At 56.0% G+C, this 43,749-nt stretch carries 41 protein-coding genes; 22 read left to right on the top strand and 19 right to left on the bottom strand.

Annotated elements, in window-relative coordinates; all coding sequences use genetic code 11:
• Positions 1-96: 96 nt before the first annotated feature.
• Positions 97-981 (bottom strand): nucleoside-specific channel-forming protein Tsx, encoded by an 885-nt coding sequence (locus L6R44_RS23155; RefSeq protein ID WP_032642482.1) that lies wholly within the window; start codon positions 979-981, stop codon positions 97-99.
• Between the two features lie 270 nt (positions 982-1,251).
• A complete protein-coding gene (locus tag L6R44_RS23150; protein ID WP_237425538.1) occupies positions 1,252-1,791 on the bottom strand; it encodes a DUF3251 domain-containing protein in 540 nt (179 codons plus the stop codon).
• 152 nt (positions 1,792-1,943) lie between these two features.
• Here L6R44_RS23150 and nrdR point away from each other — a divergent pair, with 152 nt between their 5' ends.
• The 5 genes from nrdR to thiL all read left to right on the top strand — a co-directional run bounded on the left by nrdR (position 1,944) and on the right by thiL (position 5,549).
• Complete coding sequence (gene nrdR / locus L6R44_RS23145) at positions 1,944-2,393, top strand: transcriptional regulator NrdR (protein WP_008503337.1); 450 nt, start codon at positions 1,944-1,946, stop codon at positions 2,391-2,393.
• Between the two features lie 4 nt (positions 2,394-2,397).
• Positions 2,398-3,501, top strand: coding sequence for a bifunctional diaminohydroxyphosphoribosylaminopyrimidine deaminase/5-amino-6-(5-phosphoribosylamino)uracil reductase RibD (gene ribD / locus L6R44_RS23140; protein WP_237425537.1), 1,104 nt, complete (start codon positions 2,398-2,400; stop codon positions 3,499-3,501).
• Positions 3,502-3,588: 87 nt separating this feature from the next.
• Positions 3,589-4,059 (top strand): 6,7-dimethyl-8-ribityllumazine synthase, encoded by a 471-nt coding sequence (gene ribH, locus L6R44_RS23135; protein WP_006176874.1) that lies wholly within the window; start codon positions 3,589-3,591, stop codon positions 4,057-4,059.
• Positions 4,060-4,080: 21 nt separating this feature from the next.
• Positions 4,081-4,500, top strand: coding sequence for a transcription antitermination factor NusB (nusB, locus tag L6R44_RS23130; protein WP_006809908.1), 420 nt, complete (start codon positions 4,081-4,083; stop codon positions 4,498-4,500).
• Between the two features lie 77 nt (positions 4,501-4,577).
• The gene (gene thiL, locus L6R44_RS23125) at positions 4,578-5,549 is read left to right on the top strand and encodes a thiamine-phosphate kinase (protein WP_237425536.1); all 972 of its coding nucleotides are present in this window, start codon (positions 4,578-4,580) and stop codon (positions 5,547-5,549) included.
• 62 nt (positions 5,550-5,611) lie between these two features.
• Here thiL and L6R44_RS23120 read toward each other — a convergent pair whose 3' ends face one another.
• From L6R44_RS23120 to xseB, 4 genes are all read right to left on the bottom strand, one after another.
• A complete protein-coding gene (locus L6R44_RS23120; RefSeq protein ID WP_237425535.1) occupies positions 5,612-6,586 on the bottom strand; it encodes an aldo/keto reductase in 975 nt (324 codons plus the stop codon).
• A gap of 64 nt (positions 6,587-6,650) precedes the next feature.
• Complete coding sequence (dxs, locus tag L6R44_RS23115; RefSeq protein ID WP_237425534.1) at positions 6,651-8,513, bottom strand: 1-deoxy-D-xylulose-5-phosphate synthase; 1,863 nt, start codon at positions 8,511-8,513, stop codon at positions 6,651-6,653.
• 24 nt (positions 8,514-8,537) lie between these two features.
• A complete protein-coding gene (gene ispA, locus L6R44_RS23110; RefSeq protein ID WP_032638467.1) occupies positions 8,538-9,437 on the bottom strand; it encodes a (2E,6E)-farnesyl diphosphate synthase in 900 nt (299 codons plus the stop codon).
• Positions 9,438-9,680 (bottom strand): exodeoxyribonuclease VII small subunit, encoded by a 243-nt coding sequence (gene xseB, locus L6R44_RS23105; protein WP_008503331.1) that lies wholly within the window; start codon positions 9,678-9,680, stop codon positions 9,438-9,440. It lies immediately after the preceding gene.
• Positions 9,681-9,871: 191 nt separating this feature from the next.
• Between xseB and thiI the strand changes: the two genes are divergently transcribed.
• Entirely contained in the window at positions 9,872-11,320 is a 1,449-nt protein-coding gene (gene thiI / locus L6R44_RS23100) for a tRNA uracil 4-sulfurtransferase ThiI (RefSeq protein WP_237425533.1), read from the top strand.
• Positions 11,321-11,387: 67 nt separating this feature from the next.
• Here the strand turns inward: thiI and yajL are convergent, their stop codons facing one another.
• Together yajL and panE are read right to left on the bottom strand one after the other, a co-directional pair.
• Positions 11,388-11,978, bottom strand: coding sequence for a protein deglycase YajL (yajL, locus tag L6R44_RS23095; protein WP_237425532.1), 591 nt, complete (start codon positions 11,976-11,978; stop codon positions 11,388-11,390).
• Positions 11,941-12,852 (bottom strand): 2-dehydropantoate 2-reductase, encoded by a 912-nt coding sequence (gene panE / locus L6R44_RS23090; RefSeq protein ID WP_237425531.1) that lies wholly within the window; start codon positions 12,850-12,852, stop codon positions 11,941-11,943. The genes yajL and panE overlap by 38 nt, the downstream gene beginning before the upstream one ends.
• Positions 12,853-12,973: 121 nt before the next feature.
• On the opposite strand from panE, the gene L6R44_RS23085 reads away from it, so the two are divergent.
• Complete coding sequence (locus L6R44_RS23085) at positions 12,974-13,465, top strand: YajQ family cyclic di-GMP-binding protein (protein WP_033144770.1); 492 nt, start codon at positions 12,974-12,976, stop codon at positions 13,463-13,465.
• 31 nt (positions 13,466-13,496) lie between these two features.
• Here the strand turns inward: L6R44_RS23085 and L6R44_RS23080 are convergent, their stop codons facing one another.
• From L6R44_RS23080 to L6R44_RS23045, 8 genes are all read right to left on the bottom strand, one after another.
• Positions 13,497-14,858: an MFS transporter gene (locus L6R44_RS23080; protein ID WP_237425530.1), complete on the bottom strand. Its 1,362-nt coding sequence runs from the start codon at positions 14,856-14,858 to the stop codon at positions 13,497-13,499.
• A gap of 149 nt (positions 14,859-15,007) precedes the next feature.
• Entirely contained in the window at positions 15,008-15,895 is an 888-nt protein-coding gene (gene cyoE / locus L6R44_RS23075) for a heme o synthase (RefSeq protein ID WP_013095848.1), read from the bottom strand.
• 11 nt (positions 15,896-15,906) lie between these two features.
• Positions 15,907-16,233, bottom strand: coding sequence for a cytochrome o ubiquinol oxidase subunit IV (locus L6R44_RS23070; protein ID WP_006176899.1), 327 nt, complete (start codon positions 16,231-16,233; stop codon positions 15,907-15,909).
• Positions 16,233-16,847 (bottom strand): cytochrome o ubiquinol oxidase subunit III, encoded by a 615-nt coding sequence (locus tag L6R44_RS23065; protein ID WP_014168863.1) that lies wholly within the window; start codon positions 16,845-16,847, stop codon positions 16,233-16,235. The genes L6R44_RS23070 and L6R44_RS23065 overlap by 1 nt, the downstream gene beginning before the upstream one ends.
• Positions 16,837-18,828, bottom strand: a complete 1,992-nt coding sequence (gene cyoB / locus L6R44_RS23060) for a cytochrome o ubiquinol oxidase subunit I (RefSeq protein WP_014168864.1) — start codon at positions 18,826-18,828, stop codon at positions 16,837-16,839. Before cyoB ends, L6R44_RS23065 begins: the two co-directional genes overlap by 11 nt.
• Before the next feature lie 16 nt (positions 18,829-18,844).
• Positions 18,845-19,792: a cytochrome o ubiquinol oxidase subunit II gene (cyoA, locus tag L6R44_RS23055; protein ID WP_014882770.1), complete on the bottom strand. Its 948-nt coding sequence runs from the start codon at positions 19,790-19,792 to the stop codon at positions 18,845-18,847.
• Between the two features lie 477 nt (positions 19,793-20,269).
• Positions 20,270-21,745 (bottom strand): muropeptide MFS transporter AmpG, encoded by a 1,476-nt coding sequence (gene ampG, locus L6R44_RS23050; protein WP_237425529.1) that lies wholly within the window; start codon positions 21,743-21,745, stop codon positions 20,270-20,272.
• A gap of 45 nt (positions 21,746-21,790) precedes the next feature.
• On the bottom strand, positions 21,791-22,369 hold the full coding sequence (locus L6R44_RS23045) for a lipoprotein (RefSeq protein ID WP_028017643.1): 579 nt from the start codon (positions 22,367-22,369) through the stop codon (positions 21,791-21,793).
• 305 nt (positions 22,370-22,674) lie between these two features.
• Between L6R44_RS23045 and bolA the strand changes: the two genes are divergently transcribed.
• The 9 genes from bolA to L6R44_RS23000 all read left to right on the top strand — a co-directional run bounded on the left by bolA (position 22,675) and on the right by L6R44_RS23000 (position 33,037).
• Positions 22,675-22,992: a transcriptional regulator BolA gene (gene bolA / locus L6R44_RS23040; RefSeq protein WP_013095855.1), complete on the top strand. Its 318-nt coding sequence runs from the start codon at positions 22,675-22,677 to the stop codon at positions 22,990-22,992.
• A 330-nt stretch (positions 22,993-23,322) separates the two neighbouring features.
• Positions 23,323-24,621 (top strand): trigger factor, encoded by a 1,299-nt coding sequence (gene tig / locus L6R44_RS23035; protein WP_014882773.1) that lies wholly within the window; start codon positions 23,323-23,325, stop codon positions 24,619-24,621.
• Between the two features lie 260 nt (positions 24,622-24,881).
• Entirely contained in the window at positions 24,882-25,505 is a 624-nt protein-coding gene (gene clpP, locus L6R44_RS23030) for an ATP-dependent Clp endopeptidase proteolytic subunit ClpP (protein ID WP_008503317.1), read from the top strand.
• Between the two features lie 126 nt (positions 25,506-25,631).
• Complete coding sequence (clpX, locus tag L6R44_RS23025) at positions 25,632-26,906, top strand: ATP-dependent protease ATP-binding subunit ClpX (RefSeq protein WP_045909778.1); 1,275 nt, start codon at positions 25,632-25,634, stop codon at positions 26,904-26,906.
• Positions 26,907-27,088: 182 nt separating this feature from the next.
• Positions 27,089-29,443: an endopeptidase La gene (lon, locus tag L6R44_RS23020; protein ID WP_023334706.1), complete on the top strand. Its 2,355-nt coding sequence runs from the start codon at positions 27,089-27,091 to the stop codon at positions 29,441-29,443.
• 210 nt (positions 29,444-29,653) lie between these two features.
• A complete protein-coding gene (gene hupB, locus L6R44_RS23015; protein WP_002444653.1) occupies positions 29,654-29,926 on the top strand; it encodes a nucleoid-associated protein HU-beta in 273 nt (90 codons plus the stop codon).
• 212 nt (positions 29,927-30,138) lie between these two features.
• On the top strand, positions 30,139-32,010 hold the full coding sequence (gene ppiD / locus L6R44_RS23010; protein ID WP_237425528.1) for a peptidylprolyl isomerase: 1,872 nt from the start codon (positions 30,139-30,141) through the stop codon (positions 32,008-32,010).
• A gap of 148 nt (positions 32,011-32,158) precedes the next feature.
• Positions 32,159-32,539 (top strand): helix-hairpin-helix domain-containing protein, encoded by a 381-nt coding sequence (locus L6R44_RS23005; protein WP_032638486.1) that lies wholly within the window; start codon positions 32,159-32,161, stop codon positions 32,537-32,539.
• Between the two features lie 99 nt (positions 32,540-32,638).
• On the top strand, positions 32,639-33,037 hold the full coding sequence (locus L6R44_RS23000; RefSeq protein WP_023310574.1) for a YbgC/FadM family acyl-CoA thioesterase: 399 nt from the start codon (positions 32,639-32,641) through the stop codon (positions 33,035-33,037).
• A gap of 60 nt (positions 33,038-33,097) precedes the next feature.
• On the opposite strand, the gene queC is transcribed toward L6R44_RS23000, so the two are convergent.
• The gene (queC, locus tag L6R44_RS22995; RefSeq protein WP_032646166.1) at positions 33,098-33,793 is read right to left on the bottom strand and encodes a 7-cyano-7-deazaguanine synthase QueC; all 696 of its coding nucleotides are present in this window, start codon (positions 33,791-33,793) and stop codon (positions 33,098-33,100) included.
• A 66-nt stretch (positions 33,794-33,859) separates the two neighbouring features.
• Complete coding sequence (locus L6R44_RS22990) at positions 33,860-35,560, bottom strand: SgrR family transcriptional regulator (protein ID WP_237425527.1); 1,701 nt, start codon at positions 35,558-35,560, stop codon at positions 33,860-33,862.
• Between the two features lie 101 nt (positions 35,561-35,661).
• Between L6R44_RS22990 and cof the strand changes: the two genes are divergently transcribed.
• Complete coding sequence (gene cof / locus L6R44_RS22985) at positions 35,662-36,480, top strand: HMP-PP phosphatase (RefSeq protein ID WP_237425526.1); 819 nt, start codon at positions 35,662-35,664, stop codon at positions 36,478-36,480.
• A 41-nt stretch (positions 36,481-36,521) separates the two neighbouring features.
• Here the strand turns inward: cof and L6R44_RS22980 are convergent, their stop codons facing one another.
• Positions 36,522-37,568, bottom strand: coding sequence for a PLP-dependent cysteine synthase family protein (locus L6R44_RS22980; protein WP_237425525.1), 1,047 nt, complete (start codon positions 37,566-37,568; stop codon positions 36,522-36,524).
• A 115-nt stretch (positions 37,569-37,683) separates the two neighbouring features.
• Between L6R44_RS22980 and L6R44_RS22975 the strand changes: the two genes are divergently transcribed.
• The 5 genes from L6R44_RS22975 (at position 37,684) to amtB (ending at position 43,603) form a co-directional block, all read left to right on the top strand.
• Positions 37,684-38,142 carry an Lrp/AsnC family transcriptional regulator gene (locus L6R44_RS22975; protein ID WP_008503307.1) on the top strand — a complete coding sequence of 153 codons (459 nt, stop codon included), beginning with the start codon at positions 37,684-37,686 and terminating at the stop codon, positions 38,140-38,142.
• Positions 38,143-38,172: 30 nt separating this feature from the next.
• Positions 38,173-39,945: a SmdA family multidrug ABC transporter permease/ATP-binding protein gene (locus tag L6R44_RS22970; protein ID WP_237425524.1), complete on the top strand. Its 1,773-nt coding sequence runs from the start codon at positions 38,173-38,175 to the stop codon at positions 39,943-39,945.
• Positions 39,938-41,719 carry a SmdB family multidrug efflux ABC transporter permease/ATP-binding protein gene (locus L6R44_RS22965; RefSeq protein ID WP_237425523.1) on the top strand — a complete coding sequence of 594 codons (1,782 nt, stop codon included), beginning with the start codon at positions 39,938-39,940 and terminating at the stop codon, positions 41,717-41,719. Before L6R44_RS22970 ends, L6R44_RS22965 begins: the two co-directional genes overlap by 8 nt.
• Positions 41,720-41,939: 220 nt before the next feature.
• Positions 41,940-42,278 carry a P-II family nitrogen regulator gene (gene glnK, locus L6R44_RS22960; protein ID WP_008503304.1) on the top strand — a complete coding sequence of 113 codons (339 nt, stop codon included), beginning with the start codon at positions 41,940-41,942 and terminating at the stop codon, positions 42,276-42,278.
• 35 nt (positions 42,279-42,313) lie between these two features.
• Positions 42,314-43,603, top strand: coding sequence for an ammonium transporter AmtB (amtB, locus tag L6R44_RS22955; protein WP_237425522.1), 1,290 nt, complete (start codon positions 42,314-42,316; stop codon positions 43,601-43,603).
• Positions 43,604-43,749 lie beyond the last annotated feature (146 nt).

The raw sequence follows: 43,749 nt of genomic DNA, 5'->3' as shown, positions 1-43,749 counted from the left end.
TCAGGTCAAACTCAGTGACAGTTTACCCGTCTGTTGACGGGTAACTGAAGTGACTTTAAACATACAAGGGCATCAGCCCGCACAATCCCGCACTGATTAGAAGTTGTAACCCACAACCAGGTAACCACCCCAGCCGGTAGAACGAACGCTGAAATCGCCGTTGCCGAAGTTCAGGCTCGCGTCGTCGTTCCACTGGCCACCGTTGTGCCAGTAACGCGCAACCACGGAGTAGTGCCAGTGATCGTAGTTCAGCGCCAGGATGTGGCTGGACGCGATGGAATCGTTGGTACGCGCTTTTCTGCCGTTCAGGTCACGGAAGTCGTTATCGCCCAGGTCTGAGCCCCAGTCAAAGTTGGTGAAACCGATATAGCTCAGGTTACCGCCCCACAGCTGGGTAATTGGCACGAAGTATTTCACTTTGAAACGGTAGCCGTCCCACTCGTTTTCGTTCGCGGCACCGTAGTTCTGCCACTGATATTTCGCGTAGACGTTCATAGACAGGCTCATTGGCAGGCCAGTGTCGATGTCCGTACCCAGACCCATGTACCAGGTGCTCTGGCGACCGGACTTGTTGCGGCCCATGTCGTAGATGTAGTTGTTCGCGAAGTACCACTCTTTGAACGGACCAAACGCCAGGCTAGTGCCGGTCAGCTTATCGATGGAGAAACGCGGTTCGATTTCCATAAACAGCGGAGAACCGTGGTTCCAGATACCTTTCGCATCGGTGTTACCGCCGAAGAAGACCGGCGCATCCATATAGCCATAGAAATCAAACCAGTCTTTCTTGGCGAACGCTTCGTACTCCAGGTAGGTATCGTTGCGGATCTGTGGTCCGAAACGGGTGTGGTAGCTGCCGACCACGTTAACGCTCTGGTGCCACCAGTCGGAGAGGTATTGTGGTTTGTCGTTTTCCGCTGCGTTAACAGTGAAAGAGGAAGACAGTGCCAGCACGGCGCCAGCTGCGAGTAATGTTTTTTTCATAATCATGCCACTGATTGAAATTCCCTTCCGGGAGTGAAAAATGCGCGAATTGCGTTTCTAAATATTTCGTGTTTCTGCGGTGCCTATTATAGGAATCCCTGCTCACAAAAATATGTGTTGTTTCACATATCTCTCACACGCGTAATCGATTGCGTTCACGTTTGCGTACTTTAAACGGCCGGGATTGTAGCGGCAATCATTTATGTTGCCAATCCATACGAAATGTAAATGTTAGCGGAGTGACATTTCACTCCGCTCAGAAGGAAGGATTTACTGCGCGGCGGGTTGGATGTCGTGAATGCGGATAAAGCCTAACTGTTCCGGCGTAAGGCCGCTTAACTGCAGCGGAATATCCACATCACTCGGCGCTAAAACGCTGGCCGGGGCGGTGAAGAGCTGGTTCTTCACGTTCACTTCCTGGTAATTCTCCGTGGTGCCCTGGATCTGGCCCCATTCGACGGTGCCGCTGAAGGCCGGGAGCGGATCGTTGGATTCTCCCTGGATGCGTAATGTTGCGCGCGTACCATCTGCATTCGCCGCCACATTCACCAGCGACATTTTCAGCGTGCCAACCTGGCTGTTGAGGCGCGCAGGCGTATTCGCACCCGGTAACAGGTAAACCCCGCTGCTGGATTTGGCGTTCAGCGCGTTTTGCTGGGTAATCTTCACCGTTTCTTTGTTCAGTTTGTCCATTGCCGTATTGAGCGTATTCACGCTCTGTTTCATCTGACGGACTTCGGTTTGCTGTGCACAGGCGCTAAGGGTGAACAGGCTCCCCACCAGCAATATTTTCAGGTAACGTCTTGTCATTGCGTTTAATTCCTTGAAATAACGGATCGCACTTATGGTAGCCAGCATGATCGTTTAAGACATAGATCCTTTGTCTCAAAAAGCTCTTCCTTTGTTGTCAGGCCAGATCAGGGTAAAATGAAAATCAGTTAACCAGATAACAGGGATACCGTATGCATTGCCCATTCTGCTCCGCTGTGGATACCAAAGTCATCGACTCTCGTCTCGTGGGCGAAGGGTCATCCGTGCGCCGTCGTCGGCAGTGTCTGGTGTGTAACGAGCGTTTTACGACCTTTGAGGTGGCAGAGCTGGTCATGCCGCGCGTGGTAAAAAGTAACGATGTGCGCGAGCCGTTTAACGAAGAGAAGCTGCGCAGCGGGATGCTCAAGGCCCTCGAAAAACGTCCCGTTAGCGCGGATGACGTTGAGATGGCGTTAAACCACATAAAATCTTACCTTCGTGGCCTGGGCGAACGTGAAGTGCCAAGCAAAATGATCGGCAACCTGGTGATGGAACAGCTGAAAAAGCTCGATAAGGTCGCCTATATCCGCTTCGCCTCCGTCTACCGCAGCTTCGAAGACATCAAAGAGTTTGGCGAAGAGATCGCCCGCTTACAGGATTAAGCTCATGCAGGATGAGATTTACATGGCGCGAGCCATGAAGCTGGCGCAGCGCGGGCGTTTTACCACCCATCCCAACCCGAACGTGGGATGCGTTATCGTCAAAGATGGCGAAATCGTGGGGGAAGGTTTCCACTACCGTGCCGGCGAGCCGCATGCCGAGGTTCATGCCTTACGCATGGCCGGCGAGAAGGCGCGCGGCGCCACCGCCTACGTCACGCTGGAGCCCTGCAGCCACCACGGGCGTACGCCGCCGTGCTGTGAGGCGCTGATCGCGGCCGGGGTTTCACGCGTGGTGGCATCCATGCAGGATCCCAATCCGCAGGTGGCCGGACGCGGTCTGTACCGTCTGCAGCAGGAAGGCATCGACGTCAGCCACGGGCTGATGATGCAGGACGCGGAAGCGATCAACAAAGGCTTCCTGAAGCGCATGCGCACGGGATTTCCGTATATTCAGCTCAAGCTGGGCGCCTCGCTGGATGGCCGTACGGCGATGGCGAACGGCGAAAGCCAGTGGATTACGTCGCCGCAGGCAAGGCGCGATGTGCAACGTCTGCGCGCGCAAAGCCATGCTATCCTCACCAGCAGTGAAACCGTGCTGGCTGACGATCCGGCCATGACCGTGCGCTGGGACGAACTGAATGCCGAGACCCAGGCGCTTTACCCGCAGGAGAACCTGCGTCAGCCGCTGCGTATTGTCATTGATAGCCAGAACCGCGTGACCCCAGATCACCGGATCGTCCAGCAGCCGGGGGAAACCTGGATTGCCCGCACCCGAGAAGATACTCGCGAATGGCCGGAAGGCGTGCGCAGCATCATGGTGCCGGAGCATAACGGGCACCTGGATCTCGTGGTGCTGATGATGCTGCTCGGCAAGCAGCAGGTGAACAGTATCTGGGTGGAAGCGGGTCCAACGCTCGCCGGTGCGCTGTTGCAGGCCGGGCTGGTGGATGAGCTGCTGGTATACCTTGCGCCTAAACTGTTAGGCCACGACGCGCGCGGCCTGTTTGTGCTGCCCGGCCTTGAAAAACTGGCCGACGCACCGCAACTCGCATTCAGCGAGATTCGTCCGGTGGGTCCGGATGTCTGCCTCCACTTAACGACAGCGTAATTGCTCCCGAAATAGAGAAGCAGTACGCAAAGTATTATGATAAAATCCGCCCCCCTGCGGGGCCACATGAACCCGTAAAGGAAGAGTATGAACATTATTGAAGCTGCTGTAGCTACCCCGGACGCTCGCGTCGCCATCACCATTGCGCGTTTCAACAACTTCATCAACGACAGCCTGCTGGAAGGCGCGATTGACGCCCTGAAACGCATCGGCCAGGTTAAAGATGACAACATTACCGTTGTTTGGGTTCCAGGCGCTTACGAACTGCCACTGGCGGCGGGCGCGCTGGCGAAAACCGGTAAATACGACGCGGTGATTGCCCTGGGTACCGTTATTCGTGGCGGCACTGCGCACTTCGAATACGTTGCGGGCGGTGCAAGCAACGGTCTGGCACACGTTGCGCAGGATGCTGAAATTCCTGTCGCGTTCGGCGTGCTGACTACCGAAAGTATTGAACAAGCCATCGAACGTGCCGGCACCAAAGCCGGTAACAAAGGTGCAGAAGCTGCACTGACCGCGCTTGAAATGATCAATGTATTGAAAGCCATCAAGGCTTGATTTTTTTGTAAGGGGAATTCCGTGAAACCTGCTGCTCGTCGCCGCGCCCGTGAATGTGCCGTCCAGGCACTTTACTCCTGGCAGTTGTCCCAGAACGACATCGCTGATGTTGAATACCAGTTCCTGTCAGAACAGGACGTGAAAGACGTTGACGTTCTGTACTTCCGTGAACTGCTGTCGGGAGTGGCGACTAATAGCGCGTATCTCGATGGTCTGATGAAGCCATACCTGTCCCGTCTGCTCGAAGAGCTGGGCCAGGTAGAAAAAGCAGTGTTGCGTATCGCGCTGTTTGAGCTGTCTAAACGTGATGATGTGCCGTACAAAGTGGCCATCAACGAAGCGATCGAGCTGGCGAAAACCTTCGGCGCTGAAGACAGCCACAAGTTCGTAAACGGCGTTCTTGATAAAGCAGCACCTGCGATCCGTCCCCACAAAAAGTGATCCGCAAACCGGAGTCCTGCATTGCCTGACGGGCAGTGCGGCTCCGGTTTTTTCTTTTATTTGCTGAGGCATAACGTATGGCATGCGGCGAATTCTCCCTGATTGCCCGTTATTTCGACCGTGTCAGAACCTCTCGTCTTGATGTTGAAACCGGCATTGGCGATGACTGTGCACTTCTCAATATTCCCGAAAAACAGACGCTGGCAATCAGCACTGACACCTTAGTGTGCGGGCGTCATTTCTTACCGGATATCGATCCTGCCGATCTGGCGTACAAAGCTCTCGCGGTTAACGTCAGCGATCTGGCGGCGATGGGGGCCGATCCCGCCTGGCTGACGCTAGCCCTGACGCTGCCAGAGGTGGATGAAGCCTGGCTTGAAGCCTTTAGCGATGCGCTGTTCGAGCAGCTTAGGTACTACGATATGCAGCTGATTGGCGGTGATACCACGGCCGGGCCGCTGTCGATGACGCTGGCGATCCACGGCTACGTGCCGCTTGGCCGCGCGCTGAAGCGCTCGGGCGCAAAACCGGGTGACTGGATCTATGTGACCGGTACGCCGGGTGACAGCGCGGCAGGGCTGGCTATCCTTCAGCACCGTTTAGCGGTTGAAGACGCTGACGATGCGGCGTATCTGGTGAAACGCCATCTGCGCCCGACGCCGCGCATTCTGCACGGCCAGGCGCTGCGCGAGCGGGCAAGCTCGGCTATCGATCTGTCTGACGGGCTGATCTCGGATCTCGGGCATATCCTGAAGGCCAGCGGCGTAGGCGCGCGCGTTGACCTGGATCTGTTCCCGCTGTCAGAACAGCTGCTTCGCCATGTGGAACCTGACCAGGCGCTGCGCTGGGCGCTATCCGGCGGTGAAGACTACGAACTGTGCTTCACGGTGCCTGAACTTAACCGTGGCACGCTGGACGTGGCGTTAGCGCATCTTGGCGCGAAGTTCACCTGTATTGGTCAGATCATGCCGGAGAGCGAAGGGCTGAAGTTTGTGCAGGACGGTGCGCCGGTGACGCTCGACTGGAAAGGGTACGATCACTTCGGTTAAATTTGTGCGCTCTGTATTGCCGGGTGGCGGCTTAGCCTTACCCGGCCTACAAAAGAGGGTGCTTATTTAAACCCCACCACCGGATGCTGCTGATACGGCGTTTCGAGCTCGGCAACCTGCTCCGGCGTCAGCGTGATATCCACCGCATTCAGCAGCTCATCCAGCTGTTCTTCCCGAGACGTGCCGATAATCGGCGCCGCGACGCCGCGTTTACCCAGCAGCCACGCCAGCGCCACCTGCGCGCGGGTTGCGCCGGTATCGTCGGCGATTCCGGCCAGGCGTTCGGCAATCAGCGCATCGCTGGCTTCCGTACCGCCATAGAGATTTTTTCCCACTTCATCCGAGACCAGGCGAGCCGTGGTTTCTCCCCACGGACGGGTCAGGCGACCGCGCGCCAGCGGGCTCCACGGGATGACCGCGATGCCTTCCTGATGGCACAGGGGCAACATCTCGCGTTCTTCTTCACGATAGATCAGATTGTAGTGATCCTGCATGGTGACGAAGCGCGCCCAGCCGTGCTGCGCCTGGAGATCCAGCGCCTGCGCGAACTGCGACGCGTGCATAGATGACGCGCCGATGTAGCGCGCTTTCCCGGCTTTGACCACGTCGTTCAGCGCTTCGAGCGTTTCCTCTATTGGCGTGTTGTAATCCCAGCGATGGATTTGCAGCAGATCGACGTAATCCATGTTCAGGCGGCGGAGACTGTCATCAATGGAGCGCAGGATCTGCGCGCGGGAAAGGCCCTCAGACAGGTCACCTGACGGGTAGTACACTTTGGTGGCGACGACGATATCTTCCCGACGCGCAAAGTCACGGAGGGCGCGGCCAACAATCTCCTCGCTGCTGCCGTCGGAGTAGCTGTTGGCGGTGTCAAAGAAGTTAATGCCGCCCTCGATGGCGCGTTGGATGATCGGACGGCTGCTCTCTTCCGGCAGCGTCCAGGCGTGATTACCCCGATCGGGCTCGCCAAAGGTCATGCATCCCAGACAAAGTCGGGAAACCTTAAGGTCCGTTTTTCCTAATGTTGTATATTGCACGGTTCCGCTCCTGCTGTTTAAACACCAGGTTTAAGCATAGCAGGAGCGGAAAGGAGGGAAGGGGTCAGTCCAGCCAGGCGCGAATTTTGGCTTCGATCCCGGCGGCGTCCAGGCCAATCGCCGCGCGGGCTTCATCCTGGGTACCTTGCGGAATGAAATGGTCCGGCAGGCCGAGGTTTAGCACCGGCACGACTTTGCGGTTTGCCATCAGCACCTCGTTCACGCCGCTGCCCGCGCCGCCCATGATGACGTTTTCTTCCAGCGTGACCAGCACGTCATGCGTCTCGGCCATGCTCAGGATCAGCGCGTCGTCGAGCGGCTTCACGAAGCGCATATCCACCAGGGTGGCGTTCAGCGTTTCAGCGACCTTCACCGCCTCTGGCATCAATGTGCCGAAGTTCAGAATCGCCACTTTTTCACCGCGACGCTTCACCAGACCTTTACCGATCGCCAGCTTTTCCAGCGGCTTCAGCTCAACGCCAACCGCATTGCCGCGCGGGTAGCGAACCGCGCTTGGGCCGTCCTGATAGTGGTAGCCGGTAAACAGCATCTGACGACATTCGTTCTCGTCGCTTGGCGTCATGACAACCATATCCGGAATGCAGCGCAGGAACGACAGGTCAAATGCCCCCTGGTGCGTCTGGCCGTCGGCACCGACGATGCCCGCACGGTCGATAGCAAACAGCACCGGCAGCTTCTGGATCGCCACGTCGTGGATCACCTGATCGTAGGCGCGCTGCAGGAAGGTGGAATAGATTGCGACAACCGGCTTGTAGCCGCCAATGGCCAGGCCCGCTGCAAACGTTACCGCGTGCTGCTCGGCAATCGCCACGTCGAAATACTGGTCAGGATATTTTCTGGAGAACTCCACCATGCCGGAGCCTTCGCGCATGGCCGGGGTGATCGCCATCAGCTTGTTGTCTTTGGCGGCGGTTTCGCACAGCCAGTCGCCGAAGATTTTTGAATAGCTCGGCATGCCGCCGCTGCTTTTTGGCAGACAGCCGCTGGACGGGTCAAATTTCGGCACCGCGTGGAAGGTGATCGGATCTTTTTCCGCCGGTTCGTAGCCACGCCCTTTTTTGGTCATGATGTGCAGGAACTGCGGCCCCTTCAGGTCGCGCATGTTCTTGAGGGTGGTCACCAGACCCTGCACGTCATGGCCGTCAACCGGGCCAATATAGTTAAAGCCCAGCTCTTCAAACAGGGTGCCCGGCACGACCATGCCTTTGATGTGTTCTTCGGTACGCTTGAGCAGCTCTTTAATCGGCGGTACGCCGGAGAAGACTTTTTTGCCGCCTTCACGCAGCGAGGAGTAAAGCTTGCCGGAGAGCAACTGCGCCAGATGGTTGTTCAGCGCGCCCACGTTCTCGGAGATCGACATTTCGTTATCGTTAAGAATAACCAGCATGTCCGGCTTGATGTCGCCCGCATGGTTCATGGCCTCGAAGGCCATCCCGGCGGTAATGGCGCCGTCGCCAATCACGCAGACGGTGCGGCGCTGCTTGTTCTCTTTTTCGGCGGCAACGGCAATACCGATGCCCGCAGAAATGGAGGTAGAGGAGTGGCCGACGCTCAGCACGTCATACTCGCTCTCACCGCGCCACGGGAACGGGTGCAGGCCGCCTTTCTGACGAATGGTGCCAATTTTATCGCGACGTCCGGTCAGAATTTTGTGCGGATAGGCCTGGTGGCCCACGTCCCAGATGAGCCGATCGAACGGCGTGTTATAGACGTAGTGCAGCGCCACGGTCAGCTCTACCGTGCCAAGCCCGGAGGCGAAATGGCCGCTGGAGCGGCTTACGCTGTCGAGCAGGTAGCGACGCAGCTCGTCGCACAGCTTCGGCAGGCTCTCTTTCGGCAACAGACGTAACTCCTGGGTGGAGTCCACTAACGCCAGTGTCGGGTATTTGGCAATATCAAAACTCATCAAAGGCTCATCGAGATATATAGTTTATTTATTACGCTGGATGATATAGTCCGCTAGCGCTTCCAGTGCCGAGGTATCCAGCGATTGCGCGGCCAGCTGATTCAGCGACTGGCGGGCATCGTCAATCAGATCCCGGGCTTTACGCTGGGCTTGCTCGAGGCCCAGCAGGGCGGGGTAGGTACTTTTGCCAAGCTGCTGGTCCGCACCCTGACGTTTACCCAATGTTGCAGTATCGCCCACCACATCCAGAATGTCATCCTGAACCTGGAATGCCAGACCGATACTTTCTGCGTATCTGTCCAGAATCGGCAGGGCGTTGCGCCCTCGTTCACCCGCGCTCAGCGCGCCCAGGCGAACGGCGGAACGAATCAGTGCCCCTGTTTTATGGCGATGAATACGCTCCAGCTGTTCCAGATTAACCTGACGTCCTTCCGCTTCAAGATCCAGCGCTTGTCCGCCGCACATGCCCGCCACGCCGCTGGCCATGGCCAGCTCGGAGATCATTGCCAGCCGGTCGCGATCGACCACTTCCGCCATCGGCGCATCGCTCAGAATCGAGAAGGCCAGCGTTTGCAGGGCGTCACCCGCCAGAATGGCATTCGCTTCGCCAAACTTGATATGGCAGGTGGGCTGGCCCCGACGCAAATCGTCGTCGTCCATCGCCGGTAAATCATCATGAATCAGCGAATAGGCATGGATGCACTCAACGGCGGCGGCCGGGGCATCCAGCGTGTTATCGCTGATGCCAAACATATTGCCGGTCGCGTACACCAGGAACGGGCGCAGGCGCTTTCCACCCAAGAGTGCGCCATAGTGCATGGCCTCAACCAGTGGAGTGTTCTGAAAAGGCTGTGGGGCAATAAAACGGCGCAGGGCGTCGTTAGCGCGTACGACACGCGCCTCAAGCTCGTTGGCAAAATCCATTTACTCGGCGTCCGGTGTAAAAGGCGTGGTCTTCGCGTCTTCGCTGTCGGAAAGCAGGATCTGCACGCGCTGTTCGGCCTGCTGTAGCTTGACCTGCCCCTGGCGCGCCAGCTGCACGCCACGCTCGAATTCGTTGAGCGCCTCTTCCAGCGGGAGATCGCCGCTCTCAAGGCGGGTAACAATTTGCTCCAGTTCACTCAGCGCAGTTTCGAAACTGGCCGGTGCGTCGTTCTTCTTCGGCATAGTGAATTGACTCTTATATTCTCAGCCCCGACATGGTAACGGACTCAGGGCAATTATCAAATAACGCGCAATGTGCACAGGAGCGGCGCGATGGTGGTATACTTGCGCGCCTGGATGCAGCCACGGGTGTGGGCTGCTGTACTCTTTTCCATTACAAGCCTTAATACGCTTGCCTAAGAAACATTGCCGCCATGAAGTTTATCATTAAATTGTTCCCTGAAATCACCATCAAAAGCCAATCTGTGCGTTTGCGCTTTATTAAAATTCTCACCGGGAACATTCGTAACGTATTAAAGCACTACGACGAAACCCTCGCCGTGGTGCGCCACTGGGACCACGTTGAGGTCCGTGCAAAAGACGAAAACAAGCGTCAGGATATTCGCGATGCCCTGACCCGCATTCCGGGGATCCACCATATCCTGGAAGTGGAAGACGTTCCGTTCAGCGATATGCACGACATCTTCGAAAAAGCGCTGGTTCAGTACCGCGACCAGATCGAAGGCAAAACCTTCTGCGTGCGCGTGAAGCGTCGCGGCAAGCACGAGTTCAGCTCTATTGAAGTGGAACGTTACGTTGGCGGCGGTCTGAATCAGCACGTCGAGTCTGCGCGCGTGCGCCTGACGAACCCTGAAGTGACGGTTAACCTGGAGATCGAAAACGATCGCCTGCTGCTGGTGAAAGGGCGCTATGAAGGTATCGGCGGCTTCCCGATTGGCACCCAGGAAGACGTATTGTCCCTGATCTCAGGCGGCTTCGACTCCGGCGTCTCCAGCTATATGCTGATGCGTCGCGGCTGCCGCGTGCACTACTGCTTCTTCAATCTGGGCGGCGCGGCGCACGAAATCGGCGTTCGTCAGGTGGCGCATTACCTGTGGAACCGCTTCGGCAGCTCCCACCGCGTGCGTTTCGTGGCAATTAACTTCGAACCGGTGGTCGGCGAAATCCTTGAGAAAGTCGACGACGGCCAGATGGGCGTCATCCTGAAGCGCATGATGGTGCGCGCGGCGTCCAAAGTGGCTGAACGCTACGGCGTGCAGGCGCTGGTGACCGGCGAAGCGCTCGGTCAGGTTTCCAGCCAGACGCTGACCAACCTGCGTCTGATCGACAACGTGTCTGATACGCTGATCCTGCGTCCGCTCATCTCCCACGATAAAGAGCACATCATCGACCTGGCGCGTGAAATCGGCACCGAAGATTTTGCGCGCACCATGCCGGAATACTGCGGCGTGATCTCAAAAAGCCCGACCGTCAAAGCGGTGAAGGCGAAGATCGAAGCCGAAGAAGAGCACTTCGATTTCAGCATCCTGGAAAAAGTGGTGGCGGAAGCGTCCAACATTGATATCCGCGAAATTGCCCAGCAGACCGAGCAGGACGTGGTTGAGGTGGAAACCGTGAGCGGTTTCGGCCCTAACGATGCGATTCTGGATATCCGCTCGATTGACGAGCAGGACGACAAGCCGCTGCAGGTTGAAGGCGTCGAGGTGGTTTCTCTGCCGTTCTACAAGCTGAGCACGAAGTTTGGTGACCTCGACCAGAGCAAAACGTATCTGCTGTGGTGCGAGCGCGGGGTGATGAGCCGCCTGCAGGCGCTGTATCTGCGCGAGCAGGGCTTTGCGAACGTGAAGGTGTATCGTCCGTAGTTTCTCGCCGGGGAGTGCGGCCTGATGCCCTCACCCCGGCCCTCTCCCACAGGGAGAGGGAGAACACCTATTCGTAATAATTATAAATCCCCGCCGGCATCACCAATGACGATGCCACTTCGTAGGCCTTCTCGCGCCCGACCAGCAGGTCAATAATCTTCAATCCAAAATCAATCGCGGTGCCCGGGCCCTGGCTGGTCAGCAGGTTGACGCGCGGGTCCCAGACGACGCGTTTATCCACCCAGTGCTCGTCCGGGATCGTATCCTTAAGCCCCGGGAAGCCGGTCATATTGCCGAGGGGGAAGATATCGTGCGGAACCAGAACCGTGCCCGCGGCGGCGCAGATGGCTGCGACGATACGGCCAGATAGATGAAACTGACGCACGGTCTCGACCAGCAGCGGGCTGTCGCGAAAACACTCCGCGCCTTTTAAGCCGCCGGGCAGCACGATGATGTCGTAATCTCCGTCAGCCACCTGCACCAGCGGGGCATCCGCGAGGATTTTCACCCCGCGTGAACAGGTGATGGCCAGATTACCGTCGCTGGCGACGCTGGCGGTGGTGACCTTAATGCCGCCGCGCACCATTAAATCTATGGCGGTGACCGCTTCCATCTCTTCGCTACCAGGGGCGAGGCATACCAGTGCTGACGCGCTCATATTCATTTTCCTTACGTTTAACCCGATCGTACAGGCGGGCGTTTTCCGGCACCGCGATCCCGTGCGCACGGGCACGCTTTAGCAGATAGCCGGTAATGTAGTCGATTTCGGTGTGGCGTAACGCCCGCACGTCCTGCAGCATCGAGGAGATATTTTCTGCAGTGCTATCAATCACCTGCTCGACATAATAGCGTAAATCATCCGCCGAGGTGTGTAAGCCCTCACGCTCAACGACCGAAGCCACTTCTTCGCACAGCGCCGCGATTTCCTGCGGATGGTTTTTTAGCGCGCCGTTTGGACAGTCCCAGAGCGCCGTCAGCGGGTTAATCACGCAGTTTACCGCCAGCTTGCGCCACAGCTGAGGGCGAATGTTGTTGTGCCAGGCGACATCCGGCAATACGTTCTGCAGCACGTCGGCGAGATAGCTGTAGTCGCCATCCTGCGTTCTGGCGGGGCCAATATGCGTCACGCCGCTGGCAACGTGCACGATAATATTGCCGTCGCGACGTGCGGCGTGCGTCGTCGTCGCCATCAGCAGAGGCTGCGGGACGCTTTTCAGCTCATCAATGGTCCCCATGCCGTTATGCAGCAGCAGTATGGGCGAAGTGGGAGGGAGCTGCGCGGCCAGCGTCTTTACCGCGTCTGAGACCTGCCACGCCTTGAGCGTCACCAGCAGGAGGTCGCTTTTTGCCAGGAAATCGGGATCGTTCGCGGTGAGGGATTCGTTAAATATGCTTCCGTCTTCGCTAATCAGGTTTACACTGCAATAGGGCTGGGGCACGCGCAGCCAGCCCTGAACCTCATGTCCGTGCTTGCACAGCGCGGTCAGCCACAGCTGACCAAGCGCTCCGCATCCGAGCACCGTAATTTTCATTGTTCCTCCTCACCTGCAACTGCGCCAGGTGTTACAGCTTAATTATACAGCTAAGCTTCTGTTGAGTTATGCCTCGTAGCGGGTATTATGCAACGCAACAAAAGTGAAGGGAGAAGAAAAGATGCCATCTTTCGATATTGTTTCCGAAGTTGATATCCAGGAAGTTCGCAACGGCGTTGAGAACGCAACCCGCGAAGTTGAGTCACGTTTCGATTTTCGTGGCGTTGAGGCCTCGTTTGAGCTGAACGACGCAAATAAGACCATTAAGGTGCTGAGCGAGTCTGATTTCCAGGTGAATCAGCTGCTCGACATTCTGCGCGCTAAGCTGTTGAAGCGCGGCATCGAGGGGACGTCTCTGGACGTGCCGGAAGAGTTTGTGCACAGCGGTAAGAACTGGTTTGTCGAGGCCAGGCTGAAGCAGGGCATTGAGAGCGCGGTCCAGAAGAAGATCGTTAAGCTCATCAAAGACAGCAAGCTGAAGGTGCAGGCGCAGATCCAGGGCGAAGAGATTCGCGTGACCGGTAAGTCCCGCGATGACCTCCAGTCCGTCATGGCGCTGGTGCGCGGCGGCGATCTGGGACAGCCGTTCCAGTTTAAAAACTTCCGCGATTAATGCAAAAAAGCCCGGTTTCACCGGGCTTTTTTCACGCTTTTATCGCCTGCTCGACCTCGAAGCGGTTGGTCACCTTGCTGTCTATTTTGACGTAAGCGCTGCGCTCTTCCGGGACAATCAACACCTCGGTCACGCCCTCTTTGACTTCCAGACGCTGTTTCAGCGCGTCGCTGATTTCCACATCCTCCGGAATTTCTACCCGCAGGCTGCTCACGTAGCGCGGCTCTTTCATGGTGCTGGCAACCAGCAGCCAGACCGTTGCCAGCAGCGCACCGGCGAGAAACACGGTTTGAGAGTCAAACAGACCGTCGACCCAGCCGCCAAGCGAGCCGCCGATCGCCACGCCAAGGAACTGGCTGGTGGAGTAGATGCCCATCGCCGTGCCTTTGTACCCGGCGGGGGACTCTTTGCTGATCAGCGACGGAAGCAGGGCCTCCATCAGGTTAAAGGCCAGGAAGAACAGCTGCACGCCGGCAATCAGCTCCCAGAAGTGCGGGCCGGCACCCCAGAGCACAATTTCGGCAATCAGCAGGATCGCCACGCATCCCACGAAGACGCGCTTCATTTTGCGCTTCACTTCGGCGTAGATGATGAACGGCACGACGGAGACAAACGAAATCAGCATCGTGACCAGATAAATTTTCCAGTGCTCAGACGCCGGGAAGCCCGCAGCGGCAAGCTGGCCGGGCAGGGCGACAAAGGTCGACATCAGCAGGATGTGCAGACACATAATGCCAAAATTGAGCTTGAGCAGGCGCGGCTCGACAATCACTTTGCTGAAGCAGCCTTTTACCATCCCCGACTCACGGTTGAGGAAGTGGTTTTTGCTGTCCGGAACCACCCACAGGGTTAAGGCGATACCGATGGTCGCCAGCACGGCAATCATCCAGAACAGCGCGTGCAGGCCCAATGTGTGCGTAATAATGGGGCCAAGCACCATCGCAATCGCAAACGTCACGCCAAAGCTGACGCCGATAAACGCCATCGCTTTGGTGCGGTTTTGCTCACGGGTGAGATCTGACAGCAGCGCCATAACGGCGGCGGCAATCGCGCCGGAACCCTGCAGGGCGCGGCCGAGAATAATGCCCCAAATGGAGTGGGAGAGGGCGGCAATCACGCTTCCGAGCACAAAGACCAGCAGCCCGCCGACGATAAGCGGCTTGCGGCCCACCCGGTCAGAGAGCAGGCCAAACGGGATCTGGAACACCGCCTGCGCCAGACCGTAGATGCCGATCGCGAGTCCAATCAGCGCCTCGCTGGCCCCCTGCAGCGCCATACCGTACGTGGTCAGAACAGGCAGGACCATAAACATGCCAAGCATCCGTAGCGAGAAGACAGTCCCTAAGCCCCAGGTCGCGCGAAGCTCGCCTGGCGTCATTTTATAATCGTTCATTACCACCTCAGTTCAAAAGCAGGCCATAGTGTAGTGCGGGGAAGGGGCGGGGTAAATAAAGGGTTATTTAACAAATATTACATGCGTTATTAATAAATTCCGTGAATAAAAAAGGGTGCCGAAGCACCCCTTTATTCACCTGTTGTGGCTTACCAGACGTAAGTCAGCAGGTTATGTGAATCCGGCACCATGAAGTCTACGGACATCATCACGGACAGCGAGGTGATGGCAACAATCGAGAACACAAACAGCTTGCGTGCCCAGACTTTGTCATCTTCCACTTTGTAACCGCGCAGCGCCATACCGAGCCACCAGACGCTCACCGCGGCCGCTACCGCCAGATATTTATACCCGGCGTAACCACCCAGAGAGAGCATCAGCGTTGCCACGGCAAAGGCGATGATGTAGAGCGTAATGTGGTTCTTGGCAACGGAGATGCCCTTCACGACCGGCAGAACCGGGATGTTCGCTGCCTGATAATCCTTAAAGCGGAAAATCGCGATGGCATAGGAGTGCGGCATCTGCCACAGGCTAAAGATAGCCAGCAGGATCAGCGCACCGCTGTCGAACTCGTTCGTGACCGCGCAGTAGCCAATCACCGGCGGCGCAGCGCCGGAGAGAGAACCAATCAGCGTGCCGTAGACGGAGTGGCGTTTCATATACAGGCTGTAGACGCCCACATACACCACGAACCCCATCACCCCCAGCCAGCAGGCCAGCGGGTTAGCACCAAACCACAGCAGCATAAAGCCAGCAATACCCAGCAAGGTGGCGTACACCAGCGAGACGGAAGGGGCGATCAGGCCTTTCACCAGCACCCGATTTTTGGTCCTTTCCATCTTCTTGTCGATATCCATGTCGATGTAGTTGTTAAATACACAACCGGACGCAACAACCAGTGACACACCGACCAGCGTGTAAATAAAGAGGGTGTAATCGATGCTGCCTTTGGAGGCCAGCAGGAACCCTCCGATCACGGAGATCAGGTTGCCAAAGATGATGCCTGGTTTCGTTACTTGCAGGTATTGCTTAAACATACTCGCCGCTCTTAGTGAACCATCATGTTGTAGTTGAGGTTCCACATAATCCAGATGGAACCGACTACCAGGATAGCGATGATAATCACGGTAAAGATAAAGGCGGTCATATTCCAGCCTTCATCGGACTTGGTGTTCATGTGCAGGAAGCAAACCAGATGCACCAGAATCTGAATCACCGCGGTCACCAGGATTGCACCCAGGATAACCGGCTTAGACGCAGAACCGCTCATCACCATCCAGAACGGGATCACCGTCAGGATGATCGACAGGATGAAGCCTGTCATGTAGGTTTTTACGCTGCCGTGGGAAGCGCCATGATCGTTAGAATGACTCATTACATCGCCCCCATCAGATAGACAACAGAGAACACACAGATCCATACCACGTCCAGGAAGTGCCAGAACAGGCTCAGGCACAGGATACGGGTACGGTTAGTGCTGGTCAGGCCGCGACGGGAGATCTGGAACATCAGTACCGCCATCCAGATCAGACCCGAGGTCACGTGCAGACCGTGGGTACCGACCAGCGCGAAGAACGCGGACAGGAAGCCACTGCGATCAGGACCGAAACCTTCCATAATCAGGTGATGGAATTCATAGATTTCCATCCCGATAAATCCAGCACCAAACAGCCAGGTCAACGCCAGCCAGGAGACAACCTGGCTCTTGTTGTTTTTGTACATGGCGATAGCCGCCATGCCGTAGGTGATGGAGCTGAATAACAGCAGTGCGGTTTCAACCAGAACGAACGGCAGTTCAAAGATGTCCTTGCCGGCCGGGCCGCCCGCCGTGCCGTTCACCAGAACGGCATAGGTCGCGAACAGACAGCAGAACAGAATGCAGTCGCTCATCAGGTAGATCCAGAAACCGAAGACTTTGGTCGGTCCTGTATCGTGGTGCGCATGCTCATGCGCGTGGGCAGTTGAGTGCGCCAGAGTATCAGTTGCCATTTTTCAGCCCCGCTTTAGAAATCTCGTCGAAATGCTGATTTTCCAGCTTCTCAACTTCACGGACTGGTACGTAGTAGTCCACGTCCTCGTCAAAGCTCTTCACAATCCAGCTGATTACGATGCCGGCGAAGCCAACAATCGCCATCCACCAGATGTGCCAGATCATTGCGAAACCAAATACCGTTGCGAAGGCGGCAATGACGATGCCCGCACCGCTGTTTTTCGGCATGTGGATCTCTTCGTAATGAGCAGGTTGCTTGTACGCTTCACCTTTTTCTTTCATTTCCCAGAATGCGTCGCGTTCATGAACCTGCGGCACGATGGCAAAGTTATAGAAAGGCGGTGGAGAAGAGGTTGCCCACTCCAGCGTACGGCCACCCCATGGGTCACCGGTCAGGTCACGGTTCTGGTCGCGGTCGCGAATAGACACGTAGAACTGAATCAGCTGAGACGCGATACCGCAGGCAATCAGCACGGCGCCGCCCGCTGCAACCATCAGCATTGGGTGGAACTGCGGATCGATCTGCTGGCTCAGACGACGGGTCATACCCATGAAGCCCAGCACGTACAGCGGCATAAATGCCACGAAGAAGCCGATGATCCAGAACCAGAACGCGCGTTTACCCCATTTCTCGTTCAGCGTGAAGCCGAACGCTTTTGGCCACCAGTAGGTTACGCCAGCGAAGCAGCCGAAGACCACGCCACCGATGATAACGTTATGGAAGTGCGCAATCAGGAACAGACTGTTGTGCAGAACGAAGTCAGCGCCCGGTACCGCCAGCAGTACGCCGGTCATCCCACCTACGGAGAAGGTTACGATGAAGCCGATGGTCCACAGCATCGCTGAGTGGAACACGATACGGCCCTGGTACATGGTGAACAGCCAGTTGAAGATCTTCACCCCGGTCGGGATGGCGATAATCATGGTGGTGATACCGAAGAAGGCGTTTACGTTCGCGCCCGCACCCATGGTGAAGAAGTGGTGCAGCCAAACGATGAACGACAGAACGGTAATACACACGGTTGCCCACACCAGAGAGGTGTAACCAAACAGACGTTTACGCGAGAAGGTTGCCGCGATTTCGGAGAACACACCGAAGACAGGCAGAACCAGGATGTACACTTCCGGGTGACCCCAGGCCCAAATCAGGTTGATGTACATCATCATGTTGCCACCCATATCATTCGTGAAGAAATGGGTGCCCAGGTAGCGGTCCAGGGTCAGCAGCGCGATGGTGACGGTCAGAATTGGGAAAGAGGCAATAATCAGGATGTTGGCGCACAGAGATGCCCAGGTAAATACCGGCATCTTGAACATGGTCATGCCAGGGGCACGCATCTTGATAATGGTCACGAAGAAGTTGATACCGGTCAGGGTAGTACCGACACCGGAGAGCTGAAGCGCCCAAATCCAGTAGTCGACGCCAACGCCCGGACTGTACTCAATTCCTGACAGCGGCGGATAAGCCAGCCAGCCGGTCTGCGCGAATTCGCCCACGCCCAGTGACAGGTTAACCAGGATAACGCCGACAACCGTGAACCAGAAGCTCAGGTTGTTCAGGAACGGGAACGCCACGTCGCGCGCGCCAATTTGCAGCGGAACGACTACGTTCATCAGACCGATAACCAGCGGCATCGCCACGAAGAAGATCATGATAACGCCGTGGGCGGTAAAGATCTGATCGTAGTGGTGCGGCGGCAGGAAGCCGGCTTCACCCGCAGAAGCGAGTGCCTGCTGGCTACGCATCATGATCGCATCCGCAAAGCCACGAATTAACATGACGATACCGACGATGCAGTACATGATACCGAGTTTTTTGTGGTCAACCGAAGTCAGCCACTCGTTCCACAGGTAGCTCCACTTACCGAAGTAAGTGATCAGGGCCAGTAAGGCCGCGCCACCAATGATAATTGCAGCCACCGTAACCACGATAATCGGTTCATGGTAGGGCACTGCATCCAGTGTCAATTTTCCGAACATTTTCTTCCTCGGCCCCTTAGTGAGCGGTTTCCGCGTGGCTCATGTCCATGCCTTCCATACCTTCGTGCGCGCTGTGCTCGCCTTCAGGCTGGGTCATGTCCATGCTCTTGCCGTGATCCATAAATTTGCCAATAACGTCTTTGAACAAATCAGGTTTCACATTAGAGAAGTACTCCACCTTGTTGTATTCGCTAGGTGCAGCCACTTTTTCGAACGCCGCCATGTCAGACATGGTGTTTGGAGACTGCTTCGCTTTTTCAACCCACTGGTCGAAAGCGGCACGGTCTGGCGTTGCAATAGCTTTGAACTTCATACCTGAGAAGCCCGGGCCGCTATAGCTGGCGGAGATACCATCATAGGTGCCTGCTTCATTCGCGATCAGGTGCAGGTTGGTCTGCATACCGGCCATCGCGTAAATCTGGCTACCCAGACGTGGGATGAAGAAGGAGTTCATTACGGAGTTGGAGGTCACTTTGAACTGAACCGGAGTGTTCGCCGGGAAGGCGATTTCATTCACGGTAGCAATACCCTGCTCTGGATAGATGAAGAACCATTTCCAGTCCATGGAGACCACTTCAATGGTAATAGGTTTCTCATCGTGAACCAGCGGTTTGCTTGGCTCAAGTGCGTGAGTGGTTTTCCAGGTCAGCACGGCAAGGAACAGGATGATCAGGATAGGTACCGTCCAGACCACAGCTTCCACTTTATTGGAGTGTGACCAGTTAGGGCTATACTTCGCATCTTTATTGCTCGCACGATACTTCCAGGCGAAACCAACAGCCATCAAAATGGCAGGAATAACCACAATCAACATCAGGCCAAAAGCCGTCAGTATCAGTGAACGTTGTTCCAGTCCAATCTGTCCTTTGGGGTCTAGTAGTGCAGAATCGCAGCCACTGAGTAATACAGTGCCCGCGAATAATGACAACCATCCCAAACTTTTATTGTATTTCCCGAGTCTCATTTAACGACCTCAATTCCACGGAGTCTGGTGGCGTTTAAAGTGTGCGGGCATTTTACGGGAAGGTTACATTACTGTAAACATCATTAGGCCTGTGTCAGGAAGGTGTTACCGGGTTCTGCCGCACATGTCACAAGTGTTGCAAATTATGTCGGTTTTTATGACTGAAGCCGCATGGCGTGGGCTTTATAACGAAAGGACCCCTAAGCATACCCTAAAAGGGGCAATTGGTATAACCATTGTTAAAAATAAACAAAAAATTAACAATTAATTATCAATAAAAAGACATATAAAAAACGAAAAATCAAACTATCGGATGCTGAATCGTTTAATGAAAAATAGCGTTTTGGAACTGGAGCCAATAATTTCCAAATCCTATCCCGCACAAAACAACAAATATTTTTTTAGCGGTTGTTGGCTATTTCGCCGTTATAATTTCGGTTGGTGATTACAACGGGAAATAACCTTTCGCCTTTTTCTTCAGGTCATCTGCGTTTTACGCAACGCCATGAAATCGAGCAGTCCCCCGGTCAGGATCCCGGCAATAGCCAGCAGGGCGCCTGCATCCAGCAGCAGGGCTTCAAACGGGAGTGCCAGTGACGTGCTGGCGTTAATAATCAGCACCACAACCCAGAGTGTCAGCGCTACGCAGCCCGCCATTAACAGACGTAACGCAAAACGGTAGGCGCGATGATATTCGGTACGCGGCATAAAGTGTTCTGTCCGCTGGGTATATTCCAGCGTCCGGCGGCAGACCAGCAGCAATAAAATTCCCGGCACGGCAGCCACGACCGAGAAGAGGTAAAAGGTTGGCCAACCGTGGGCTTCCACGAACCAGCCGGCAATCGGGCCAACGTACACGCGGCCAACGGCGGAGAGCGCCGAGAGCAGCGCGAACTGGGTGGCGGAAAACGACTTGTTGCACAGGGTCATCAGCAGGGCGACAAACGCCGCAGTGCCCATGCCGCCGCAGAGGTTTTCGAAGAACACCGCCGCGGCCATGCTGACCGTATGTTTGTCGGTAATCGACAGCAGCCAGTAGCCAGCGTTAGAGGCACCCTGAAGGATGCCGAAAATCAGCAGCGCGCGAAACAGCGTCAGGCGCTGCATCAGCACCCCGCCATACAGTGCCCCAACGATGGTTGCAAACAGCCCCAGCGTTTTGTTCACCACGCCCACTTCTCCGGCGTCAAAGCCGACACCCCTGATCAGGAAGGTGGTAGTCAGGCTCATGGCAAAGGCATCGCCCAGCTTATAAAGGACAATGAGCAACAGGATAAGCCAGGCGTTGTTGCGGCCAAAGAAGTCGCGCAGCGGTTCGGCAACGGCCTGCTCCAGCGAGCGGGGTACCGGGATAACGTCGCTCGGCTCGGGCGCGAAGAGCGTTGCGATAATGCAGGGGATCAGCAGGGCGGCCATCAGCCAGTACATGCCCTGCCAGCCTAAGTAACGGTCTGCCAGCCACAGCGCCAGCCCACCGGAAACCAGCATCCCAAGGCGATAGCCCAGCACGCTAATGGCGGCACCGGCACCGCGCTCTTCCGCAGGTAATACGTCCGTCTTCCAGGCGTCGAACACGATGTCCTGAGAGGCGGAACAGAAGGCAATGACTACCGCAAGCGCGGCCATCCAGCGAAGCTGCGTGCTGGGTTCAAGAAAACCCATTCCCGCAATGGCCAGCAGCAGCAGGATCTGCGTCATCACCAGCCAGCCGCGTCGACGCCCGAGGAAAGGCGGCGTGTAGCGATCCATCACCGGAGACCACAGGAACTTAAAGACATAGGCCTGGCCCACAAGCGAAAAGAAGCCGATGGTTTTAAGATCGATATTCTCAACCGTCATCCACGCCTGAAGCGTACCGGAGGTGAGCGCGAGGGGTAAACCCGAGGCAAAGCCGAGGATCAGCAGAATCGCTGATTTCGGTTGCTGGAAAATGCGTAAGTAGTGGCTGGACATGTTTTATAAAGCTGACCCGGCGATGTACCGGGTCAGCTGGCAGGATTAACGCGCGTTCTGCTTGATGAAGTCGTGAATGCTGGTGTCCTGCGCCATATCGGAAATGGTATCCGTCAGCACGCTGTTAACCGCATCAGCAATATTTTTATTCGAGGCCTGGAACGCGCCTTCGACAGAGTAGCTCGCACGATAGTTCTTGGTCATCTTGTTGCCGTTCTTCGCGGTGGCGATGATGGCGATATCCGCTTTAGTGGCGATGTTGTAGCGCACGTTACCCTGAGACACGTCAGCGTACAGGTTGTTCACGATGATCTGCAGATCCACCGCGCCGCTTGGGCCAACCATATAGCCGCGGGAGGTCATCTGTTTCTCCAGCACTTCCTGCAGCAGGAAGCGCAGGTCGCGGGAAGCGGTCAGGGTCACCTGCTGGTTATCGCGGGTCACTTTTGCCAGGGCCTGATCCTGACGCTGATCGGCACCGTTAATGCTCACGGTAACGCCCATCAGGCTTGGATCCTGCTGAGGCAGCGTGATTTTTGGTGAGACATCAATGGTGGTCGGCGGGGTAGCGCAGCCTGCCAGCATAAAAAGGGCTACCAACGGAAAGAAGAGTTTTTTTAACATTTTCGGGTTCTCAACGAATCGTAAGCATATAAAGAGAAAAATTGTCGCCATCATAACATCGCCAACGGCGAGGGGAAGTGGTCAACGCATGTAAATTCATCGCCTTGTCCGAAAACTGACCAGTTCCCCGTTTTTCCCAATCCGTGTGTGACAAAACGTATGAGTCACAGAGTGAACTTCATTCGTTTGAATGAGAAAATCAGACGAAAGCTAAATATTTGTTGTCAAGGTGTAATGGAAACGGTAAAAGCGGCTAATATTTAAAGGGATGGGTGACATCCTGGCGTTGTCGGAGGAGTAATTTCATGATGATACGTGAGCAGATAGAAGATAAATTAAGGGCAGCGTTCAACCCTGTGTTCCTCGAAGTCGTCGACGAAAGCTATCGTCATAACGTGCCGGCAGGTTCTGAAAGCCACTTTAAAGTGGTTCTGGTTAGCGATCGCTTCACGGGAGAACGTTTCCTGAATCGACATCGCTTGATCTACAGCACCTTGACGGAAGAACTCTCCACGACCGTGCATGCGCTGGCACTGCATACCTACACCATTAAGGAATGGGAAGGTTTGCAGGATACGGTTTTCGCATCCCCGCCCTGTCGCGGTGCAGGCACTATCGCCTGATAAATCGGATTTGCAACGGCTGGAGCTTTTCCAGTATGTTGCTTACAGATTTCCTCAAAACGGCCTCCGGGCCGTTTTGTTTTGTCTGAGTTTTGAGCGGATGGTGCGATTTTAAGGCTAAAAATAGCCTTAAAGTGTGAAAAAAGCCGCAGCAACATGCCCCAACCGTTCTCGACTCACCTAAGTGATGCCGCTATAATGCCGCGTCTTATTGAATGTCTTCGGGATGATTCTGGCGACAGGGAATGTGAATCTGCACTAAGAGAGCATCCCGGTATAACAGACAGATTCAGAGTTGACCGAGCACTGTGATTTTTTTGAGGTAACAAGATGCAAGTTTCAGTTGAAACCACTCAAGGCCTTGGCCGCCGTGTAACGATTACTATCGCTGCTGACAGCATCGAAACTGCTGTGAAAAGCGAGCTGGTCAACGTAGCAAAAAAAGTACGTATTGACGGCTTCCGTAAGGGCAAAGTACCAATGAATGTTGTTGCTCAGCGTTATGGCGCTTCCGTGCGTCAGGATGTGCTGGGTGAACTGATGAGCCGTAACTTTATTGATGCGATCATCAAAGAAAAAATCAATCCGGCCGGTGCGCCAAACTACGTTCCAGGCGAATACAAACTGGGCGAAGACTTCACCTACTCCGTAGAGTTCGAAGTGTACCCGGAAGTTGAGCTGAAAGGTCTGGAATCTATCGAAGTTGAAAAGCCGATTGTCTCCGTGACTGACGAAGACGTTGACGGCATGCTGGATACCCTGCGCAAGCAGCAGGCGAACTGGAAAGAGAAAGAAGGCGCTGTTGACGCTGAAGACCGTGTCACCATCGACTTCACCGGCTCTGTAGACGGCGAAGAGTTCGAAGGCGGCAAAGCGTCTGACTTCGTACTGGCAATGGGCCAGGGTCGTATGATCCCAGGCTTTGAAGACGGTATCAAAGGCCACAAGGCTGGCGAAGAGTTCACTATCGACGTGACCTTCCCGGAAGAATACCACGCTGAAAACCTGAAAGGTAAAGCAGCGAAGTTCGTTATCAACCTGAAGAAAGTGGAAGAGCGCGAACTGCCAGAACTGACTGAAGAATTCATCAAGCGTTTCGGCGTGGAAGATGGTTCCGTAGCGGGTCTGCGTACCGAAGTGCGTAAGAACATGGAACGCGAGCTGAACGGTGCTGTGCGTAACCGTGTGAAATCTCAGGCGATCGAAGGTCTGGTGAAAGCCAACGACATCGACGTTCCAGCTGCCCTGATCGACAGCGAAATCGACGTTCTGCGCCGTCAGGCTGCACAGCGTTTCGGTGGCAACCAGCAGCAAGCGATGGAACTGCCTCGCGAACTGTTTGAAGAGCAAGCGAAACGCCGCGTTGTGGTTGGCCTGCTGCTGGGCGAAGTGATTCGTACCCACGAGCTGAAAGCTGACGAAGAGCGTGTGAAAGGCCTGATCGAAGAGATGGCCTCTGCATACGAAGATCCATCAGAAGTGATCGAGTTCTACGGTAAGAACAAAGAGTTGATGGACAACATGCGCAACGTTGCCCTGGAAGAGCAGGCTGTTGAAGCGGTACTGGCGAAAGCGAAAGTGACCGAAAAAGCGACCTCTTTCAACGAACTGATGAACCAGCAGGCGTAATTTCGCCCCAACGGTTTAAAGTTTGAACAGAAAACCCGTTGCCTTGCGGCAGCGGGTTTTTTTTATCGCAGCTTGAGCCCAGGAAGAGTGCTAAAACGCCCTTTCGGTGTTAGCGTAACAACAAAAGGTTGTTATGCTTGAAATAGGGCACTGCGAACCCCATAAGTACGTAATCATGATGAATGAGACTGGCTGATAATCCGTCCGTAAGGTTACAATCAGTACAGCAGGTGTTTTCAATTTTGATCCAGGAGACGGAAATGTCATACAGTGGCGAACGAGATAACTTTGCACCCCATATGGCTCTGGTGCCAATGGTTATTGAACAGACCTCACGTGGTGAGCGTTCTTTTGATATCTATTCCCGTCTGCTCAAGGAACGCGTTATCTTTCTGACCGGCCAGGTAGAAGACCACATGGCTAACCTGATCGTGGCGCAGATGCTGTTTCTGGAAGCGGAAAACCCGGAAAAAGACATTTACCTGTACATTAACTCCCCGGGTGGCGTGATTACAGCAGGGATGTCCATTTATGACACCATGCAATTCATCAAACCGGATGTCAGCACGATCTGTATGGGTCAGGCCGCATCTATGGGTGCCTTCCTGTTAACCGCAGGGGCGAAGGGCAAGCGTTTCTGCTTGCCAAATTCCCGCGTGATGATTCACCAGCCGCTGGGCGGTTACCAGGGGCAGGCGACGGATATTGAAATCCACGCCCGCGAAATTCTGAAAGTAAAAGCGCGCATGAATGAACTTATGGCGCAGCATACGGGTCAACCCCTCGAGCAGATCGAGCGCGATACCGAGCGCGATCGCTTCCTCTCTGCTTCAGAGGCAGTTGAGTACGGCTTAGTCGACTCCGTGTTGACCCATCGTAATTGATGCCCGCGACGCGAGTGTGCCGCTATACTAAGGTAGGGCGGCACGTTGCTGAATGCAGCTTGCGTCTTAGAATGGCATTTGCGTCGTCATGTGCGGCACAAAGAACTTAAAAAGAGGTTTGGACTCATGACAGATAAACGCAAAGATGGTTCGGGCAAACTGCTGTACTGCTCTTTTTGCGGCAAAAGCCAGCATGAAGTGCGTAAACTGATTGCCGGGCCGTCCGTGTATATCTGCGACGAATGCGTCGATTTATGTAACGACATCATTCGCGAAGAGATTAAAGAAGTCGCACCGCACCGTGAGCGCAGCGCGCTGCCAACGCCGCATGAAATTCGTCATCACCTTGACGACTACGTCATCGGTCAAGAGCAGGCCAAGAAAGTGCTGGCGGTAGCGGTCTATAACCACTACAAACGCCTGCGCAATGGCGATACCAGCAACGGCGTAGAACTGGGTAAAAGTAACATTCTGCTGATCGGCCCAACCGGTTCCGGTAAAACGCTGCTGGCTGAGACCCTGGCGCGTCTGCTTGATGTTCCGTTCACTATGGCGGATGCCACCACCCTGACCGAGGCCGGTTATGTGGGTGAGGACGTCGAAAACATCATCCAGAAACTGCTGCAGAAGTGCGATTACGACGTACAAAAAGCCCAGCGCGGGATTGTATATATCGATGAGATCGACAAGATCTCCCGTAAATCCGACAACCCGTCCATCACCCGTGACGTGTCCGGTGAAGGCGTGCAGCAGGCGCTGCTGAAGCTGATCGAGGGTACGGTTGCTGCCGTTCCGCCGCAGGGTGGTCGTAAACATCCGCAGCAGGAGTTCCTGCAGGTTGATACCTCCAAAATCCTGTTTATCTGTGGCGGCGCGTTTGCCGGTCTGGATAAAGTCATCTCCCACCGTGTTGAAACCGGCTCCGGCATTGGTTTTGGCGCAACGGTGAAATCGACGGCCGAAAAACCGAACGAAGGCGAGCTGCTGTCTCAGGTTGAACCGGAAGATCTGATCAAATTCGGTCTGATCCCTGAGTTCATCGGTCGTCTGCCGGTTGTGGCAACGCTGAACGAGCTGAGCGAAGACGCGCTGATCCAGATTCTGAAAGAGCCAAAAAATGCGCTGACCAAGCAGTATCAGGCGCTGTTCAATCTGGAAGGCGTTGACCTGGAATTCCGCGACGAAGCGCTGGATGCGATTGCCAAGAAAGCGATGGTTCGTAAAACCGGGGCCCGTGGTCTGCGTTCTATCGTTGAAGCGGCACTGCTCGACACCATGTACGACCTGCCGTCGATGGAAGACGTTGAGAAAGTGGTGATTGACGAGTCGGTCATCAGCGGTCAAACCAAGCCGCTGCTGATTTACGGCAAGCCGGAAGCACAGCAGGCATCTGGCGAATAATTCACCAAATCATACAAGCAGTTAATCAAAAAGGGGGGATTTTATCTCCCCTTTACTTTTTCCGTATTCATAGCGTTGAATGTGTGGGAAACATCCCCATATACTGGATACATGTTAATGGTTATGTGAAGCACAGTGACATGACCAGCTTACCTGGCGGACACTAACTAAGAGAGAGCTCTATGAATCCTGAGCGTTCTGAACGCATTGAAATCCCCGTATTGCCGTTGCGCGATGTGGTGGTTTATCCGCACATGGTCATACCCTTATTTGTAGGGCGGGAAAAATCTATCCGTTGCCTCGAAGCCGCTATGGATCATGATAAAAAAATCATGCTGGTGGCGCAGAAAGAAGCATCAACGGATGAGCCGGGTGTAAACGATCTTTTCACCGTCGGGACCGTGGCCTCTATTTTGCAGATGCTGAAGCTGCCTGACGGCACCGTGAAGGTGCTGGTAGAAGGGCTGCAGCGTGCGCGTATTACCACTCTGTCAGACGACGGCGAGCACTTCTCTGCGAAGGCAGAGTACCTTGATTCGCCCGAGCTTGATGAGCGCGAGCAGGAAGTGCTGGTGCGCACCGCGATTAGCCAGTTTGAAGGCTATATCAAGCTGAACAAGAAAATCCCACCAGAAGTGCTGACGTCGCTGAACAGCATCGACGATCCTGCACGTCTGGCGGACACCATCGCTGCACACATGCCGCTGAAGCTGGCTGACAAACAGTCCGTGCTGGAAATGTCCGACGTTAACGAACGTCTGGAATACCTGATGGCGATGATGGAGTCCGAAATCGATCTGCTGCAGGTTGAGAAGCGAATTCGCAACCGCGTGAAAAAGCAGATGGAGAAGTCTCAGCGTGAGTACTATCTGAATGAGCAAATGAAGGCCATTCAGAAAGAACTGGGCGAGATGGACGACGCGCCGGACGAAAACGAAGCGCTGAAGCGTAAGATCGACGCGGCGAAAATGCCGAAAGAGGCGAAAGAGAAGGCCGAAGCGGAACTGCAGAAGCTGAAAATGATGTCTCCAATGTCGGCTGAAGCGACCGTCGTTCGCGGCTACATTGAATGGATGGTGCAGGTTCCGTGGAACGCCCGCAGCAAGGTCAAAAAAGACCTGCGTCAGGCGCAGGAGATCCTGGACACCGACCACTACGGCCTGGAACGCGTCAAAGACCGCATTCTTGAGTACCTCGCGGTACAAAGCCGTGTGAACAAAATTAAAGGCCCGATTCTGTGCCTGGTCGGACCGCCGGGGGTGGGTAAAACCTCTCTGGGTCAGTCCATCGCCAAAGCGACCGGACGTAAGTATATCCGTATGGCGCTGGGTGGCGTACGCGATGAAGCGGAAATCCGCGGTCACCGCCGTACCTACATCGGCTCTATGCCGGGTAAACTGATCCAGAAGATGGCGAAAGTGGGCGTTAAAAACCCGCTGTTCCTGCTCGATGAGATCGACAAAATGTCGTCGGACATGCGCGGCGATCCGGCGTCTGCCCTGCTGGAAGTGCTTGATCCAGAACAGAACGTGGCGTTCAGCGATCACTACCTGGAAGTGGACTACGACCTGAGCGACGTGATGTTCGTGGCAACCTCCAACTCCATGAACATTCCGGCCCCGCTGCTGGACCGTATGGAGGTGATCCGTCTCTCCGGCTATACCGAAGACGAGAAGCTGAACATCGCTAAGCAGCACCTGCTGCCGAAGCAGATTGAGCGTAACGCGCTGAAAGCCAACGAGCTGACCGTCGAGGACAGCGCGATTATTGGCATCATTCGCTACTACACCCGTGAAGCGGGCGTGCGTAGCCTTGAGCGTGAAATCTCTAAGCTGTGCCGTAAGGCGGTGAAACAGCTGCTGCTGGATAAGAGCCTGAAACACATTGTGATTAACGGCGACAATCTGCATGCGTACCTGGGCGTTCAGCGCTTTGACTACGGTCGCGCGGACAACGAAAACCGCGTTGGCCAGGTGACCGGTCTGGCATGGACGGAAGTGGGCGGCGATCTGCTGACCATCGAAACCGCCTGTGTGCCGGGCAAAGGCAAACTGACCTACACCGGCTCGCTGGGTGAAGTGATGCAGGAGTCCATTCAGGCGGCGCTGACCGTGGTGCGCGCGCGCGCGGAGAAACTGGGTATCAACCCTGATTTCTACGAAAAACGCGACATCCACGTACACGTGCCTGAAGGGGCAACGCCGAAAGATGGCCCAAGCGCGGGTATTGCCATGTGTACCGCTCTGGTTTCCTGTCTGACAGGTAACCCGGTGCGTGCCGATGTCGCAATGACCGGTGAAATTACGCTGCGCGGACAGGTTCTGCCAATCGGTGGATTAAAAGAAAAACTGCTGGCGGCACACCGCGGTGGGATCAAAACCGTATTGATCCCTTATGAAAATAAACGCGATCTGGAAGAGATTCCGGACAACGTGATTGCCGACCTGCAGATCCACCCTGTTAAGCGCATTGAGGAAGTTCTTAGCCTCGCATTGCAAAATGAACCGTCAGGAATGCAGGTTGTAACCGCAAAATAGTGACCTCGCGCAAAGAGCGTCAATAAAAACAAGGCTGGTAAGTCATTTCGCACTTGCCAGCCTTTTTTTGTATAGCTAATTTAGATTGCTGATTAGGTCAGCCATCAACAACGGGTGTTGTAAGGTCATGGCAGGCCTGATATAACTGCTGCGCGGTCGCGTTGTGAAGGATTCAGGCGCGATATAAATTATAAAGAGAGGAAGAGAACAGTGAATAAATCTCAACTGATTGACAAAATTGCTGCTGGTGCTGATATTTCTAAAGCTGCAGCTGGACGTGCGTTAGATGCATTAATTGCTTCTGTTACTGAATCTCTGCAGGCTGGAGACGACGTTGCACTGGTAGGCTTCGGTACTTTTGCTGTTAAAGAGCGTGCTGCCCGTACTGGCCGCAACCCTCAGACCGGTAAAGAGATCACCATTGCTGCTGCTAAAGTGCCGGGTTTCCGTGCAGGTAAAGCGCTGAAAGACGCAGTAAACTGATTGCTTTCCCGTTTCAGGGAAGCCGGAAAGTACAAGGGCGCATCATTTGATGTGCCTTTTTTGTTTGTCCAGACCTGATTTGTGCGAGTTTATGCGAGTTGTGGGCTGACAATCGCCCCGTTTTCTTGTCACAATACGCCTTCACGCGCGACGGGCAGGATTTTCCGTCAGCGTCAGGTAACCAGTCACCTACAGCGGAGTGTTGTTACACCATGATGGACAGCTTACGCACGGCTGCTAACAGTCTCGTGCTCAAGATTATTTTCGGTATCATTATCGTGTCGTTCATATTGACCGGCGTGAGCAGTTACCTTATTGGCGGTGGCGCAAACTACGCCGCAAAAGTGAATGGCCAGGAGATCAGCCGTGGTCAGTTCGAGAATGCTTTTGCCGGTGAACGTAACCGTATGCAGCAACAGCTGGGCGACCAATTCTCTGAACTGGCGGCGAATGAAGGGTATATGAAGACCCTGCGCCAACAGACGCTGAATCGTCTTATCGACGAAGCGCTGCTGGATCAGTATGCCAAAAAACTGGGCCTTGGCATCAGCGACGAGCAGGTGAAAAAAGCGATCTTCGCCACTCAGGCCTTCCAGTCTAACGGGAAGTTCGACAACGCGCGTTACAACAGTATCGTCAACCAGATGGGGATGACGGCCGATCAGTACGCTCAGGCGCTGCGTAACCAGCTGACCACCCAGCAGCTCATCAATGCCGTTGTGGGCACCGATTTCATGCTCAAAGGTGAAACGGACGAACTGGCGGCGCTGGTGGCGCAACAGCGCGTTGTACGCGAAGCGACAATTGATGTGAACGCCCTGGCGGCGAAACAGCAGGTAAGCGACGCTGAACTGAACGCTTACTACGAGCAAAACAAGAATTCCTTTGTTTCCCCAGAGCAGTTCCGCGTGAGCTACATCAAGCTGGATGCGGCCGCGCTGCAGGAAAGCGCGTCTGACGCGGAAATTCAGTCTTACTACGACCAGCATCAGGATCAGTTCACACAGCCGCAGCGTAACCGCTACAGCGTGATCCAGACCAAAACCGAGGCTGAGGCCAAAGCGGTACTGGACGAGCTGAGCAAAGGCGCTGATTTCGCCACCGTTGCGAAAGCGAAATCTACCGACATTATCTCTGCGAAAAACGGCGGTGATATGGGCTGGCTGGAAGACGCCACCACGCCGGACGAGCTGAAAAATGCCGGTCTGAAAGAGAAAGGCCAGCTTTCAGGCGTGATTAAGTCTTCAGTTGGTTTCCTGGTCGTGCGTCTGGACGACATCACCGCGGCAAAAACCAAGCCGCTGGCTGACGTTCGCGACGATATCGCGGCGAAAGTGAAGCAGGAAAAAGCGCTGGATGCCTACTACGCGCTGCAGCAGAAGGTAAGCGATGCGGCCAGCAACGACAACGAATCGCTGGCAGGCGCAGAGCAGGCGGCGGGCGTGAAGGCGGTTGAGACCGGCTGGTTTGGCCGTGACAACCTGCCGGAAGAGCTGAACTTCAAACCGGTTTCTGATGCCATCTTCAACGGTGGTCTGGTGGGTGAGAACGGCACGCCGGGCAGTAACTCTGACATCATTACCGTCGACGGCGATCGCGCGTTTGTGCTGCGCGTCAGCGAGCACAAGCCAGAAGCGGTTAAACCGCTGGTGGACGTGAAGGATCGGGTTGTCGCTCAGGTTAAGCACAACAAGGCGGAACAGCAGGCGAAACTGGATGCTGAGAAGATTCTGTCCGATCTGAAAGCGGGTAAAGAAGACGCGCTGAAAGCGGCTGGCCTGAGCTTCGGTGAAGCGAAAACGCTGAGCCGTACCGGTCAGGACCCAATCAGCCAGGCCGCGTTTGCTCTGACTCTGCCTGCGAAGGACAAGCCAAGCTTCGGTACCACTACCGATGCGCAGGGTAACGTCGTCCTGCTGGCGCTGGATGAAGTGAAAGCCGGCACCCTGCCGGACGCGCAGAAGAAGGCGATGGTTCAGGGCATTACCCAGAACAATGCCCAGATTGCCTTCGAAGCCATGATGAGCAACCTGCGTAAAGAAGCCAAAATCAAGCTGGGCGATGTCATGACTCAGCAGCAGTAATTACGCGTCTGCTCGCAGATTTTCGTAACGCTCTGCAATAACTAAAGGCCGCCTTCGCGGCCTTTTCCATTTCTGCAATCTGCTGTTTGTGCCGGTTTTCGCAGGCGGCTATCGTGACGTGGCTGTCAACAAACAAGGAGAAAACAGCATGAAACGTGGAATCAAAGCACTGTTAATTACGCTGGCTATCGCCACCACCGGAATGAGCGCTGGCGCGCTGGCGGCGACGCCCGCCGCAAAGCCACAGGCTACGCAGAGCAGGTCCGACGCGGCAGCGCAGGTGCAGGGGCAAACCAAAGCGGCTGACGTCGGTAAAAATGCGGATGATGACGGTACGCGGGTCAGCATCAATTCGGCCTCTGCGGAAGATCTGGCCCGCGCGATGAACGGTGTCGGCCTGAAAAAAGCGCAGGCTATCGTCAGCTACCGTGAAGAGTATGGTCCTTTCAAAACGGTCGACGATCTCAAACAGGTGCCGGGCATGGGCAGCGCGCTGGTTGAGCGCAACCTCTCACACCTGACGTTGTAATTACGCAATTTCTTGCACTGCGGCAAAATTTTGCCAGGATAAAGAGGTCATACCAGTTATGACCTCTCATCCTACAATAACAGTAAAGGCTATTGCGCTATGCAGACAAAAATCAAAGTACGCGGTTTCCATCTCGACGTTTACCAGCATGTGAACAACGCTCGCTATCTTGAGTTTCTTGAAGAAGCGCGCTGGGACGGGCTGGAAAACAGCGAAAGCTTTCAGTGGCTGACCGCGCACAACATCGCGTTCGTGGTCGTCAATATCAACATCAACTACCGGCGCCCGGCCGTGCTGGGCGATGTGCTCACGGTAACCAGCCAGGTGCAGCAGATCAATGGCAAAAGCGGGGTGTTAAGCCAGGTAGTGACGCTCGATCCGGAAGGGCAGATGGTCGCTGATGCGCTGATCACCTTTGTCTGTATCGATCTGAAAACGCAGAAAGCGCTGCCGCTGGAAGGGGAGTTGCGGGAAAAGCTGGAGTTGATGATCGCCTAAGACATACTCAGGGGGCCCGTGCTGCCGGCAGGTGTTTTGCGGCAGCACGGCCAGATAACGCTATTTAAGCCCGGTCTTTTTCTGCATGGCTGCCATCACGCCGACTTTATCGGCCAGATAGTGGTTCAGCCCGTTAGCGCGAAGATTACAGGCCGCGCACTGGCCGCAACCGTCGCCTTTGATGCCGTTATAGCAGGTGAGGGTTTCACTGCGAACCAGATCCAGCTTGCCCCAGTAGTCCGCCAGCGCCCAGGTTTCGGCTTTATCCAGCCACATGAGCGGGGTTTCAAAGCGCGTCTCTTTCGCCATGCCCAGATTGACGGCGTGGTTTAACGCTTTCACGAACTCATCACGGCAGTCCGGGTAGCCGGAGAAGTCAGTCTCGCATACGCCGGTGATCACCGCTTCGGCTTTTACCTGGTAGGCATAGATCGCCGTCAGGGTCAGGAAAAGAATATTACGGCCCGGTACGAAGGTATTTGGAATACCGCTGGCATCGGGTTCGTAGTCCGGAACGGGAATACTGTCCCGGGTGAGGCTGCTCACGGCCAGTTCATTTAGCAGCGTAACGTCCAGCACCTTGTGCGCGCGTGCGCCAAGTTTCAGGGCAAGTTCACGCGCAACGTCGATTTCAGCGCGATGACGCTGACCATAATCGAAAGTGACGCAGTGAACTTCATCGTATTGATGGAGAGCCTGAACCAGGCAGGTAGTAGAGTCTTGTCCTCCGCTGAACACGACGACGGCACGTTTCATAAATCATCTCGACTGTTACGGTAAAAACGTTATGTTACCGTCAGACCACGACGGCGACCAGCTTCTTCACGATTTGGGCGCGGGCAGCCAGGCCTCGGTGAAGTCAAACCAGCCGCGGGTGTTGAGGCGAATGCCGTTGACGCCCGGCGGGGCGCTGATTTGATACTGATAATTGAACAGGGGAGTGATCGCCGCCTTTTCCATGAGCCGGGAGAAGATGGCCCTAAGCCCGGCATCTCTGGCCCGTTCGTCGGCCTGAGTCTGTACCGCATCAAGGGTAGCCTGAAGATGAGCATATTGCGGAGCGCTAAGAACGTGGGGCCAGAGGGCATCACAGCGCAGCCACTGCTCAAGCGTATATTCCGGCGCTTCGCCAATCAGCCTGTCGCCCATCATGATGTCGGCGTCCGCCAGTTGCTGGCACCCGTCCCAGGTTTTTGCGTCGTGAAAGATAACCCTAAGTTCGCAGCCCTGCTGTGCAAGGTACTGTTTTAGCTGGCGCGCCATCGTGTGTAACTCAACCGGTAAATGATAAATCAGGGTTAGTTTCTTCGGCAGAGGGACATGAGCTAAATCTGGCCACTGAGGGATCGCCCAGCCGGGGAGCAACTCCTCTGTTGGGGTAATCAGCCCTTCATTAAGCGGAAGCGTATGCAGAAGCGTCGAGAGATGAATGATGTTGATGAGTCGACGAGCCTGCATGTCGCTCAGGCGAGGGCTTTGCTTCAGGGTGAGGTAGCAGAAGCCCAGACTGGTGCTGTTCGTCACCAGGCGCAGGCTCTTCAGTTCATCCGGCTCGCCAATGGCGATCTGCACCGGATGGCGACAGCTGGTCCCTAACCCCTGGTCAAACAGCGACGGCGTGATCCAGTACTCGATAGCCTTAAGCAGCGGATGGCTGAGGTGGTACTGTTCGTGGCTTTCCAGGCGAACCAGATCCGGCTCATACACGCTGAGTCTGAAAGGGCCGCTGCCCGTCATGGGCAGGTCGGGATGTGCAAGCCGGCTACAGTAGGTGGCCAGGCGGTGTGCCAGCCAGTAATCCGGCTGGTGCAGCGTAAAGGTCAGACACTGGGGGTGGGTAACGTCAACGCGTAACACGCTCTGGAACAGTTTGCGCAGGGCAGGCAAGGCAAAAAGCGCTTTAAGGCTTTGCTGAAGCTGCCCGGTTTCGATTTTATCGCCGTTATGCCAGTGCAGCGTGGAACGAATGTAGAAATGCCAGCGCAGCCCGTCAGCGGAGACCTCCCAGTGATGCGCCAGATCGCCGGTGGGTTCGCTGCTGTTACCGTTAAATCGCGTCAGTCCGGAGAAGACCTGTCCTGCCAGATGCTGCTCCGCCCGGCCGGGTAAAAACCCCGGCTGAAGCGGATCCAGCGAGCGGTAATAGGGAATGCGCAGCGTCGGCGTGTCGTTTTGCCACTGCCCGCCTAAAAACGGATGCAGCAATGACCGTAATTCAGCGGGGGCAAGCTGGGCAAGCTCAAGCGCGTTGTGCTGCTCGCCCCGCTTCAGCGCCTCCTCCATCATCGTATTGCGCAGAGACTCAGGCGCGACGTGGAACGTCAGCTCACCCCGCTTGCCGCGGCCAGACTGCGCTCGCCAGCTCAGCCAGCCCGCCTCCTGCGCCTGACGCAGCAGCGTTCGGACATGACGCTCGCTGCAAAAACAGCGGGCGGCAAGTTCGCTGATGGTGACCTGTTGCGTTGCTCCCAGGGAAGGCTGCCACAGGCGGTGATACTGGTTGAGTCGATTGAGCTGGCGCATAAGAAACCCGGAACAATAATTATCATCTATTCACTATTACTTCCGTATATCTCACACGATACTGATGCACAAGTTAATCGCATCACATTTCGGGAGTAATCATGGCTCGGCTCGCTGCATTTGATATGGACGGTACGCTGTTAATGCCGGATCACCGTTTAGGGGAGAAGACCCTGAACACGCTGAAGCGCCTGCACGAGCGTAATGTCACCCTGACGTTTGCCACCGGGCGTCACGTGCTGGAAATGCGCCATTTGCTGGGCGCGTTTTCCCTCGACGCTTTTCTGATTACCGGCAACGGGACGCGAATTCACTCCGTAGAAGGCGATGTGCTGTACCGACAGGATCTCAACCCGGAAGTGGCGGACATCGTGATGCACAGCACCTGGGACACGCAGGCCAGCATCCACGTCTTTAACGATCGGGGCTGGTTTACCGGTCATGAAATCCCGGATTTGCTGCACGCGCATGTTTACAGCGGCTTTAAATACCAGCTTGTCGATCTGCGTCGGATCCCCGCCCATGCGGTAACCAAGATCTGCTTCTGCGGCGATCATGACGATCTCTGTCGCTTACGGATCCAACTGAATGAGGCGCTGGGCGGCCGGGCGCATTTAACCTTCTCGGCGGTGGATTGTCTGGAGGTGCTGCCGGTGGGCTGTAACAAAGGCTCCGCGCTGGCGGTGTTGAGCGACCATCTGGGCTTAACGATGCAGGAATGCATGGCGTTTGGTGACGCCATGAACGACCGCGAAATGCTGGGCAGCGTGGGCCGCGGTCTGATTATGGGGAATGCAATGGCGCAGCTGAAAGCAGAGCTTCCCCATCTGCCGGTTATAGGGCACTGTCGCAACGAAGCCGTGTCCCATTTTTTGACGCATTGGCTGGACAACAACAACCTCCCTTATTCCCCCGAATAGCGAGATCCTTCCAGCAAGCCAGACTTCGGTCTGGCTTTTTTTTATTTCAGCAGCTGTGCGATCTGCGCTTTCCACGGTGAGATGTCGCCGATGTTGGCCTGCACCCACTCCGCGTTGTAGTAGGTCTCAAGATAACGCTCGCCGCTGTCGCACAGCAGCGTGACGATGGAGCCGGTGCGACCCGCTTCGCGCATACGTGCGGCAAGCTGCAGCGCGCCCCACATATTTGTGCCCGTCGATGCGCCCACCTTGCGCCCCAGCTGCGTTTCCAGCCAGTGCGCGGTTGCCACGCTGGCGGCATCCGGCACGCGCAGCATCTCATCCACAACGTCAGGTATGAAAGAGGGCTCCACGCGCGGGCGGCCAATCCCTTCAATTTTGCTGCCCACCGGGCTGCGCAGCCTGGCGTCGCGGTTTTGCCAGTAGTCGAGGAACACGGAGTTCTGCGGGTCAACCACCATCAGCTGAGTATCATAGCCCTGACAGCGGATGTAGCGTCCAATGGTCGCTGACGTGCCGCCGGTACCGGCGCTCATGACAACGTACGACGGAACCGGGTGCGGCTCGTGGGTCATCTGGCGGAAAATACTGTCGGCAATGTTGTTATTGCCGCGCCAGTCCGTCGCCCGCTCGGCGAAGGTGAACTGGTCCATATAGTGGCCGTTGAGTTCACGGGCCAGCATTTCAGAGGCCGCGTAGATTTCGCAGGCGCTTTCCACGAAGTGGCAGCGGCCGCCGTAAAATTCGATCTGTTCGATTTTGCGTTTTGCGGTGCAGGACGGCATCACCGCGATAAACGGCAGGCCCAGCAGGCGGGCGAAATAGGCTTCGGACACCGCCGTAGAACCGGATGAGGATTCAATGATGGTGGTGCCTTCTTTGATCCAGCCGTTACATAAGCCGTATAAAAACAGCGAGCGCGCCAGGCGATGCTTCAGGCTACCGGTCGGATGGGTGCTTTCGTCTTTCAGATAGAGCTGAATGCCGTCAAATCCCGGCAGGGAAAGGCGAATCAGGTGGGTATCCGCCGAGCGCTGATAGTCGGCATTGATTTCGCTGATCGCATGTTTAACCCAGGTGCTATTCATCGTAATTATCCGTTTGTCATTTTGTGCCCAGCATAGCGAAAAGCACAGAAAAAATTGTTGCTATCTGGCCTTTAAAATAGAATAGAGGGAGAAAAATTTTCTCTTTGAGGTGGCTATGCTAGATAAAATTGACCGCAAGCTCCTTTCATTGCTGCAAAGTGACTGTACCCTCTCTTTGCAGGCGCTGGCAGATGCCGTTAATCTGACCACCACCCCGTGCTGGAAGCGCCTTAAGAAGCTGGAAGATGACGGCATTCTTCTGGGGCGCGTCGCGTTACTCGATCCCGAAAAGCTGGGGCTTGGGCTGACGGCATTTGTGCTGATAAAAACGCAGCATCACAGCAGCGAGTGGTATTGCCGCTTCGTGACTCAGGTGTCTGAGATGCCCGAAGTGCTCGGTTTCTGGCGTATGGCCGGCGAGTACGATTACCTGATGCGCGTCCAGGTGGCCGACATGAAGCGCTATGATGATTTCTACAAGCGGCTGGTGAACAGCGTCCCGGGCTTATCGGACGTCACCTCAAGCTTCGCCATGGAACAGATTAAGTACACCACAGCCTTACCCATTGAATAACTACGTAAAATACCTTCAGGAACAAACCGCGTGCGATTATTTGCCCAATTAAGCTGGTACTTTCGTCGGGAGTGGCAACGCTACCTCGGCGCAGTCGCCCTGCTTATCATTATTGCCATTCTGCAGCTGATCCCGCCGAAAGTGGTGGGCTACGTCGTGGATGGCGTCACCGAACAGCATTACACCACCGCACGGGTGTTGATGTGGGTCGGCACGCTGGTGCTGACGGCGGTGATTGTCTATCTCCTGCGCTACGTCTGGCGCGTGCTGCTGTTTGGTGCGTCCTATCAGCTGGCCGTTGAGCTGCGTGAAGATTTTTACCGTCAGCTGAGCCGACAGCATCCCGAATTTTATCTGCGCCACCGCACCGGGGATCTTATCGCCCGCGCCACTAACGATGTCGACAGGGTGGTCTTTGCCGCCGGGGAAGGGGTGCTGACGCTGGTGGACTCGCTGGTGATGGGCTGTGCGGTGCTGATCGTGATGTCCACGCAGATCAGCTGGCAGCTGACCCTGCTCGCCCTGCTGCCGATGCCGATCATGGCGCTGGCGATCAATCGCTATGGCGAACAGCTGCACGAGCGCTTCAAGCTGGCGCAGGCGGCGTTTTCGTCTCTGAACGATCGCACCCAGGAGAGCATGACCAGCATCCGCATGATCAAAGCGTTTGGCCTGGAAGACCGGCAGTCTGCGCTGTTTGCGGCCGATGCCGCAGATACCGGGGCGAAGAACATGCGCGTCGCGCGTATCGACGCCCGCTTTGACCCGACGATCTATATCGCGATTGGCATGGCAAACCTGCTGGCGATTGGCGGCGGCAGTTGGATGGTGGTGCAGGGCACGCTGACCCTGGGGCAATTGACCAGCTTTGCGATGTATCTGGGGCTGATGATCTGGCCGATGCTGGCGTTGGCCTGGATGTTTAACATCGTGGAGCGCGGCAGCGCCGCCTATAGCCGCATCCGCGCCATGCTGGCCGAAGCGCCGGTGGTTATTGACGGTAGCGACGCGTTACCGGAAGGACGCGGCGTCATGACTGTCGACGTCCGTCAGTTTAGCTATCCGCATACGGCGCATCCGGTACTGGAAAACGTGAGTTTTACCCTTCAGCCAGGGCAGATGCTGGGCATCTGCGGCCCGACGGGTTCCGGGAAAAGTACCGTGCTCTCCCTGCTTCAGCGCCACTTTGACGTCACCGAGGGCGATATCCGCTTCCATGATATTCCCCTGACCAGGCTGCTGCTTGACGAGTGGCGTGGCCGCCTGGCGGTTGTCAGCCAGACGCCGTTCCTGTTTTCGGACACCGTGGCGAACAACATTGCCCTTGGACGCCCCGGGGCGACGCAGGAAGAGATTGAACAAGTGGCGCGTTTAGCCAGCGTACATGATGATATTTTGCGTCTGCCGCAGGGCTACGAAACGGAAGTTGGGGAACGCGGCGTCATGCTGTCCGGGGGGCAAAAACAGCGTATCTCCATTGCCCGCGCGCTGCTGCTGAATGCCGAAATCCTGATCCTGGACGACGCGCTGTCCGCCGTGGACGGCCGTACCGAGCATCAAATTCTGCATAACCTGCGCCAGTGGGGAGACGGACGGACGATAATCATCAGCGCCCACCGCCTGTCCGCGCTCACCGAAGCCAGCGAAATTCTGGTCTTACAGCACGGGCACATTGCCCAGCGCGGGCAGCATGACGCGCTGGCCGAGCAGCCGGGCTGGTATCGCGATATGTACCGCTATCAGCAGCTTGAAGCGGCATTGGACGATGCGCCGGAGCAGGATGAGGAGGCCGCCAATGCGTAAGCTCGGAACGATGTGGCCGACGCTCAAACGTCTGGTGGCCTACGGCTCGCCGTGGCGTAAACCGCTCTCGGTTGCCGTGCTTTTACTCTGGATTGCGGCGATTGCAGAGGTGAGCGGTCCGCTGCTCATCAGCTATTTCATCGACAATATGGTCGCCAAAAGCTACCTGCCGCTCGGGCTGGTGGCGGGCTTAGGCGTGGCCTACGTGGGCTTACAGCTGACGGCAGCCGGGCTGCACTATGCCCAGTCGCTGCTGTTTAACCGTGCCGCCGTGGGCGTTGTTCAGCAACTGCGTACGGATGTGATGGACGCGGCGCTGCGCCAGCCGCTCAGCGAGTTTGATATCCAGCCGGTCGGGCAGGTGATCTCGCGCGTCACCAACGATACCGAGGTGATCCGCGATCTGTACGTCACCGTGGTGGCGACCGTATTGCGCAGCGCGGCGCTGATTGGCGCGATGCTTGTCGCGATGTTCAGCCTCGACTGGCGCATGGCGCTGGTGGCAATCACTATCTTCCCGGCGGTGCTGATCGTCATGGTGATTTACCAGCGCTACAGCACGCCAATCGTGCGTCGGGTGCGCGCCTACCTGGCCGACATCAACGACGGCTTCAATGAAGTGATCAACGGCATGAGCGTCATCCAGCAGTTCCGCCAGCAGGCGCGCTTTGGCGAGCGGATGGGCGAAGCCAGCCGTTCACACTATATGGCGCGGATGCAGACGCTTCGCCTGGACGGATTCCTGCTGCGACCGCTGCTGAGCCTTTTCTCTGCGCTGGTGCTGTGCGGGCTGCTGATGCTCTTTGGCCTGAGCTCAAACGGTACGATTGAAGTGGGCGTGCTGTACGCCTTTATTAGCTATCTGGGGCGCCTCAACGAGCCGCTGATCGAGCTCACCACCCAGCAATCGATGCTGCAGCAGGCGGTCGTCGCCGGTGAGCGCGTGTTTGAGCTAATGGACAGGCCGCGGCAGGCCTACGGCGATGACGAGCGTCCTCTGAAAAGCGGGGCTATCGCCTTTGATAACGTCTCGTTTGCCTATCGCGAAGACCGTCTGGTGCTGCAGGACATCACGCTTGACGTTCCGTCGCGCGGTTTCGTCGCGCTGGTGGGGCATACCGGCAGCGGCAAGAGCACGCTGGCCAGCCTGTTAATGGGCTACTACCCGGTTACGCACGGCGAAATCCGCCTCGACGGACGCCCGCTCGCGTCGCTTAGCCACACGGTGTTGCGCAAAGGCGTTGCGATGGTGCAGCAGGATCCGGTCGTGCTGGCCGATACTTTCTACGCCAACGTCACCCTGGGGCGGGACTATTCAGAGGCGCAGGTTTGGGCGGTGCTGGAAACGGTGCAGCTGGCGGAGCTGGCGCGCGGGTTCAGCGAGGGGATCAATACCAAGCTGGGCGAGCAGGGCAACAATCTCTCCGTGGGGCAAAAGCAGCTCCTGGCGCTGGCGCGCGTCCTGATTGAAACGCCGCAGGTGCTGATTCTTGACGAAGCCACGGCCAGCATTGACTCCGGCACCGAGCAGGCCATCCAGCAGGCGCTGGCTGCCGTGCGCGACCATACGACGCTGGTGGTGATTGCCCACCGCCTCTCCACGATCGTCGACGCGGATACCATTCTGGTGCTGCATCGCGGACAGGCCGTGGAGCGCGGCACGCACCGTGAGCTGCTGGAAGCAAAAGGGCGCTACTGGCAGATGTACCAGCTGCAGCTGGCGGGCGAAGAGCTGGCCGCCAGCGTGCGCGATGAAGAGTCGCTTAGCGCCTGATGCACTAAAATGAGGCGCCGCGCTAACGGTCATTCCTGTTGGTGCAAAACTGAAACGCACCCTGCACCGGCATGGTGCGTTTTTTTTCGCCTCTTCATTTATCAAGACCGTATAACGCTCATCGCATCGCTATTCCTTCCCGTTTTCATTTCTGGCACACCCCTTGCAATACCTTCTGCGTAAGCTGCGGCCATTACCGAATTCTGACTGGAGGGGATCTATGAAGCTGGTTACGGTTGTAATCAAACCATTCAAACTCGAAGACGTGCGTGAAGCGTTGTCTTCAATGGGTATTCAGGGACTGACTGTCACCGAAGTGAAAGGCTTTGGTCGTCAGAAGGGTCATGCCGAGCTTTATCGCGGGGCGGAATACAGCGTTAACTTTCTGCCAAAAGTAAAAATTGACGTTGCGATTGCTGACGATCAGCTTGATGAAGTGATTGATGTCATTAGCAAAGCGGCCTACACCGGCAAAATTGGCGACGGCAAAATTTTCGTTGCCGAACTGCAGCGCGTCATTCGCATCCGTACCGGCGAATCTGACGAAGCGGCACTGTAAGTTACTCCTGGCACACAGTGATAGGGATCGAGAAAATGAAGATAGCAACACTTAAAACGGGTCTGGGTTCGCTGGCACTGCTGCCGGGCCTGGCGCTGGCGGCTACTCCTGCGGTGGCAGACAAAGCCGATAACGCCTTTATGATGATCAGCACCGCGCTGGTGCTGTTCATGTCTATTCCGGGCATTGCCCTCTTTTACGGCGGCCTGATCCGTGGCAAAAACGTTCTCTCCATGCTGACGCAGGTTGCCGTGACGTTTGCACTGGTCTGCGTGCTGTGGGTGGTTTACGGCTACTCGCTGGCGTTCGGCACGGGCAATGCCTTCTTTGGCAACTTCGACTGGGTGATGCTGAAGAATATTGAGCTGACCGCGCTGATGGGCAGTTTCTATCAGTACATTCACGTGGCGTTCCAGGGCTCGTTTGCCTGCATTACCGTCGGGCTGATCGTCGGCGCGCTGGCGGAGCGTATTCGGTTCTCTGCGGTCCTGATCTTTGTGGTGGTCTGGCTGACCCTCTCCTATGTGCCGATTGCGCACATGGTGTGGGGCGGTGGTCTGCTGGCGACGCACGGCGCGCTGGACTTTGCGGGCGGTACCGTTGTTCACATCAACGCCGCGGTTGCGGGTCTGGTGGGTGCCTACCTGATTGGCAAGCGCGTGGGCTTCGGTAAAGAAGCGTTCAAACCGCACAACCTGCCGATGGTCTTTACCGGTACGGCTATCCTCTACTTTGGCTGGTTTGGCTTCAACGCCGGTTCTGCAAGCGCAGCAAACGAAATCGCCGCGCTGGCCTTCGTGAATACCGTTGTGGCCACGGCGGGTGCAATCCTCTCCTGGGTGTTTGGCGAGTGGGCCGTTCGCGGTAAACCGTCACTGCTGGGTGCCTGTTCCGGTGCGATTGCCGGTCTGGTTGGCATCACGCCAGCGTGTGGTTATGTCGGCGTGGGCGGCGCGCTGCTGGTCGGCCTGGTGTCCGGTCTGGCGGGTCTGTGGGGCGTGACCGCACTGAAACGTCTGCTGCGCGTGGACGATCCTTGCGATGTGTTTGGCGTGCACGGCGTGTGCGGCATCATCGGCTGTATCATGACCGGTATCTTCGCCGCGAAATCGCTGGGCGGCGTGGGCTACGCGGAAGGCGTCACCATGGTGCATCAGGTGCTGGTGCAGCTGGAAAGTATCGCTATCACCGTGGTGTGGTCAGCCGTTGTCGCGTTCATTGGCTACAAGCTGGCGGACATGACGGTGGGTCTGCGCGTACCGGAAGAGCAGGAACGCGAAGGTCTGGATGTGAACAGCCACGGCGAGAATGCGTATAACGCATAACCAACAGCAAAACGGCAATCTCGATTGCCGTTTTTAATGTTTATTCCCTCTCCCTGTGGGAGAGGGCCAGGGTGAGCAGCTGTGTTTAAAGTCAACAGCTGACGACTAAGCTGCCACCCATTTTTTATTGTCCCGCACCATCGCAT

The organism is Enterobacter cloacae complex sp. ECC445, from assembly GCF_021892025.1.
In the GTDB taxonomy this organism is placed as follows: domain Bacteria; phylum Pseudomonadota; class Gammaproteobacteria; order Enterobacterales; family Enterobacteriaceae; genus Enterobacter; species Enterobacter chengduensis.
This window is presented reverse-complemented; position numbering and strand designations above follow the sequence as displayed.

What these genes read in the sequence shown, in the direction of transcription:
- cyoB (WP_014168864.1), bottom strand. Translation starts at nt 18,828, where the DNA reads ATGTTCGGAAAATTGACACTGGATGCAGTGCCCTACCATGAACCGATT.
- L6R44_RS23150 (WP_237425538.1), bottom strand. Translation starts at nt 1,791, where the DNA reads ATGACAAGACGTTACCTGAAAATATTGCTGGTGGGGAGCCTGTTCACC.
- bolA (WP_013095855.1), top strand. Translation starts at nt 22,675, where the DNA reads ATGATGATACGTGAGCAGATAGAAGATAAATTAAGGGCAGCGTTCAAC.
- ppiD (WP_237425528.1), top strand. Translation starts at nt 30,139, where the DNA reads ATGATGGACAGCTTACGCACGGCTGCTAACAGTCTCGTGCTCAAGATT.
- thiL (WP_237425536.1), top strand. Translation starts at nt 4,578, where the DNA reads ATGGCATGCGGCGAATTCTCCCTGATTGCCCGTTATTTCGACCGTGTC.
- L6R44_RS23045 (WP_028017643.1), bottom strand. Translation starts at nt 22,369, where the DNA reads ATGTTAAAAAAACTCTTCTTTCCGTTGGTAGCCCTTTTTATGCTGGCA.
- L6R44_RS23005 (WP_032638486.1), top strand. Translation starts at nt 32,159, where the DNA reads ATGAAACGTGGAATCAAAGCACTGTTAATTACGCTGGCTATCGCCACC.
- L6R44_RS22990 (WP_237425527.1), bottom strand. Translation starts at nt 35,560, where the DNA reads ATGCGCCAGCTCAATCGACTCAACCAGTATCACCGCCTGTGGCAGCCT.
- xseB (WP_008503331.1), bottom strand. Translation starts at nt 9,680, where the DNA reads ATGCCGAAGAAGAACGACGCACCGGCCAGTTTCGAAACTGCGCTGAGT.
- L6R44_RS23070 (WP_006176899.1), bottom strand. Translation starts at nt 16,233, where the DNA reads ATGAGTCATTCTAACGATCATGGCGCTTCCCACGGCAGCGTAAAAACC.
- cyoA (WP_014882770.1), bottom strand. Translation starts at nt 19,792, where the DNA reads ATGAGACTCGGGAAATACAATAAAAGTTTGGGATGGTTGTCATTATTC.
- ampG (WP_237425529.1), bottom strand. Translation starts at nt 21,745, where the DNA reads ATGTCCAGCCACTACTTACGCATTTTCCAGCAACCGAAATCAGCGATT.
- clpX (WP_045909778.1), top strand. Translation starts at nt 25,632, where the DNA reads ATGACAGATAAACGCAAAGATGGTTCGGGCAAACTGCTGTACTGCTCT.
- ribD (WP_237425537.1), top strand. Translation starts at nt 2,398, where the DNA reads ATGCAGGATGAGATTTACATGGCGCGAGCCATGAAGCTGGCGCAGCGC.
- clpP (WP_008503317.1), top strand. Translation starts at nt 24,882, where the DNA reads ATGTCATACAGTGGCGAACGAGATAACTTTGCACCCCATATGGCTCTG.
- cof (WP_237425526.1), top strand. Translation starts at nt 35,662, where the DNA reads ATGGCTCGGCTCGCTGCATTTGATATGGACGGTACGCTGTTAATGCCG.
- L6R44_RS23080 (WP_237425530.1), bottom strand. Translation starts at nt 14,858, where the DNA reads ATGAACGATTATAAAATGACGCCAGGCGAGCTTCGCGCGACCTGGGGC.
- L6R44_RS22980 (WP_237425525.1), bottom strand. Translation starts at nt 37,568, where the DNA reads ATGAATAGCACCTGGGTTAAACATGCGATCAGCGAAATCAATGCCGAC.
- L6R44_RS23065 (WP_014168863.1), bottom strand. Translation starts at nt 16,847, where the DNA reads ATGGCAACTGATACTCTGGCGCACTCAACTGCCCACGCGCATGAGCAT.
- ribH (WP_006176874.1), top strand. Translation starts at nt 3,589, where the DNA reads ATGAACATTATTGAAGCTGCTGTAGCTACCCCGGACGCTCGCGTCGCC.
- thiI (WP_237425533.1), top strand. Translation starts at nt 9,872, where the DNA reads ATGAAGTTTATCATTAAATTGTTCCCTGAAATCACCATCAAAAGCCAA.
- L6R44_RS22975 (WP_008503307.1), top strand. Translation starts at nt 37,684, where the DNA reads ATGCTAGATAAAATTGACCGCAAGCTCCTTTCATTGCTGCAAAGTGAC.
- tig (WP_014882773.1), top strand. Translation starts at nt 23,323, where the DNA reads ATGCAAGTTTCAGTTGAAACCACTCAAGGCCTTGGCCGCCGTGTAACG.
- nrdR (WP_008503337.1), top strand. Translation starts at nt 1,944, where the DNA reads ATGCATTGCCCATTCTGCTCCGCTGTGGATACCAAAGTCATCGACTCT.
- lon (WP_023334706.1), top strand. Translation starts at nt 27,089, where the DNA reads ATGAATCCTGAGCGTTCTGAACGCATTGAAATCCCCGTATTGCCGTTG.
- L6R44_RS23000 (WP_023310574.1), top strand. Translation starts at nt 32,639, where the DNA reads ATGCAGACAAAAATCAAAGTACGCGGTTTCCATCTCGACGTTTACCAG.
- yajL (WP_237425532.1), bottom strand. Translation starts at nt 11,978, where the DNA reads ATGAGCGCGTCAGCACTGGTATGCCTCGCCCCTGGTAGCGAAGAGATG.
- L6R44_RS23155 (WP_032642482.1), bottom strand. Translation starts at nt 981, where the DNA reads ATGAAAAAAACATTACTCGCAGCTGGCGCCGTGCTGGCACTGTCTTCC.
- panE (WP_237425531.1), bottom strand. Translation starts at nt 12,852, where the DNA reads ATGAAAATTACGGTGCTCGGATGCGGAGCGCTTGGTCAGCTGTGGCTG.
- glnK (WP_008503304.1), top strand. Translation starts at nt 41,940, where the DNA reads ATGAAGCTGGTTACGGTTGTAATCAAACCATTCAAACTCGAAGACGTG.
- queC (WP_032646166.1), bottom strand. Translation starts at nt 33,793, where the DNA reads ATGAAACGTGCCGTCGTCGTGTTCAGCGGAGGACAAGACTCTACTACC.
- L6R44_RS22965 (WP_237425523.1), top strand. Translation starts at nt 39,938, where the DNA reads ATGCGTAAGCTCGGAACGATGTGGCCGACGCTCAAACGTCTGGTGGCC.
- dxs (WP_237425534.1), bottom strand. Translation starts at nt 8,513, where the DNA reads ATGAGTTTTGATATTGCCAAATACCCGACACTGGCGTTAGTGGACTCC.
- ispA (WP_032638467.1), bottom strand. Translation starts at nt 9,437, where the DNA reads ATGGATTTTGCCAACGAGCTTGAGGCGCGTGTCGTACGCGCTAACGAC.
- L6R44_RS23085 (WP_033144770.1), top strand. Translation starts at nt 12,974, where the DNA reads ATGCCATCTTTCGATATTGTTTCCGAAGTTGATATCCAGGAAGTTCGC.
- amtB (WP_237425522.1), top strand. Translation starts at nt 42,314, where the DNA reads ATGAAGATAGCAACACTTAAAACGGGTCTGGGTTCGCTGGCACTGCTG.
- cyoE (WP_013095848.1), bottom strand. Translation starts at nt 15,895, where the DNA reads ATGTTTAAGCAATACCTGCAAGTAACGAAACCAGGCATCATCTTTGGC.